Genomic DNA, 56,119 nt, shown 5'->3' on the forward strand with positions numbered 1-56,119 from the left:
GGGACATGCTGAGCTCACCAAACCGATTGATCAGGGCGGGATCCTTCAGCGCGGTCTGCAGCGCGCCGACGAGTTGGTCGACTACGGGCTTCGGCGTGCCGCGCGGGGCGTAGAGGCCATACCAGGTCGTCACGTCGAACGCGGGAAGGCCGGCCTCGGCCGAGGTCGGCACGTTCGGCAGCGTTGCAACCCGCTTCTTGCTCGTGATCGCGTAGCCCTTGATCGTGTTCGACTGAATATAAGGCGTCGGCCCGGTTGCAGGGTCGCAATAAACGTCGATGTGGCCGGCGATGACGTCGTTCAGCGCCGGGCCGCCGCCCTTGTAGTAGATCGGGGTAAGCTTGGTATCGGTGGTGCTCATGAACATCAAGCCGCAGAGCTGTGAGGCCGAGCCGAGACCGACATTGCCGAAGGTGATCTTGTCGCCGGCATTGCGGATCCGCGCGATGAGCTCGTTGAGATCCTTGGCAGGAAAGTTCGGCCGCGCCACGAGGATCATCGGGACGTCGGTGACGAGCCCGATGGGGGCGAAATCGCCGACCGGATCGAACGGCAGCTTGGCGTAGAGGGCCGGCGCGGTGGCCTGGCCGACATGCATCAGCAGCAGCGTGTAGCCGTCGGGGGCCGCCTTGGCGACACGGTTGGTGCCGAGCGTGCCGCCGGCGCCGACGACGTTTTCGATCACGATCGACTGTTTCAGCGTCGTACTCATGGCGCCGCCGAGGATGCGTGCGATCACGTCGCCGGGACCACCAGCTGAGAACGGCACGATCATCGTGACCGGGCGGGTGGGGTAGTCTTCCGCAATGGCTGCGCGGCAGGGATAGAGCAGGACAAGCAGGATCAGCGATCGTACGAGATACGTCATCGAACACTCCCTGGCGGCAATGTTTTAGTCGTCGGAAGGCGCCGCCTCCTTGGCTGCCGACGATTTTTCGATCATGTCGAGCGCGGCCACCGCCGCCGCATTGATGTGGTCGACGCAGCAGCGCTCGGCGAGGTCCGCATCGCCGTTCTGGATCGCGCGCCAGATCGCGGTAACCTCGCGCAAGCTCTTGTTGATCCGCTTCGGCTGCGACATCGAGGTGATCCGCAACAGCTGGATTCGGTCATGCAGCGGCTTGAGCATGCGCTCGATGAACGCGTTGCGGCAGCCACCGATCAGAGCGGCGTAAAAGTCGGTCTTGGCTTCCAGGCATCCGACGAGGTCCTGCTTGGCTGCGGCTGCCTTCAGCCGGGTCAGGGCTTCCCCGATCCGGCGAGCCACTTCCGGGTCGTGAAGCCTGGCGCATTCACGGCCGGCGAAGCCTTCGAGCACCGCGCGGGCGGCGTAGAGCTGCCGGGCCTCCTCCAGGCTGATCGTGGAGACCACGGGGCCGCGGTGAGGGACCGTATTGACCAGCCCGTCGGCCTCGAGGGCGCGTAGCGCTTCCCGGATCGAGGGGCGGCTGACGCCCATCATCTCGCAGAGCTCGCGCTCGACCAGGCGCTGGCCCGGTTTCAGCGTGCCGGACATGATCGCCTCGCGCAGCTTTTGCGCCACCATCGCTCGGACGGTCGGTACGTCATCGATGCGGAGTGTCGACTGCAATTCGCGGCGTCTTTCCATGTCCGGGCCTTGGTTGGAATGATTCAATACCGGTTTACAGGCAGAATCATCATTTCGGCAATTTGAACGTGGGCGGGCTGATCCAGGGCGAACACGATCGAGCGGGCGATGTCGGCCGGCTCAAGCGCCATCCTGAACTGGTCGAAATAGTCCTTTTCCTTCTGCTTGTCGCCGCGGTAGCGGGTCAGGATGATGTTGGTCCTGGTTAGGCCGGGCTGGAGCTCGGTGACCCGGATCGCGGTGTCCGCCAGCTCGCCCCGGAGGGTCTCGGTGAACATGTGCACGCCCGCCTTGCTGGTGCTGTAGGCCGCCATATCCGGGACTATACGGACGGCGTTGATGGAGCTGATGTTGACGATATGGCCGGCGTTGCGCTTAACCATGTCGGGGAGGATCGCGCGGGTGACGCGCATCAGGCCAATCAGGTTGGTCTGGATGATGTTGGACCAGTCGTCGGCGGAGCCGGCGTCGAAGCGTGTCCGGCCGCCGATGTCATGCCCGGCATTGTTGATGAGGATTTCGACCGGCTTGAAATGAGCAGGGATGGCCTCCGGCAGACTATCCACGTTCCGGGAATCGCTGACGTCGAGCTGAATCGGAAACACCCTGTCGCCGACGGTGGCCGCCAGCTGCTGAAGCGCCTCGGCGTCACGATCGACCAGCACGACGCGGCGGCCGCTGTCCAGCAGCGCCTTGGTGATGGCACGTCCCATGCCGCCGGCAGCGCCGGTCAGGACGACGGTCTGGCCTGGTTGTTCGGTCATCTCAGCACTCCCATTCCAATGCTCTCATGCGATTGACCAGCCGCCGTCGATGGGCAGGCTGGCGCCGGTGATGTCATTTGCCGCGGTGCCGCAGAGAAAGATGACCATGGCGGCGACCGCATCCATTTCGACGAAGCGCTGCGTCGGCTGGCGCTCGCCAAGATATTCGCGGGTCACGTCATCGACGGGGCGTCCGCTATTCGCTGCCATCGTCGCGATCTTGTTCAGGATCGCCGGCGTCGGCAGCGTACCCGGGCAGAGCGCGTTGCAGGTGATTCCGCTGCGGGCGGTCTCGATGGCCACCGCGCGGGTCATGCCGAGGATTGCCGCTTTGGTCGTGACGTAGTCGATGCGATCTTCGACCGCGCGGCTCGAATAGATCGAGCCGATATTGATGATCCGGCCCCAGCCGCGCTGCTTCATCGCGGGCAGCGCAAGGCGGATCAGGTGGAACGGCGCCGACAGGTTAACAGCGAGCGCCTGGTCCCAGCGATCGGGTGGAAACTGCTCGATCGTCGAGAAATGCCTGACAACGGCGTTGTTGACAAGGATGTCGATGGCTCCGCAGCGGTCGAGCAGGCCGACCATCATGCTCTCGATGTCGTGGCGCCCGGACAGATCGGCAGCGGCGGGGATGACCTCGACGCCGAAGCGGGCGCTGAGGTCGTCCGCGGGCTGCTTCGGCGCAACGATGTCGTGCAGGACAATGTTGCAGCCCGCGCCGGCCAGGCCTTCCGCGATGGCGAGGCCAAGGCCTGCGGTCGCGCCGGTCACGAGTGCCCATTTGCCCTTCATCGCAGCCCGCGCGCCCTTATTTCTTGTCGAGCTCGGCGAAGACTTCCTTCGCGTTGCGGAACGCGTCCACGCCGGCCGGCACGCCGCAATAGATCGCGACCTGCATGAAAACCTCGCGGATCTCCTCTTTGGTCGCGCCATTGGCGAGGGCGCCGCGGACGTGGGTCTTCAGCTCGTGCGGACGGTTGAGCGCGCAGAGCATCGCCAGATTGAGGAAGCTGCGCGTCTTTCGCGTCAGCCCTTCGCGGCCCCAGACGTAACCCCAGCAATACTCGGTGGTCAGATCCTGCATCGGGCGGTTGAACTCGTCGGCTGACGCGATCGCCTTGTCGACAAACTCGCTGCCGAGCACGCTCTTGCGGATTTCGAGGCCGCGGTCGTAGGTCGCCTTGTCCATTCTGTTCTCCGTTTCGCTTTCGAGCGGTATCAGGTCTTGGGCCAGAACGGCTTCGCCAGCGCAAGCTCAGGCGGGAACACCGTCACCGGCACGCCAGATTGCCACTGCACGATGGTCATGCCAGCGCCGACGCGGCGGCCTTTCTGGTCGAACTTGATCTCGCCCAGCGGGTAATATTTCGAGGGGCCTGCATCCATGGTGCGCAGCGCTTCGCCGACGGCAACGCGGTCGGCCTTGCCGGCCTTCTCCAGCGCGTCCTTGATCACCCACATGTCGCCATAGGTGGAGATCGCATTCTGCGTCATCCACGGCTCCTTGTAGCGGGTCTTCAACTCGGCGATCAGCGCCTCGTGGCCCTTGGCGCCCCAGCTCGCAACGCAGGTCAGGACTCCCTGGAGCAGTTCCGGGCTCACGGTCTGCAGCATGTCAGGCTCGGCGATGGCGATGCCGAACGAGATGGTCGGCACCTTGCCCTGGCCGAGGCCGAACTCGTTCATCTTCTCGAGCAGCAGCTTGGCGTCGGAGATCACCGTCGGCAGGAAGAAGAGCAGGTCGGGCTTGGCCGAGCGAATCTTCTGAACCAGCGACGTCGCGTCCGCCAGCGGCGGCGTGAAGGTCTCGTCCACGATCAGCTGCAGCTGGTTCTCTGCCAAGAGGCCCTCGCGCATCGATTTCGCCGAGGCGATCGACGCGGCCGTGTTGTCGGTGAGGATCGCGACCGTCTTCGGCCGCTTGCCCGATGCCGTCTCGGCCAGCTTGATGATTTGCGGCAAGGCCTGACGGGCCTGTGAGGCTGCCGTGGCCGAGGTCTGGAACACGTATTTGAAGCCGCGATCCGTGATCAGATCGGAGTAGGAGAGGGTGAGGACGGGCAAGTTGGCGCGTTCCGTGACCTCGGTGACCGCGAGCGTGAAGGATGACAGGTAGGCGCCGCTTGCCGCGACCAGGTCGCTCTCCTGCGCCACCATACGCTGGGCGGCGTTCTTGGCCTTCTCAGTGGTGTCGCCGGAATCGAGCACCACGAGCTTCAGCTTGGCGCCGCCGAGCGCCTTGACTCCGCCTTGCGCGTTGATGTGCTCGACGGCCATCTCGGCGCCCTGACGCATCACCGTGCCGGGACGGGCGTAGATGCCGGAGATCGGCACCAAGAGGCCGACTTTCACCTCAGATGGCTGCTGTGCCCAGGCACGGGATGCGATCAGCGTGCCGGACGCGCCCGCAAGCAGTGTTCGACGGGTGATCCTGATCTTGCTCGTTGTTCTCATGACAATCCTCCTCCCTGAAAAGCGTGCGATGCTATTTCTTCGGCCAGAACGGCTGCGCCTGCGCGAGCTCGGGCGGATAGACGGTGACTGGCACGCCCGATTGCCATTGCACGATGACGACGCCGGCGCCGACCCTGCGGCCCTTCTCGTCGAACTTGAGCTGTCCGCCGGGATAGTATTTCGACGGTCCGGCATCCATGGTGCGGAAGGCCTGCGCGACCGCATTGCGGTCGGCCTTACCGGCCTTTTCCAAGGCTTCCTTCATCAGCCACATGTCGCCATAGGTCGAGATGACGTTCTGCGTCATCCAGGGCTCCTTGTATTTCGCCTTGAGCTCGGCGATCAGAGCCTCGTGACCTTTCGAGCCCCAATTGGCGACGATGGTCATGATGCCCTGCACTGTCTCCGGGCTCACGCTCTGCAGCATGTCCGGTTCGGCGATGGTGATGCTGAAGGACACGGTCGGGATCTTGCCCTGGCCAAGGCCGAACTCGCTGATCTTCTCCAGCCCCAGCTTGGCGTCAGAGACCGCGTTCGGCATGAACAGCAGCAGATCGGGCTTGGCCGAGCGAACCTTCTGAATCAGCGGCGTCGCATCCGACAGCGGCGGGGTCCAGACTTCCTCGACGACGAGCTGGAGGCCTTCCTGCGCGAACAGCTTCTCCTTCAGCGCCTTGGCCGTGGCAACCGAAGTCGCGGTGTTGTCCATCAACATCGCGACCGTCTTCGGCTTCTTGCCCGAGGCGTTCTCCGCGAGCTTCATCAGAGTCGGCAAGCCGAGCTCGGACTGGCGGCTCGCGGTCGCGGCGGTCTGGAAGATGTATTTGAAACCGCGGTCGGTCAGAAGGTCCGAATAGGACAGCGTCAGCACCGGCAGCTCGGCACGCTCGGTTACCTCGGTGACCGCCAGCGTGAAGGACGACAGATAGGCGCCGGTGGCCGCGACGAGATCCGGCTCCTGCGCCACCATGCGTTGCGCCGCGTTCTTGGCCTTCTCGGTGGTGTCGCCGCAATCGATCACGACGAGCTTCAGCTTGGCGCCGCCGAGCGCCTTGATGCCGCCCTGCGCGTTGATGTGCTCGATACCCATCTCGGCGCCCATCTTCATCACCTGGCCGGGGCGGGTGTAGATACCCGACAACGGCACGATCAGTCCGACCTTGATCTCGGCCGGTGTCTGCGCGCGTGCCACGCCGGCAAGGCCCACGACGGCGGCGCCGGACAGCACGGTCCGTCGCGAGAGGCCCTTCGATGTCTTGTCCACTATGTTCTCTCCCTTGTCATTTTTTCTTGTCGTCACATGCCGAGATAGGCCTTGCGCACGCGATCGTCGGCGCGCAGCGTGTCGTTGTTGCCTTCGAGCACGACATGGCCGGCTTCGAGGACGTAGCCGTGGTCCGCGGATTCCAGCGCTTCCGCCACGCGCTGCTCGACCAGCAGCATGGTCAGCCCGGACTGGCGGCGAATCTCGATCAGCCGATCGAAGATGAAGTCGGCTGTTGAGGGCGCCAGCCCCATCGAGGGTTCGTCCAGCATCAAGAGTTTCGGCGAGGAGGCGAGGCCGCGGCCGATCGCGAGCATCTGCTGCTGGCCGCCTGACATCGTGCCCGCGAACTGGCTGCGACGCTCCTTCAGCACCGGAAGCCATTCGAAGATGCGCTCGATGTTGCTCTGCCAGTCGCGTCGACCGCTCTCGGTCATCGCACCCATCTCCAGATTCTCCATCACGGTCAGTGACGGGAAGACTTGGCGGCCCTCGGGGACGTGGGCGATGCCGAGATGGGCGCGCTGTGGCGGCGGCACTGCGAGGAGATCGACGCCGTCGAAGGTGATGGCCCCGCCGCTCGGCTTGACGATGCCGGAGATGGTCTTGAACAGCGTGGTCTTGCCGGCGCCGTTGGGTCCGACGATGGCGACGAACTGGCCGGCGCCGACATTGATCGAGATGTCGTTCAGCACGGGTTTGGCGGAATAGCCCGCGCTCAATCCCTCAATTCGCAGCATGGCCCACCCATTTCTTGCCGAGATAGGCCTCGATCACCCGGTTGTCGCGCGTCACCACTTCCGGCAGGCCTTCGGTGATGACGGCGCCGTGGTCGAGCACGACGAATCTGTCGACCAGCCGGACCATCGCCTGCATCGTGTGCTCGATGATCGCGATGGTCATGCCGTCGCGCGCGAGCTGCTGGATCACGGCGACGACCTCGTCCGCCTCGCCGTGGCCGAGGCCCGCGAGGGTCTCGTCGAGCAGCAGGATGCGTGGCTGGCCGGCGATAGCGCGGGCAAGTTCCATCAGCCGCAGCTCCTTGGTCGAAAGCTCGCCGGCGACGCGGTCGGCGACGGCAGAGAGCCCGACACGGGCAACTGCATCGGCGGCAAGCTTGCGGGCTTCGTCGTCGGACCGCGCGCGCACATAGGCACCGACCACGACGTTGTCGAGGATCGACATGCGCAGGAACGGCCGCATCACCTGGAAGGTGCGGCCGATGCCGGCCTCGCAGATCACGTGCGGCCGTTGGCCGGACATGTTGCGGCCATCGATCAGCACCTCGCCCTCGCTCGGTTTCAGGAAGCCGTTGAGGAGGTTGAACAGCGTGGTCTTGCCGGCGCCGTTGGGGCCGATGATGCCGAGGATCTCGTTCTGGTGCAGCTTGAAGCTGACATTTTGCACGGCCTTGAGCCCGCCGAAGGACCGCGACAGGTTCTTCACTTCGAGCATGACCTCACCGGTGGCGGCACGCTGCCGCGGCGCGGGCTTCAGCGCGGTGACGTTGGCAGCGGATGTTTCGGGCAGGTCGGAGGCAGGCGCCTTAGGCGCGATCCGTTTGCGCAGGAGATCGCGCAGCTTCCAGAACAGGCCTTCCGGGGCCAGCAGGATGACGCAGACGATGGCGAAGCCGAAGATCACGCCCTGGATGCCGGGGAAGCGCGCGCCGGCTTCGGCATGCAGTATCTCGGCGAGCGGGATCAGGATCACCGAGCCGATCACCGGCCCCCAGACCGTGCCGACGCCGCCGAACATCGCGACCGTCAGCGCCTGGGCCGACACCAGCATGCCGAACACCGATTGCGGCGTCACGACCAACAACACCTGCGCGTAAAAGCCGCCGATCGCCGCGGCAATGGCCCCGCTAAGCGTGATCGCGCGCAGCTTCCAGGCGAGCGTATTGATCCCGGCCGCCTCGGCGGCGGCCTCGTTCTGCTTGATCGCGAGCAGTGCCATGCCGAAGCGGGAGCGCTCGATGAATTGCGTCAGCACGATGGTGGCAAGCATGATTGCGAGTCCCAGCAGCGTGTAGATGCGCGGATCGGCGAATTGCATGTAGGCGATCGGCGCTTCGCGCTTGATCGGAAGCGTCACCTCCTGGAAGCCGAGCCACTCGAACACGTAGAGGATGGCAAGCGGGTAGGCGAGCATCGCCAGGGCGAAATAGTGGCCCTGGAGGCGGAAGGTGGGAAATCCGATCAGCAGCCCGGCGATGCCGCCGAGCACGGCGGCGATGGGGATCAGCAGCCAGGGCGATATGTCGAAATAGATCTGGCCGAGCGCGGTGGCATAGGCGCCAATGCCGAAGAAGGCGGCATGGCCGAACGAGATCAGTCCGGTGTAGCCGCTGAGCAGGTTCCAGGACAGGCCGAACACCGCCCACACCGGCACCAGCGTCAGGATCAGCTGGTAGTAGGAATTGGTGACGCCGAGCGACAGCGCGGCATAGGCGATGGTGAAGAGCAGGGGAGGAAGAAAGGAGCGCATCCGGAGCATGATCACGTCCTCTCCACCATCCGCCCGAAGAAGCCTTGCGGTCGAAAGAAGATGATGAGGAGGAAGACGGCGAAGATCGCGGCGTTCTGCAGCTGCGTCGGCAGGATCAGCGTCGACATCTGCTGCACGAGCCCGATCGTCATGCCGCCCCAGAACGCGCCGATGATGCTGCCCATGCCGCCGAGCACGACGCCCGCATACATGACGATGACGTATTCGAGGCCGACGAACGGGTGGAACGGATAGTTCGTAGCGAGGAGGCCGCCGGCGATCGCCGTGATGCCGCAGCCGAGCGCGAAGGCGGTTCGGTGCGCGCGGTCGACGTCGATGCCCATATAGGTCGCGGCGGTCGGATTATCCGCGGCGGCGCGAAGCGATTTGCCGATCCGCGTGCGCGTGATCAGCAGCGAAAGCAGGATCATCATGATCAGCGAAACGATCATGTCGATGCTGCGCGCCTTGTTGAGAAAGATGCTCATGTCGAAGAAGGGGCCGAGCTCCCAGGCCGAGCTCGACAGCGGCGTGCGGATCGAGGCCAGCACCGAGCCGAACACGATGAGGCCGCCGTTCTGCAGGATCAGCGCGATGCCGAGCGTGAGGATCAGCTGGGCGTAGTGTCCCTCGCCTTCGAGCGAGGCGGTGCGCGTCCCCGAGACGTGCGAGATCAGTGCCCGGTGGACGAAGTAGCCGAATACGGCAAGCACGGGGCCGGCCAGCAGGATGGAGACGAACGGTCCGACGGCATTGCCGAAGAACGACTGAACGCCGGCGGCGGTGAACAGATAGAAGGCAGTGTACATGCCGAGCATCATGAAATCGCCATGGGCGAAGTTGATGACGCGCATGACGCCGAAGATCAGGCCGAGCCCGACGCACATCAGGCCGTAGACGGCGCCGATCAGAAGGCCCGCGGCGAGCGCTTGCAAAAATCCTTCCATCAGCTTCGCCTCCGCGCGGCTGACGAACCTAAGCGGGTCTCGAAGTCGACCATGTTTCCCCCGTACTCTCCGGCACTTCTTATGATGCCGATCGTAAAACCCGTTCCGCCGTGTCCAGGCGGCATAGTGCTGCGATATCGCCGGCATTGCCGAGCCGTTCGCAGTCCTCGATGAGTTGCTCCAACCGGCACGCGCGGTCCTCACCGAGGACTCCCTGAGCGGCAGTGCGAAAGCGCTTGCGAATATCTGAAGGCGTTGCGGCGATGACGTCGGGTAGCGCGTGCCGGATCGTCCGGCCGCTCTGCAGATGCACGGTCACATCCGCGCCCTGCTTGTCGGGGAACGCGGTGGTGAAGCCGACATCCGGCTCAAGCTTCGTGATCGCAACCAGGCGGATGATATCGACATCATCGAGTTCGGCGTAGTTGCCTTCCTCGATCTCGCCCCTCACGAGGGTGGCCGCAACGCTGAAGGGAATGCTCATCTTGGCCTGGAGCGCGTTCCGATACGGGCCGGTGGAGGCGCACCCAGGATAGCGCACGGCGGCATCGGGAGCGCGAACGACGACGCTGTCGATCTCCTCGGTGCCGGCGAGTTCGTGCGAGACGCGAAGGGCCGCTTGCGAGGCGGTCTGCGCGAAATTGCAGGCCGGGACCGGCTTGTTGTAGACCGCCATGATCTCGCATTCGCCATTCGGGAACAGCGCGATGCTGTCGGGCGCGGCCCGGCGACGATAGGCGGCGAACAGGCCCGCTTCGCCTTCGAGGATCGTTTCGGAGCCGAAAGCGCCGGCTGCGGCGAGGCCGATTGCCTTGATCGCATTGCTGGCGGCGAAGCCCGGATGAAAATACATGTCGGAGCCGCCTGCATGCGGCCACTCGTTGAGACCGCTGGACGTGTTGGCCGCAATCGCGATGGCGCTGGTCGCTGCGTCTTCGGACAGGTTGAGCGCGAAACTTCCGGCGAGCGCCGCGCCCAGAGGGGCCACGAGGCCCGTCGGACGATAGAGCCGGGCGAGATCGGAGGTCAGCAACGCGCGGCCGATCCGCGCGCCGGTCTCATAGCCGATGATCGCGGCTGCGAGCAGCCTTGAGCCGTGCAGCTGCGACTGTTCGGACAGCGCGAGCAATGTGGGCCAGATCACTACGCCGTGGTGCGCAATGCTGGCGGCATGCATGTCTTCCCGCACGAGTCCGTGCCCCATCACGGCATTGGCGAAGGCGGCATCGGCCGGCAAGGAGAGTCGCGACATTCCGACGATGGTTGCGCTGCCGCCACCTTGTGCGATCGCGATTGCCTGACGACTCCAGGGATGATGGCCCGCCTCGAAGGCGCAGGACAGGAAGTCGAGCAGGCAGAGCTTGGCCTTGGCGACCACTTCAGGCCCGAAATCTCCGAGATCAACGGCAAGCGCGCTCTGCGCCATCTGGCGCGCGAGCGATACCTTGCCTGATCCGGTCGGGCCGTTCGTCATCGCAAGTGTGTCTCCCAAAGGTTCTTGCGCTCAGCCGCGCATCTCGACTCCGGCCCACTCCTCGAGCACCTTGGCGATCGAGGTGAAATCGGATGACGGGCCGTATTTGGCGTTGGTGATCGCCAGCATCTGCCGTACCACTGCGCCGCATACCATCGGCACGCCCATGGCCTCGGCCTCGTCCACGCAGAGACGGACGTCCTTGTAGGAAAGGCCGGTGGCGAATCCGAAATCGAACGTGCCCGGCAGCACCGAACGGGGAAATTTGTCTTCGGAGGCGCTGTTGCGGCCGCTGCTGGCGTTGATGATATCGATCAGCACCTTGGCGTTGACGCCGCCCTTGACGCCCATGGCGACCGCTTCCGACGTGATCACCAGTGCCGCCGCCGCCATCAGATTGTTGGCGAGCTTGGCGGTCTGCGCCACGCCGGGCTTGTCGCCAGTGTAGAACAGCTTGCCGAAATTCTTCAGGATCGGCTGCACGATGTCGTAAGTCGCTTGCGGGCACGATACCATAACGGCGAGCGTGCCGTTCACGGCGCCCTTGATGCCGCCGCTGACGGGCGCATCGACCAGCGTCATGCCTTTGGCTTTCAGCCCTTCCGCAACGAGCTTCGCCGCGCCGGGACCAGAGGTCGAGAGATCAACGACGATCTTGGCGCGGTTGCCGCTGCTGATGCCGTCCTCGCCGAGAGTGACGCCCTTGACGATGTCGGGCGTCGGCAGACTGGCGAGCACGATGTCGGCGCGCGAGGCGACGTCGGCCGGCGACTTGCCGACCAAGGCGCCGCGCTTGACCAGCGGCTGCGTCGCGTCGGTCTGCGTGTCGTAGACGACGAGCGAATAGCCCGCGTCCATCAACCGCCCCGCCATGGGGCCGCCCATGCGGCCCGTTCCGATCACACCGAGCGTCTCTCCCGCCATCGTTCACTCCCTGTCGCGCGATCCCACGCGGGGCGCGCCGTCTTGATCTTGTCGTTGTCAGTTCGCCGGCCGGCCCTGACGACCGCCGTCGTTGCGGCGGCGGGTTCCCGTGCCAGCGTGCCGGATTGTTATGATTGTCAGACAAGCTGTCAAGCATAACATTTGGGGTCGACAGTTTGCCGCGGATCGGCATAAGGTCCGAAAAACGAGGAAGACGCCCCGCGTGCCGCAAGACCCAATTCCCAGCGTGAGCAGGACGCTCGCCGATTTCGTCGCGGCGACATCGTGGGCGGACGTGGAGGCGCAGAGCGGCGAGGCGCGACGCTCGATACTGAATTTCTTCGCCACGGCACTCGGCTCCGCACGCGATCCGGTGGTGATGGCGGCGATGCGAACCCTGTCGCCGTTCAGCGGCGCCGCGACCGCGACGGTCATCGGTCATTCGCAGCCGATGGACGCGATGTGCGCATCGTTTCTCAACGCCATCTCGGCCAATCTGCTCGATTTCGATGACACCCATCCCGAGACGATCATTCATCCGGCGGCACCGGTCGCAGCTCCAGTCCTCGCACTCGCGGAGACGCATAAACTGTCTGGACGCGAATTGTTGACGGCGTTCATCCTCGGTGTGGACGTCGAATGCCGCATCGGCGCCGCCGTTTCGCCGCGCCATTATGCGCGCGGCTGGCACATCACCTCGACCTGCGGGATCTTTGGCGCCGCGGCGGCTTGCGCCAAACTATTGGGGCTGCCCGCGGAGGGCATTGCGAATGCCATCGGGCTCGCGGCGAGCCAGTCGGCAGGCAATGTCGAGAACCTGCCCAGTGCCGCGAAGAATGTCAGCGTCGGCAACGCGGCGCGCAACGGCTTGTTTGCGGCGCTGCTTGCAGAGCAGGGTTATGAGGCGGCCCCCCACGCCATTGAAGGCCCGCTCGGTTGGGCACGCACCATGGGTGACGAGCCGGATATTGCCCGCTTGCTTGATGGTCTCGGCAAGACCTTTGAGATCGCCAAGAACACCTACAAGCCCTATCCCGCCGGCATCGTTTTTCATGCGGTCATTGATGCCTGCCTTCAGTTGCGGGAGCGGATCGGTCGGCGATTCGATCAGATTGACACCGTGACCGTTCAAGGCTCGACGCTGCTGCTTGCGCGCGGCGACCGCCCCGTCAACAACGAGCGCGATGCGCGCGTCAGCATCCATCATTGCGTGGCGTGCGGATTGCTGCTCGGCAGAGCCGGCGTTGCCGAGTTTGCACGCGAGACGGTCGTCCGGCCCGATATTGTGCAGCTGCGGCAGAAGGTGAGGGCGGAGTGGGATGACGGGATGCCGGATGGTGCGGCACGCGCGACCGTGCGCCTGTCGTCCGGCGAGGTTTTCACCGAGACCGTCATCTCGCCGCGCGGCAGCCGGGCAGCGCCGCTTGAAGATCGCGATCTCGAGGCCAAGCTGCGCGAAAGCGTGCGAACGGGCCAGAGCAATTGGGACGCGGACGGTGTTATCGACGCCGTCTGGCGTCTCGATGCGGTGGCTGACGTCGCCGAACTGCTGCGATCGTTGCGGCCGCCCTCGGCGATGCGCCGAACAACTTCAATCTAGACTCTCGCAAGACGTGAAAGGGACGATCATGACCAAGACCGAACTGTTCGAAAAGGGCCTCAAAGTCCGCAAGGAGGTGCTCGGCGAGGACTACGTCAACAAATCGATCGCCGGTGCCGACGAGTTCACGCGCACGATGGCGGAATGGTCCACCGAATTCTGCTGGGGCGCGCTGTGGACGCGGCCCGGCGTCGACCGTCGCACGCGCTCGATCGTCAATTTGGCGATGCTCGGCGCACTGAACCGGCCGCACGAGCTGAAGCTGCACGTGAAGGGCGCGTTGAAGAACGGGCTGACGAAGGAGGAGATCAAGGAGATCCTGCTCCAGGTCGCGGTCTATTGCGGCGTGCCCGCCGGCATCGACGCCTTCCGCAATGCGCGCGAGGCCTTCAACGAGGTCGACGCGGCCGGCTCCTGAGCAAATCCATGGCTGACCCGATCTACGAACTCTTCGCCATCCGCTACGCAACGCGGGATGCGCAGCGGAGCGACCACTTCATCGGCGGCGATCCGCATGACGGGCCGATGCCGATGGACTATTTCATGTGGCTGGCGCGGGGAGGTGGGCGCACCTTCGTCATCGATACCGGATTCAACGCCGAAATTGCGGAGCAGCGCAGGCGGACATTCTTGCGCTGCCCGGTGGAGACTCTTGTGGCGTTCGATATCGAGCCGGCCGAAATCGAGGACGTGATCCTCACGCATCTGCACTACGACCATGCCGGCAATTTCGACCGCTTTCCGAACGCACGATTTCATCTCCAGGAGCGCGAGCTTGCCTACGCCACCGGCCGCTACATGCAATATCCGAGGTTGTCGCATTCTTTCGAGGTCGAGGACGTCTGCGGCATCGTGCGGCTGAACTATGCGCGCCGAGTCCTGTTCTACGATGGCGATGCTGAGATCGCTGCCGGGCTAACGGTCCATGCGGCGGGCGGACATTCCGCCGGGCTTCAATTCGTCCGGGTCAACACGCGCCGCGGTCCGGTCGTGCTCGCTTCCGACGTCAGTCATTTCTACGAAAACCTGACCAGCGAGCGTCCTTTTACGACGGCGTTTCATGTCGGCGACATGCTGGCGGGGTTCGACAAGCTGCGCGCCGCAGCGCCGGATGCGGACCACATCGTTCCAGGTCACGATCCGCTCGTCATGATGCATTATCCAGCGCCGACCCCGGATCTGGACGGGATCGCGGTCCGCTTGGATGTGGCGCCGTCCGGGCCTGCTCACTCCTAGGGCGGCGAGAGGACCACGCACCGCATCCTTGTCGAGCTTCCGCATCTTCAACTCTGGCACGATCTGCGGCCGATCGGAGACGGCTGACTATCCTGCCAGAAAGCCGCCGTCGATGGCGACGACGGTGCCCGTTGCATATTGCGAGGCCGGCATGCAGAGGACCGCAACCGCGCAGCATCTAGATCATGATGCGGTCAGGTTGGAGGCGCCAAGCGGATTGGAACGAAAGGTCTTCGCCAAGCATCGCTACATCGGCTCGATGCCGATCTTCTTGATGATCCCGGCCCACTTCGTGGACTCGGAGCTCATGAAGTCGGCCAGGCCCTTGGAGTCCATCACATCTCGGCTTAACCAAGCGAAAGGTCTGCGCTGTTTGTCGAAATATCCGGTTTGATGTCCGTCAGGCAGGGTGACAGGCCATCACTTTCGGTCACAGGCGCAGCCGTGAGAATAGGTCACTTGGGATTGGTGTCCTTGTAGATGATCCCGTCCTTCATGATGACGACAAGCTTATTTGCGGGGTCCTCGATGAGGCGAATGTCTTCCAGCGGATTGCCATCGACGAGCAGGAGATCGGCCAATGCGCCTTCCTCGACCACTCCGATCCTGCCGGGATAAGGATTCCGCGCTCCGGAAAGCGCGAGCAGCTCTCCATTGGTTGAGGTCGCCATCGTCAGCGCTTCCGCCGGCGTGAACCACCGCGTGAGGTCTACGATGCCCTGACCCTGATGCTCGGCCAGTGGCTTCGAGAAGAGGATATCTGTTCCAAAGGCGGTCTTGATCCCAAACTTCTTGACGAACCCGTACACGGTGTCCGTTCCCGCAACAACCTGGCGCATCTGCGCCTGTTGGGCGGGGGGAAGCATGGCTGCGCCGCCGAGGTCTACGAATGGCTGAGTGCTCAGCCAGATTTTCTTCTCGGCGATGAGGCGTGCAGTCGGTTCATCCATGAGATGACCATGTTCGATCACTTTGACGCCCGCGGCGATGGAACGTCGAATTGCGCTCGGTGTATATGCGTGTGTTGCAACATACGTCCCCCAATCGGTGGCGGTTTCGACGGCCGCGCGCAAGTCCGCTTCGCTGAATGTGGTCACATCAAGTGGGCTGAAAGGCGAGGCGACGCCTCCCCCTGCCGTCAGCTTGACCTGGGCCGCGCCCTGCATGAGCTGTTCGCGCACGCGCTTGCGGACCTCGTCGGGATCATCCGCGATGATGCTTCCGCCGAGCTGTTCGACGCGGCTTGCTCCGCCCTGACTTTGCGGCAGCTCCCAAAGCTCGCGGAAGTCTCCATGGCCGCCGGAGACCGTGATGACGGCTCCCGATGGATAGATGCGAGGACCCGGGACGAGACCTTCATCGATCGCGCGTTTGAGTGAGAAGGTGGGGCCGCCCATGTCCCTGACTGTCGTGAATCCGCGCATCAGTGTCGCTGTCGCTTCCGCGCTCGCCAGCAGCGTCGTATATCCGAGGTCGCTCGACAGCATCTGCGCGGGTGTCGGACGGACCATCATCGCGTGCCAGTGCATGTCGCTGAGCCCGGGCATCAGCACGCGTCCACCGCCTTGTATGACGCGGGCGTCCACGCGACGATCGGTTGGAATGGGAGCGGTCACGATCCGCTCGATGATGTTTCCGCGGATGACGACATTCGATGGGACGGAAAGCGTCTCGCTCTTCCCGTCAAAGATGCGCACGTTCTCGAAGACGGTGACTGCAATTCGCTCTTGCGGCTCTGCCGGCGTGAGAAAGGTGCACGTCGCAACAATGATCGTGGCACACTCGGCTATCCGCATTTGCAGTGTTCCTTCCTAGCATGTTGTGTTCTCTCGCCAGCGGCGCGGAGCCCGGCGGGAGTTGTCACGCCGCACACGAGTTCGTTCCGATTCGCTCGACCGACGACCATCGGACCGTGACCATTTGGCGAGAGCCATTCATCAGAGTATTCGTGGCAAGGTCGGGTCCCTATGCTGTTACATTCGACTTGCGCCAGCTTCCGCTTGATGTGAGCTCCGTTGCACCAAAGGACCCGCGTAGAAGTACGTTCCGCGGATTGAGCGGGATCCCCGAGCCTTCCAGTCCGCCAGCTTAGAGACGCCGTCTGTCCCGTACATTAGGGATTCTCTGTACACCGGCGGAGCAGGAATCGGGGTGCCAACTGTGGAAATAGCGCTCTATGAAAGCTCTACCCGGGTAAACTTGGTTCAATTTTCTGCGCAGCTTACTAATAATCTCTCGCAATCCGGCAGCGTACTCCTCAATCATCGAAGTAGCTCATCTAAGCCAGACGACATTCTTTCGTTACGTTCTATGTTTTTGTTAGGAGCGGGCATTCTTAGCCGCTTTTGATTGTGCCTTTCGCGCGCTCCCGTATGCGCTGGAAGGTGACGTAGAGCATCGGCACCAGGAAGATCCCGATCGAGCTTGCTGCGAGCATACCAGCGAAGACAGCGGTGCCCACTGCTCTGCGGCTCAGCGCGGCAGCTCCGGTCGCAATGACCAGCGGCAGAAGGCCGAGGATGAACGCAAGTGACGTCATCATGACCGCACGAAAACGCATATGGGCACCCTGAACCGCGGCCTCACAGATCGGGATACCCGCCTCCCGCTGTTCCCTCGCAAACTCGACGATCAGGATGCCGTTCTTGGCGGCAAGAGCGATCAGCACAACGAGGCCGATCTGGCCATAGAGGTCGAGATTGAGGCGCGCAGTCATGATGCCGAGATAAGATCCGAGCACACCGACGACCACCGACAGCAGCACCGGGATCGGGATCACCGTGCTCTCGTAAAGTGCGACCAGGAACAGATAGGCGAACATCACGGCCAGCGCGAGCACGATTCCGGTCTGACCTGCCGCTCCCTGCTCCTGAAAGGCGGTGCCGGTCCAGGCGAAGTCGTAGCCGGACGGCAGCACGGTGTCGGAGATCTGCGCCATCGCGGATAGCGCGGTGCCCGAAGAGGTCCCCGGCGCAGGGCTTCCGTTCACCGTCACGGAACGATGATTGTTGTAGCGAGTGATGACCTGCGGCCCGGTTACGACCATGACGTCGGCCAGCGCCCGCATCGGCACCATCTCGCCTTTGTTGTTGCGCACGTAGATCCGCCAGATATCCGAGACGTGGGCGCGATCGGATGCGTCGCCCTGAACGTTGACCTGCCAGGTGCGTCCGAACAGGTTGAAGTTGTTGACGTAGACGCCGCCGAGCGTCGCCTGCAGCGCAATGAAGATGTCATTGACCGCGACGCCCAGCGCTTGGGCCTTTCGCCGGTCGACGTCGAGATAGAGCGACGGATTGGTCGCGGTGAAGGTCGAGAACACCCGCGTGAGCCGCGAATCGGCGTTGGCGGCGCCGATCAGGGCGTTTGTCACGCTCGAAATCGCGGCTGGGCCCTGTCCTTCCAGAGCTTGAAGCTGGTACTCGAATCCGCCGCCGGTGGAGAGGCCGATGATCGGCGGCAGGTTGAACGGCAGCACATTGGCTTGTCGTACCTGGGCACCGGCTGCGAATGTCCTGGAGATTAGCGCCTGCGCCGAGTCTGCGGCCGCCGTCCGGTCGGAAAACGGCTTGAGCCGCGCCACCACCAGTGCGCTGTTCGATTGGGAGACGCCATCGAGCAGTGAAAAGCCGATCACCGCGAGCACGTGATCGACGGCCGGCATCTGTTTCAGGACGTCTTCGATCTGGCGCGTAACCTGGCTGGTGCGCGCGACCGACGCGCCGTCGGGCAGTTGTACGGAGGTGAAGAAGGCGCCCTGGTCCTCCTCCGGCAGGAAGCCGGTCGGGGTTAGCAGTGAGACACCGAAGATGCCGGCGGCGAATACCGCAACCAGCAGCAGCGAGAGGGCGGCCCGGCGCACGAGGTAGCGGACGCCGTTGCCGTAGCGCTCGCGCAACCAGTCGATGCCACCGAGTACACGGCCGATGATGCCGCGGGGCCGTCTGCCGTGGCGCATCAGCAGCGCGCACAGTGCAGGGGATAGCGTCAGGGCGTTCAGCGCCGAAATCAACATTGCGGCGCTGATCGTCACGGCGAACTGACGGAACAACGTGCCCGAAATGCCGGGAATGAACGCGATCGGCACGAAGACGGAGAGCAGCACCAGCGTGATCGCGATGATCGGCGCGGTGATCTGGGTCATGGCTTTCTTGGTGGCCTCGGCTGGAGCCAGGCTTGGTTCCGCCGCCATGACGCGCTCGACATTCTCCACGACGACGATGGCATCGTCGACGACGATGCCGATGGCGAGGACCATCGCGAGCAGCGATACCGTATTGGCCGAATAGCCGAACGCGAGCAGAACTGCGAACGTGCCGATCAGGCTCACCGGTACTGCGATGGCCGGGATCACCGTCGCACGGAGACTACCGAGGAAGATATAGACGACCAGCATCACGAGGACGAAGGCTTCGGCCAGTGTCCGCAAGACCTCCGCGATCGTGTCCCGAACGAAGCTCGTGGAATCGTATTGGACGAGATAGCTCAGTCCAGGCGGAAATCGCGTTGACAGCCGTTGCATCGTCTCGGCCACCGCTCGCGCCGTGGTCACCGCGTTCGCTCCCGGCGCAAGGTAGACTGCGATCGGAACGGCGGCGCGCCCGTCGATCCGCGCCTCGCTGTCGACGTTTTGCGCACCGATCTCGACGCGCGCGACGTCTTTCACCAGCAGCGAGGATCCGTCGGGATTGGCGCGTAGCACGATGTTGGCGAATTGATCGGCGCTGGCGAGTCGGCCGAGGGTCTGCACGTTGAATTGGAACTGCTGATCGTCGCTGATCGGCCGCGCGCCGATGCGGCCGACGGCAGCTTGGACGCTCTGCGCGCGGATCGCGGCAATCACGTCCGACGGGGTCAAGCTGAGGCTGGTGAGCCGCTGCGAATCGAACCAGATTCGCATCGAATAGTTCATCTTTGCGAACAGGTTCGCTTGGCCGACGCCCGGCGTGCTCGCGATCGCGTCCAGCACGTTGATGATGGCGTAATTGGTGATGAAGAGGGGATCCTGCTGGCCGTCGGCGCTGTAGAGCACGAGGAATTGCAGGATCGACGAGGATCGCTTCTGCACCCTCACGCCTTGCTGCTGCACCTCCGTCGGCAACTGCGACAGCGCGCTCTGCACGCGATTATTGATATTGACCGTGTTGATGTCGGCATTGGTGCCATGTGCGAACGAAATGGTGAGCGTGTAGCTGCCGTCATTGCCGCTGGTTGATTTCATGTAGAGCGCGCGGTCGACGCCGATCACCTGTGCTTCGAGAGGCTGGGCGACGCTGCTTTCCACGACCTCGGCGGACGCGCCTGGGAAGGTCGCGGAGACGGTCACCTGCGGCGGCACGATATCCGGAAATTGCGCCACGGGAATTTGCGTGAGTGCCAACGCGCCGGCAATGGTGATGAGAAGTGCGATCACTATCGCAAGGCGCGGACGATCGACGAAGACGCCCGATATCATGGAGTGCGGTCCGCGGCGTGGGGCCGGATCGGAGTGCCGCGGCCGCTCCGCGGTGGCGCCTCGCTCGCTACGCCGTCCATGCTCGACCGCAGGAGTGCGCTTGCTGTATCCGGAGCGACGGTCTGACCGGCGCGAACCCGCTGCAACCCTTCGGCGATCACCTTGTCGCCGGCAGCAAGCCCGCCGATGACGGCGGCAATTGCTGCGGTCGATTGTCCGAGCTGAACGCGCCGCTGCTCTGCCTTATTGTCCTTGCCGACGACGAGAACAAAGTCGCCACGCTGGTCGGACAACACCGCCGCGCGTGGGATCGCAAGTACTTCGATCGGCTGGACGCCTTCGAGCAGAACGGTGACGAATTCGCCGTCGGTCAGCTCGTGCGCGGTCACGCCTGCGGCAGACGGGGCGCGCAAGATCGGGTTGGCAATCTCGCCGCGGACCGTGATCGTGTCGGTGTTCTGGGCGATGCTGTTGTCGACGAAGTTCAGTTTGCCGGACTGGCCGTACATACGGCCATCGGGCAGCCGCAATCGGATCGTCACCGCCTCGAGGCCGCCTTGTGGGAGGTACCGCTCGCGCAGCTCGAGCCCCTCTCGCAGCGGCACCGGGAACGTGACGTGCATCGGGTCCTGGCTGACGATCGTGGTCAGCACGCCGGAGGAGGGCCCGACGATGTTGCCTTCGGTTACCGCCGTGCGACCGATCTTGCCGTCGATCGGAGCATTGATGACGGTGTAGTCGAGATTGATTTGCGAGGCCTGGACCTGCGCCTGGGCAGCCTGGACCTGGGCCTGTAAGCTGCGCTGGGTGGCGAGCGCGGCGTCATAGGTCGATTGCTGCCCAGCCGGCCCGCCGAGAAGGGTGTGTGCGCGCTCCGTCGTCAGCCTGGCGTTTTCCAGCATCGCCTCGAGTTGCGCCACCTGCGCCTGCTTGGCTGCGAGATCGGCCTCGAATGGGCCGCGCTCCAGCCGATAGAGCTGGTCGCCCTTTTTGACCTCGGCACCCTCGTTGAACAGCCGCTGCTCCAGAGCGGCGGTGACACGGGCCGTCACGTTGACCCGGTTGACCGCCTCAACTCGGCCGAGGAACTCGTTGCTTTCGGTGATCAGCCGGCGCGTTGCCTCCACAACGCCGACGGCAGGCGTGGAAGGCGTCGGCTGGGTCCGGACAGTCCCGCCGATCGAGACCGTAACCAATCCTGCCGCCAGTAATCTGGTCGCGACGTCAGCAAGGTTCATGGTCCGCTCCGTGTTCCAGAGCTCCGAACGCCGACGTCACTTCGTTCGGCGTCTGGCGGACTGCATTACTCGCGCTGCGTCCTGTTGCTGCGGGCTGGTTCGTCGTAACCTTTGCGATGGCTGTAGAACATCAGCGCGATCAGGCCGCAGCCTAAGATCAGGATGAGAATCACGGCTCCGGTCAGGATGACGTTTCCATAGAGGGGCATCGGCGTCGATCGCCAGACCGACACGCAAAACCAGCTCGCCCCGACCAGCAGACCGGCCAGCAAGGCGGCGATCGCCCATTGGTTCCTGTCGCGCATCGTTACCTCCATCAGCTTCGCAAGGCTTCGGAGACCCGCCTAGACCCAACGCCAACCGCAGCGACGTCGGCCGCGATGCCACCAGCAGACCCAGCGCCGGTGGCGGCGACGGCGCGGTGGAGGGCCCCAGCCGGGTCGCGGAGGCGGTCCCCACTGCGTCTTGATCAGTTCTGACGACGTGGTGGCGCGTCGCGGATCTGGATCGATCGGCAGCGCTTCGGCAACGTCGATCAAGCGCACGCCGGTGGCGCCGAGCGCGGCAGCGGCAAGGGCGCTCGTTGCAAAGCCTAGGAAGGCTCGGCGGCTGGAACCAACCATGTGTCGTCCTCCTCTGTCACGCAGTCGATCGCAGCGATTGCAGGGCGTAGAGCAGCCATGCGAGGCCATGTGAGATCAGGTCGACGCCGAGCAGGAAGCCGAGCGCCCAGACGCTAATATCCGGGAAGCCAAACAGGATGAGCACGCCGGCGGCCATGGCGAAGACGCCAGAGATCAGCATCATCCAGCCGTTCTGTCGCCAATAGGCGAAACTCAGCACGCATCGAACGACGCCGGATGCGAATAGCAGCGCGCCGAGGAAATAGGTCAGGATCAGTGCACCCGACACCGGCTGGGTGAGAAGGATCAGGCCGAATGCGAGGTAGAGCGCACCGAGAATGATCCGCCACAGGAAACTGCCCCAACCCTTTGTCCAGAACGCATGCGCGATTTCGAAGGCGCCGGCAGCGATTGCGGTGAGCCCAATGAACTTGACACTGATGATCGTGGCGAAGGCGAGATCGCCGAGGGCGAGGAGGCCGGCGGCGATCAGGACAATTCCGAGGAGAGCGCAAGCCCATAGCGGTGGGGCACCCAGCGTGTTGAGATCGTCGCGGCTGTCGTAGACGGTCATGCGAACCTCCTGGGTGCTCACGCTCCGATCGACACGCCTTCGATCCTAGACTTGAACCAGCAGGTCCAACATCGGACGAAACCCGGAGTTGAGGGGCGGGAATATTCTCATTCCAACTTGTTGCGACCTTTCCTGAGCGGACACGGCTCATCGCGGTCCGCGCGGGCCCAGTGTCAGATGGATCACGCCGGCCGCGAGATTGAGCCCGATCGAGCGTTCGATCGAGATCGGCTGGAGCATGATGCTCCTGCGCGAGCCGCCAATCAGAACGTTGGCGCCGAGGCCGGGGCCTAGAGCGAAATTGCCACTCGCGCCCACATAACTGCCGCGCAAAGTGCCGGCACCAATCCGCGAAGTCCTGGCGAACACGGCCCAGGACAGCGTGCCGGCACTGGTCACGCCGAGATCAAGGCCGAGGCGTCTGATCCGTCCCTCGTAGATGTAGCGGCGGGCAGGGCGCACCCCATCGAACACGCAGCGCAGCGACTGCGTCGATCCGAGCACCAGTCCAACGCGTGGCTCCGAGAAGCATAGCAGCCTGCCTATTCTAAATCTCTCGGCTCCTGCGGGCGAGGGAATCGTCAACAGCACCGCCACTGCGCCGACGGCCGCGAGATATGGCAATTGTCGCATTCAAGCCTCCGCCTGGTGCTTTGTTTCGGTCGGCGCCCGCGGCGGGCCGCCGTCCCGGCGCAGCCAGAACGAAATGGCCAGCCCGATCAGCAGCACGGCGCCGAGCAGGAAGAAGAAGATGGATTGCTTCAGCCACGAGATCGCCGGGACGGCTGCGCCCATTGCAAGGCCGAGAAAAGCGATCTGCAATGACAACAGGCTGATGCCTGCGAGGAATGTGCCGAGCGCGAGCAGCGTCAGCAGGACGAGACCGGTTGCCGGCGTCGGGAGCAGTTGCTGAACGCCGGAGACCAGGATGATGTTCATCGTGATCAGGACGGCGATCCAGTGCAGCGCCTGGGTCCAGATCAGACGAATCTGGCCCTCCCTGCCTTCGATCTCCGGCCATTTGGTGATGACGCAGACCACCCCGATCGCCAGCGCCAGGAATTCCCAATAGCCGATCAGCGGCTGGTGCGAGACGTTGGTATAGGCAACTCCTGCGATGGCGAGCAGCAGCGCGACGGCGTACGGAAGCTGCTGCCAGACAAGACGCCCCATTCCCGAGCGAGCCTGTTGAGGCACGTGGTCTTCACGCTGCTGTGCATCCGTTTCGCTCATGGCTGCTCACCCAGGATTGGGGGATCGGTCGTTGCCGGTTCGATCCTGTCTCCGAGATAATCCTCGACATACAACCTGATGATCGCCACCCGTCCGACCGCGACGAGCGGCATCGCGAGCGCAATGCCCATGACGCCGAACAAGGCGCCCAGCAGGACGATGGCGACCAGGGTCCAGGCTGGCGGGGTCTCGACCGCATGCCGCTGAATCAGCGGACCGATGACGTAACCTTCGATCGACTGGATGATGGTGTAGACCGCGACCGCCCAGATCAGCGGCGAGGCTCCGAGCGGCATCGCAACGAGCGCGATCGGGATCGCGGCGACGATTGGCCCAAGATAGGGGATGAAGTTCGACAATCCTGCCTGCAATCCGAGAACGAATGGGCCAGGCAGGCCGATGAGATAAAGGGCAAGCCAGACGAAGAGCGTCATCAGGATGATGCGGATCAACTGGCCGACGAACCACAGCCGCATCACGGTGCCCATCTCGTCCATCACCTCGCGCGCGCGGGCCCGGTAAGATTGCCTGACCAGCACGACCACGCTGTTGCGGTAGCTGATGGGATCGAAGGCGAAGAGAATGCCGAGGAACAAGATCACGAGCACGGCGGTCAAAAGGCTCGAGGCGCCGCCGAGCAGGAATTGCGCATGGCTGAGGAACCGACCCTGGTCGGCGAACAGCCACTGCGCGAAGTCACGCCCCCATTCCGGGCCGAGCAGATCCACGCCATAAGACAACAAATGCTCTTGCAGGATGTCGACCTGGGCATCCATGACTTTCAGCAGCACACGCGTCTGCTCCGGCAGCTTACCGGTCCCCCAGGCCAGCCCGAAGCCTGCCAGCGCCGACAGCAGCAGGAGAACGAGCGTCAGACGCCAGACGCGGCTGAGAGGAAGAACCGGCGCCAGAGCCCGGGCTGCGGCATCGAGAAAGGCTGCGAAAAGCACGCCTGCGAACACGATCAAGAGACTCGACACCGTTTGCCAGACCAGGAAGAGGGCCACGGCCACGACGAGCACAGTGAGGCCGATCGCAAGCAGGCTCGGTCGTCCGGATTGGACCGAATCGTCGATCGGGCTCTCATTCCGAACGAGGCCGCGGACCCGCTCGGATCCGACCCTGGCGTCGCTCATCGATCGGTCCGCCGTCATGTGGTCACGCCTCACGAGCGAACGCGGCGGCTGCCAAAATGCGGATGCTTGCCGCCGCGATGACGCCAATAGCGATGCTTGAATGGATTCGTGTTGGTGTTGATGTTGGGCCTCGCATCGCCCGGGGCGGCCGTGCCGGTTTGCTTCGGCGCGGCCAGGGTATCGTCCTTCGGCTGAGCCGGGGAAATGCTTGACGGCAGAGTGGCGGCTACGACTGCGGTGAGGAACAGGGTACGATAGTTGATCCACATCTTCATCCTCGCCTCCATGCGGTCAGCGACATCGGTCAGATCGCGATGGCTCCGACAGCCAGGCCGTAGATTCCGATCCCCGCGGCGATGGCCACCGCGCCGAACAGGACGGACTCGACCGGCCTGAAAAGCCGCTCCTTGCGTTCGCGCTTGGCGATCAGGAACAGCAGCGTTCCCGGCGCGTAGAGGATCGCGGATAGCAGGAGAAATTTCGCCCCGCCGGCGTAGATCATTCCCGCCGCGTAGAGCGTCGCGACAGCCGCGAAGATCCCCTCGCTGGTGCGGGCGCGCTCGCCGGAAGCATAAGCCTCACCAGTCCATGCGAGCTTCAGGCCGTAAGCCGCCACGAGGAAATACGGGACCAGTGTCATTGCGCTCGTCATCTTGAGGGCGAGCGTGAAGGCATATTCGGCGAACCAACTCACAAGAAGCAACGCCTGGATCACGCAGTTGGTGAGCCAGAGCGCGCCGACAGGGACCCTGTGAACGTTCTCGCGCGCCAGAAAGGCCGGCATCGTGCGCTGAATGGCCGCTGAGTGCAGGATCTCGGCCGCAAGGAGGGACCATGACAGGTAATTGCCGAGGATCGAGATCAGCAATGCGATACTGATGAACACACCGCCCCAGCGGCCGACCATGGCCTCCATCACGCCTGCCATCGATGGTGTCGGCAGGTCCGCGAGCCCGCTCCGCGGCAGGATGCCGTAGGACAGGAGTGTCACGAGCACGAGAAGGCAGAGAACGGTCAGAAAGCCGGTGACCGTCGCGATACCGATGTCGTCGCGCCTTCGTGCGTAACGCGAATACACGCTCGCGCCCTCGATGCCGACGAAGACGAACACCGTGAGCAGCATCGTGCTGCGGACCTGGCTCAACACCTGCCCGGCGTCGGGCTCGGTTGTTCCCCAGAAATTGTCGGAGAAAAGCCCGCGGTTCAGGGCGGCCGCAGCCACCACGATGAACAGCACGATGGGGATGATCTTCGCGAAAGTTGTGACCATGTTGAGCGCGGCAGCCCCCTTGATGCCGCGCAGCACCAGAATATGGACGCTCCAAAGCAGCACGGAGGCCGAAGCGATGGCTACCGGCGTGGTGCCGTCGCCGAACACGGGGAAGAATTGGCCGAGCGTGGCCTTGATCAGGATGAGGCAGGCGACGTCGGCTAGACAACAGCCGATCCAGTAGCCGGCGGCGGACGCAAAGCCGATGTAGTCACCGAAACCGGCTTTGGCATAGGCGTAGATGCCCGCATCGAGCTCCGGCTTGCGCCGGGATAGCGATTGGAACACGAAGGCCAGAGTCAACATGCCGGTGCCAGCAATCATCCAGGCAATGATCGCTCCCAAAGCGCCGGTGGTGCGCCCGAACTGAGCCGGCAATGCGAAGATGCCGGAGCCGACCATCGACCCGATCACCAGGGCGATCAGCGCATTGCGCGAAAGCTTCTGATCGGCCTCGCTTGTCGAAGCAGCCATGATGGATGCCTTCCGATCCGAGGCGGCTGCATTCGCGGCCTCCCTCCCGGAACCTTAGAGCCGCCTCCCGCGTGCGCACATCAGGGATTGTCTGTAGGAAGAGAGGCAGGAAATCGGTGGCCGCCGATTCAGATATCGCCACGGGAAGCGGTGGTGTCGTCCCCGCCCTTGTGCCAGGACGTCGGCAACGTATCCCGCGCGACCAGCACGACGCTGCCACGGAAGAACTCGCCGGACTTGGCGAGTTCGGCGGCCAGGCGCCTGGCATGTAGGACGGCCGCATCCTGCTCGCTAAGATCGCATCCGATCGTGTCGGGCGAGACGCCGTAGCGATCGGTGATATGGAAGAAGAAGCGCATGCCTCCGGTTAGGTCATTGCGCCTCCGGTCTCCAGTGACAAAAGCGCAAGGTGCCTCAGTCAAAAGTCTTACGACCCCGAAGCAGGTTCCAGTCTTACGGATCGGCAATCAGCGCCATGCCGTCCCCATTCGGGCAAGAGTGGTTTTCACCTGATGTCTTCGGGTGATTGTCCGATGTTGTTCCGTCGAAGCAGAGCCTAGCGTGGTCGCGCTTTAGGGGGCTGCACAGGAGGATGCGATGTCGAATCTCGATCAGAACTTGGCGGCGACAGACGTCGTCGGCGGCCGGATCACCGTGGATGCCGGACTGCGCCAGTACATGTTGCGGATCTATGGCTATATGGCCGCGGGTGTCGCCCTGACCGCCGTCGCCGCCGGCCTGACCTATCAGGTCACCGGCCCCGCGCTGCTGCAGAGCCCGCTGATGTGGGTTTTCATCCTGGCGCCGCTTGGGTTGGTGTTCTTCCTCAGCTCGCGCATCGAGACATGTCGGTGCCAACCGCGCGCCTGCTGTTCTTCCTCTATGCTGCCCTGGTCGGTATCTCGCTCTCGATCCTACTACACATCTACACCAGTTCGTCGATAACCCGCGTCTTCGTGATCGCTGCTGCAATGTTCGGCGGGCTCAGCATCTTCGGCTACACGACCCGGCGCGACCTTTCGGGACTGGGTACCTTCCTGTTCATGGGGCTGATTGGGATCATCTTCGCGAGCGTCGTCAACCTGTTCCTGTGGTCGACTGCGCTCGACTGGCTGATCTCGATCGTAGGAGTCGGCGTGTTTGCCGGCTTGACGGCCTATGATACGCAGCGGATCAAGGCGATGTACGACAGCGCGGATGACCAAACCGCTTCGGGGCGAAAGTCGGTCCTTGCCGCGCTGTCGCTCTATCTCAATTTCCTCAACCTGTTCCTGATGCTGCTGCGTCTTGCGGGCGGCCGCCGTTGAGAAGGGAAGGGCGGCGGCTCAGGCCGCCGGCCGCTCCACCGTGCTGGCGAGGGCATCGCGCAACGCCTTTTCCTTCGTCTCGTCGAGGGAGGTCTTGAGTACGACGCCGCCCGCGTCCTTGATCTCCTTAATCACCTTGTCGGCGGTCATGTGCTTGATCAGGACGAACAGGGCGGCGTTGCCGGGCTGAAGGCTGGCGGAGAGACCCTTCATAAAGGCATCGTCGATGCCGACGTCCGAAAGAGCGCCGCCGAGCGCACCCGACGCTGCGCCTACGGCAACTCCGAGGATCGGATTGAGAAAGAGGACACCGATTAAAAGGCCCCAGAAGCTTCCCGTCACCGCGCCCATGGCGGTCGTGTTGACGAGTTGGTTGAGCTTGATGCTGCCCTGGTCCGTCTTTACGGCGATCACGGCGTCACTGATCGTGATCAGATACTCCTTCTGCAGCTTGAGCAATCGCTGACGCACTTCCTCGGCCTTCGCCTCGGACGGATATACGATGGCGACCAGATCTGACATGAAGACCTCCCGTTGGAGCATGCAAGCGGACCCGAGGAAGCTACCGCGCGAGAGCTGCCTCAGGGGATCGGAGAAAACCCTCGGTCCCGGTGGGGAATGTTCCGAATGAGATTGGACGCTGTAGACTGTGTCCCGAAGGGGCGGCGCAAAGTGAAGTTGCTGGCGCCGCCCGATCGATGCTACCTCGGCGATCAATTGCGGCATCTAGCGGCGCGGATTGGGGACGCAGGTGCCGGACCGCCCGCTCACCGACGCGCGGCATTGGGCACGAGTGTCATACATACAGGTCAGCGTTCCCCTGAACTTTCTGCACCATGCCAGATTCTGCGCTTGTCCTGGCGTCCACGAGCCCATGGCACCGAGCGCAATGAATACGGCAGCGGAGAGCAAAGCCAGCTTTGTCATCTTGGTTTCTCCTTGTCGTTGAGCAATCACGTCGAGCCGCGGATCGCAGGCTCGTCAAACCCGCCGCGGCTTTGACGAAGGGGTCGCATGCGCCGCAACGGCGGCAGCTGCAGGCTTATGCACCGTCTGCGCGCTTGGGCTGTCGGGTGATCGCCTGACTTCGCTGCCGGAATCTTTCGGCTCCGCCGGATGTTCGTTCACGATTGCACCCGCGGATGCTCAGTAGATTTACCGATACAAGCGGGATGAATTCTCCGCAAAATCCTCAGCGGCACGGACGGGTCGATTCATGCAGCTGCGGTCACTGAGCACGACGCTTGTTGCAGGGGTTTCTGCGTTGCTGCTGGTCGCCTGTGAGAGGGAGGCGGCGACGGTCTCCCTGCCGACGCCGGCGCGTCCCGTCCGCACCATGACAGTCGAGAAGCGGGATCAACTCACGCCCCTCACCTTTTCCGGCCGCATCGAAGCCGAAGACGAAGTGAATCTGGCATTTCGAATTTCCGGTCGGCTGCACTCGAGCGACATCCGGCTCGGTGAGCGCGTCGAGGCCGGCCAGCTGTTGGCGCAGCTTGAATCGCAGGACCAACTCAGCGCGTTGCGGCAGGCGCAGGCCGCCCTTGCCGCAGCTCAGGGCCAGCTCACTCAGGCACGCAATCATTTCGAACGCCAGCAGACTCTGTTGGCGCAGGGATGGACCACGCGCGCCAACTTCGAGGCCGCGACGCAGGCGCAACAGACTGCGCAATCGAATGTTGAAATGGCCGAAGCTCAGTTGAATTCCGCCCACGACCAGGTCAGCTTCACCGAGCTGCGGGCCGATGCACCGGGCAAGATAACCGAAACGGGGCCCGCCGCCGGAGAGGTCGTCCAGGCCGGACAGACGATTGCGCGGATCGCGCGGCAGGATGGCCGAGACGCGGTCTTCGACATGCCGGCTCAATTCGTCCGCGCGGCACCGGCCAATCTGCTGGTGAGCGTCAGTCTGACCGACGATCCAGCGGTGACTGCGGAAGGGCGTATCCGGCAGGTTGCCGCGCAGGCCAATCGGGTCACGCGAACCTTTGAGATCAAGATAGGACTTCGCGATCCCCCTGCCGCGATGCGGCTGGGGGCGACTGTCACGGGGCGCGTCGAGATGAGCGCCGGACCAATGATCGACATTCCGGCAACGGCGCTGACCAGGATGAATCGCCAGCCGGCGGTCTGGATCCTGGATCCCGCGACGAAGACGGTCGCCATCCGCAATGTCGACGTCTTGAGGTTCGATCAGGCGCAGGTGATCATCTCGCAAGGTTTGGACATAGGCGAGGTCGTGGTGACCGCGGGCGTCCAGGCACTTCATCCGGGTCAGCGGGTGCGCGTCCTTGGGTCGGAGCCATGACCGGGCTCAACCTCTCGGAATGGGCGCTCGGGCGCCGCTCGCTCGTCATTTATCTGATGATCGCCGCCGTCATCGCCGGCGTGCTGTCCTATCTGCGGCTGGGCCGGAACGAAGATCCTGCATTCACCATCAGGACTATGGTTGTTCAAGCGGCCTGGCCTGGAGCGACGGCCGAAGAGACGATGAAGCAGGTGACCGAACGGCTCGAGCGGCGGTTGCAAGAGACGCCACATCTGGACTTCCTGCGCAGCTTCACTCGGGCCGGTCTCACCACTATTTTCGTGAACTTGAAGGGGAGCGCCAACGCAAGGGACGTCTCCGATACCTGGTACCAGGTGAGGAAATCCATCGGGGACATCCGTAACACGCTGCCGGTGGGCATCGTGGGACCAGCGTTCAATGACGATTTCGGCGACACGTTCGGGATCATCTATGGATTCACCAGTGATGGATTTACCCAGCGCGAGCTGCGTGACCGGGTCGAGGCGGTCCGCTCGCGTCTTCTAGACGTGCCCGATGTCGCGAAGATCGAACTGCTGGGTGCGCAGGACGAAGTGATCTTCGTCGAGTTCTCGAAACGGCAACTCGCAAGTCTTGGGGTCGATCGCACGGCTCTGATCGCCGCCCTGCAGGCACAGAATATCGTGAGCCCGGCCGGCACCATCCAGACCGGGACCGAGCGAATTTCGTTTCGGGTGTCCGGGGCGTTCCAGTCGGAGCAGGACATTGCCGACATCAACTTCAGCGCGGGCGGTCGCACGCTACGTCTGAGCGATCTCGCGACGGTACGGCGAGGCTATGCCGATCCGCCGCAACCGCTGTTCCGGGTCGGCGGTCGTCCAGCGATCGGGCTCGCGATCGCGATGCGCGAGGGCGGCGATATTCTCGTTCTCGGCAGGAACATCAAGGCGGCGATGGCAGAGATCATGGCCGATCTGCCGATCGGAATCGAACCGAGCCTCGTGGCCGACCAGGCCGTCGTGGTGGACAAAGCGATCCGCGAGTTCATGACCTCGCTGGTGCAGGCGATCGCGATCATCCTTGTCGTGAGCTTCATCAGCCTCGGCGTTCGGCCGGGCCTCATCATCGCACTGGCTATTCCGCTCACGCTTGCGATCGTGTTCCCGACGATGGAGTTTCTTCGCATCGATATGCAGCGAATTTCCCTCGGCGCTCTCATCATCGCGCTCGCGCTGCTGGTCGACGACGCCATGACGACGACGGACGCCACGCTTAATCGGTTGGCGCTGGGCGACGGCAAGATCGCGGCCGCGGCCTACGCCTTTCGCACGCATGCAGTCGCCATGCTCACGGGCACACTCGTAACGATCGCCGGGTTCATTCCGGTGGGCTTTGCAGCCAGCGCGGCCGGCGAATACACGTTCTCGCTGTTTGTGGTGGTTACGATCGCTCTCCTGGCGTCGTGGTTCGTCGCCGTCATCTTCACGCCGCTGCTCGGCGTCGCTATCCTCGCGCCGCCCAAGACCACAGCCGATGCGCCGGGAATGGCCTTTCGCCTGTACCGGCGCTTCCTGGTCCTGGCGATCCGCGCCAAATGGCTGACGATCGGCGCGACGGTTGCGCTTTTTCTCGCTTCTGTGCTCGCGCTTCCGCTGGTTCCGCAGCAGTTCTTTCCATTGTCCGACCGGCCGGAACTTCTCGTGGACATCGGCCTGCCGCAGAATGCATCGATTTACGCCAGCGAGGCGGCGGCCAAGCGCCTCGATCAAGTACTGACCGGTGATCCCGACGTTGGTCATTGGAGTACCAATGTCGGGCGCGGTGCGATCCGCTTCTATCTGCCGCTCAGCGTCGAGCTGCCGAATGACTTCTTCACCCAGGCGGTCGTTGTGGCCAAAGACGTCGCGGCACGCGAGCGCCTGCATGCCAAGCTGGAACGGTTCCTTGTGGAAGAATTCCCGAACGCCATCTCCTCGGTTTCGCCGCTTGGGCTCGGTCCCCCCGTGGGATGGCCGCTGCAGTATCGCGTCAGCGGTCCCGACGTCGAGCTCGTGCGTGACATCGCGGTCGAAGTCGCGCGGATCGTCGGCTCCGACCCGAGGGCCAAGAGCCTCAATTTCGACTGGATGGAGCCGGATCGCCAGATCCGCGTTCGCGTCAACCAGGATGAGGCGCGCCGTCTCGGCCTGAGCTCGCAGGCGATCTCAATCGTTCTGAACACCGTGATCTCCGGCCTGCCCGTGACCCAGGTGCGGGACGATATCTACCTCGTCGATGTGCTGGCCCGCGCAACGGACGAGCAGCGCGTCTCGCTGCCGAGCTTGCGGACGCTGCAGGTGCCGATCCCGGGAGGGCAGACCGTTCCGCTGAGCCAGTTTGCCACCTTCGAATACGGTCAGGAGTTTCCGCTGATCTGGCGGCGCGATCGCATGCCGACCCTGACGGTGCGGGCCGCCGTTCCCGACGAGATGCCGCCGGAGACGGTGGTCAATCGGCTGGCTCCCGCTATCGCCAAGCTGAAGGCCACTCTGCCGCGTTCGTACGATGTCGTGGTCGGCGGCACGGTGGAGGAGAGCCGAAATTCGAGGTCGTCCGTGATGGCAGTCGTACCGATGATGTTGTTCGTCATGTTTACGGTGCTGATGGTGCAGCTGCAGAGCTTCCCGCGACTATTGATGGTCGTTAGCGTCGCGCCGCTCGGCCTGATCGGGGTCGTCGCGGCACTGCTCGTGTCCGGGCGGCCGCTGGGCTTCGTCGCCATCCTCGGCGTGTTGGCGCTGCTTGGCATGATTAGCAAGAACGCGGTGATCCTGATCGGGCAAATCGAGGCGGAGCGCTTGCAAGGGAAGGGGCCCTGGCAGGCGGCAGTGGATGCAAGCAGCTCCCGCTTTCGTCCGATCATGCTGACGGCCGTCTCAACCGTACTCGGCATGATCCCGATAGCGCCGACCGTCTTCTGGGGGCCGATGGCCTTTGCGATCATGGGCGGCCTGCTCGTCGCAACCGTTCTAACTCTGGTGCTGCTGCCGACCTTGTATGTCGCCTGGTTCGGCGGGAAAGAAATGGCGCCAGCTTCCGATGCTTCCAGCCCGGCGCGAGGGTAATCCCGGGCAGCGACTAGGTAATCACCTGATGGGCCGGGCCGAGGCCACGGCGCATGGTTCGATCTCGAAATGAGGAGGTCGGCAACGCATCGTTCGAGACATCGGTGACGGCGTCGGTCTTCGCTCGCTCTTCGAGGCCATTCAATGACTGCGACGACATCGGCCCAGAAGCTCTCATTGTTCGCGCTGACGGGAATGGTCGTCGGCTCCATGGTCGGCTCCGGCATCTTCTCGCTGCCCAGAACCTTCGGCACCGCAACCGGTCCCTTCGGCGCCATCCTCGCCTGGTGCATCGCAGGCGGTGGCATGTACACCATGGCGCGCGTGTTCCAGTCTCTGGCCGAGCGAAAGCCTGGTCTGGATGCCGGTGTTTATGCCTATGCGAAAGAGGGCTTTGGCGACTATCCCGGCTTCCTGTCGGCGCTCGGTTACTGGATGGGAAGTTGCATCGGCAACGTGTCCTACTGGGTCCTCATCAAATCGACCCTGGGCGCGTTCTTTCCCGTGTTCGGCGACGGCAATACGGTCATCGCGATCGTCGTAGCCTCGATCGGGATCTGGCTGTTCCACTTCATGATCCTGCGCGGGGTGCAGCAGGCCGCCGCGATCAATACGATCGTCACCATCGCCAAGATCGTGCCGATCCTGATCTTCATCGTCATCCTGATCCTTGCCTTCAAGGCCGACCTGTTCCGTGCCAATTTCTGGGGCGGCGAGGGCATGCCGGACACGGGACTCTTCGAGCAGATCCGCGCGACCATGCTGGTCACGGTGTTCGTCTTTCTCGGGATCGAGGGGGCCAGCGTCTATTCCCGCTACGCCAAAGAGCGGTCCGACGTCGGCGCGGCGACGATCATGGGCTTCCTGGTCGTCACGAGCCTGATGGTGCTCGTCACCATGCTGCCTTATGCCGTGCTGCCGCGTGCGGAGATTGCAGACATGCGGCAACCGTCAATGGCCACGGTGCTGGAGGCAGTGGTCGGACATTGGGGTGCCGTCTTCGTCAGCATCGGGCTCCTGGTCTCGGTGCTCGGCGCCTATCTCGCCTGGTCGCTGATCTGCGCCGAAGTGCTCTCCGCGGCCGGTCGGACCCGGGACATGCCGCGCGTGTTCGGTACCGAAAACGCCAACAAGGTGCCGGCTGCCGCGCTCTGGCTGACCAATATCGTGGTGCAGCTCTTCGTCATCAGCACCTACTGGTCCCGTGATGCCTTCTCGCTGATGCTCAATCTCACGAGCGTCATGAACCTCATTCCGTTCTTCCTGGTCGCCGCCTACGGATTGCTGCTGGTGAAGCGCGGCGAGACGTACGAGAAGAGCGCGGGCGAGCACAGACGAGACCTGATCTTCACCGGCATCGCCGTCATCTACACACTCTTCCTGATCTACGCGGCCGGAATGAAATACCTGCTGCTATCCGCGCTGCTCTACGTGCCCGGCACGGCGCTGTATGTCTGGGCGCGGGTCCAACAGAAGGCGCGGATTTTTGCACCGTGGGAGTGGGGCATCTTCATCGTGGCTGCGATCGGCGCGGCCGTCGGCATTCACGGCCTCGCCACCGGCTACATCACGATCTAGGCGGATCGATTGCGGAGGTTGCGCTCATGACACAACAGACATCAAACGGAGCGCTTCCTTTTGGCGTTCATTCGGAAGTCGGTCAGTTGCGCAAGGTAATGGTCTGCTCGCCGGGCCGCGCTCACCAGCGTCTCACTCCGACCAATTGCGACACGCTGCTGTTCGATGACGTCCTGTGGGTCGACAATGCCAAGCGCGACCATTTCGACTTCGTGCAGAAGATGCGCGACCGCGGCATCGAGGTCGTCGAGATGCACAATCTGCTCGCGGACACCGTCGCCATCCCGGAGGCGAGGCGATGGATCCTCGACAATCAGGTGGTCCCAAACCAGGTCGGTCTCGGCCTGATTGACGAGCTCCGCGGCTATCTGGAAAGCCTCGCCCCCCGCGCGCTGGCGGAAACCCTGATCGGCGGATTGTCGACCCACGATTTCCCCGACGCACATGGCGGTGAAATGCTCCGGTTGATCCGGGAGGCGGCCGGCATGACCGAGTATCTGCTGCCGCCACTTCCGAACACGCTGTACACGCGCGATACCACCTGCTGGATCTATGGCGGCGTAACGTTGAATTCGCTGTTCTGGCCGGCGCGTCACGAGGAGCCGATCCTCGCCGCCGCCATTTACAAGTTCCATCCGGATTTCGCCGGCAAGGTCCACGTCTGGTGGGGCGATCCGACTCAGGATCACGGCCTTGCCACTCTGGAAGGTGGCGATGTGATGCCGATCGGGAAGGGAAACGTCCTGATCGGATTGAGCGAACGGACATCGAGACAGGCGATCAGCCAGCTTGCCGCCGCTCTTTTCAGGAAAAAGGCCGCCGAGCGCGTCATCGTGGCGGCCATGCCCAAGCTGCGTGCGGCGATGCATCTCGACACGGTCTTCACGTTCGCCGATCGGGATTGCGTGCTGCTTTACCCCGATATCGTCAATAACATCACGGCGTACTCCTACCGGCCGGCGGACAATTCCGCTGGTATCGAGCTGCGGAAGGACGAGAAGCCTTTCGTGGACGTCGTAGCTGAAGCGCTCGGCCTGAAGAAGCTCCGCGTCGTGGAGACCGGCGGCAACGCCTATCTGCGAGAGCGAACTCAGTGGGACAGCGGTGCCAATCTGGTCTGCGCCTCTCCAGGCGTCGTCTTCGCCTACGATCGCAACACCTACACCAATACGCTGCTGCGCAAGGAGGGAATCGAAGTGATTACCATCGTCGGCGCGGAGCTCGGCCGCGGCCGCGGCGGTGGTCACTGCATGACCTGCCCGATTACCAGGGATCCGGTCGACTACTAGCCGGCGGAGGAATCGACCCAGATCAACCTGTGATTTATCATCTGAACATTAACACGCCACAATCGGCGCGCAGTGTGACACGAATCCCGGTGTCCGGCTGCAGCATCGGAGGGGACCTATGCGACCGTCTGGATTTTTTCTGCCGGTTGCCGCACTGCTCGGCAGTAGTACGGCTTGGGCGGCGGACCTCGATCTCACTGACTTCAAATCGAGCGGAGCCGCTACATCCTCCTACGCGGTTCCTTATTACCAAGCCCCGTCCTGGAGCGTCGTTGGTTCCATCTCGCCGACTTTCACCGACAACGCGCTCTTCACCCGCGATAACCGCAGGTCCGACGTCTATTACGCGCCAGACGTGAGCGTCAGGCTTGACGGGAACCTCACCAACGATCTGTCATACCGGCTCTATGCGCGGGCTCAATACGAAGCCTTTTCGCGGGAAAAGGACGGCAATTTCGCCGTCGCGCGTATGGGCGCGCGTCTGACCGAGAACTGGGACGGCTGGCGCTTGTCTGGCATTTACGAAAATCGATATGATTTCGATGGCATCTACCGCGATCTCGCCTTCACGTCCCACGACGTGATGGGCTCAGTCGCGCGCGATTTCCGCGTTGGCAACGCGACGTTCTCGCCACTAGTGCTTTTGACCTACCGTTTCTCCGATCTGGCCGAGGCGCGCCGCTGGCGCTTTGACGCCGTGCTCGGAATCGAGGTCAAGCTTGATCCCAGATGGTCGATCGTCAGTACGCCCCTGTTCGAAGCCTATTGGTTCACCGATGGACTCAATACCGGTCGCCAGGATCAGCTCTATTCGGTTGACCTCGGCCTGAAGTACAACGTTGCCAACAACGTGTCGCTCACGACGACCGTGCTCTACGAGGCACGAACCTCGAACGTCCCGCTGCGGCGATACAGGGACGTTCGGATCGGGCCTCGCCTGGACTTTGCCTTTTAGAGGTGCTCGAGAGATGCCGGCAAGACGCCTTCTAATGCTGACCTGCCTCATCATCTCAAGCATGATGACGACGGTCGTGCTGGCCGATCCTCGCGATGCGGTCGATCGTAGCCATCGACTCGATACCGATGCACTTCGGGATGATGCCGCGACGCGCCGTCTGGAGCAACCATCTCACCCGCTCGCAATTGCGCCGGCCCCGGCGGCACCGCCCGCGAAGGCGACCAGAAAGAAGAAGTCGGACACGAGCAGTAGCCGATAGCCCTGGCGAACCTGTCAGCGCATTAGGCGGGGGAACGGTGGAGGACGCCCGGCGACCACGGAATGGCGGCGCGACGATGCCATTCGGGCTCGTTCGCCGCGCATCGCCATTTTTACTCTCTATTGCATCGGATTTGAGATTCGGCGGCCCTTGACGAAGGCCAAGATTACAATCCCTCACGAATACTACCTCATGTTGAATGAGCGGTTCGCTGGGTGTATAGTTGATTGACCCCGCAGGTGCGCTATTCCGAATTCGGTGGAGGATTTCTCGCCGGCAGGGTGGGGAGAGACCCCGCTATTGTCGTCGTGGCCAATATCGGGAGTCGCCGGAATAGAGTGAGTAGTACAGTGAAGCCACATGGCTCCCCCGCCAGAGAGTCGAGGCAAACCAGTCCCAAGCGCTGGCTGCGCGTAGGTTTGCAACCATCGACCGAGGAGCTTTACTGGAACTCTTCTGCAGATCTCCTCTTCGTCGCGCGCCCCTCCTTTTGCGGACATTTCGTCTACGAGAGCATCAATCCGGCATTCGAGTCCCGGCTCGGCGTATCGTCGCGAGACGTGCTCGACATGGATGTATCCGATTGCCTGAGCGCGGATGACGCGAGATCTGTCTGCGAAGCACTTCGGGCGAGCCTCGCGGAGAAGGCTGAGATCAGGATCCGGCAGCGGCTGGCGTTTGGTGGTTCATCCCGCACGAAGGAAACGACGGTCACGCCGATCCTGGATCCCGCGACCCGCGGTGTCGTCCGGTTGATCGGCTGCCATCGCGAGGCGCGCGACGTTCGCTTCGAGGACCCCACCACATGGGGGAACGGGCTGGATGTCGAAGCTGGCCTGCTGTCGCTTCAGGAGAGCATTCAGCAGCGGATCGCTTCCGATCTCCACGATTCGACCTGTCAACATCTGATTGCCGCGAGTCTCGGCTTGATGCGGATCCGCGGCCAGCTTGACGGCACACAAGCCGCCGAACGGATCTGCGACGAAATCGACGCGTCGATTGATGAAGCGCTCCGGGAGCTCCGGGCTTTTGCCTATCTGCTGCATCCGCGGGATCTGACGGGTGACGGATTGAAGGCCACGATCGAAGGCTACGCGGAAGGGTTCGCGGCGCGCACCTCGTTGCATGTGAGGGTGAACATCGTGCCGGAGGTCGATGGGTTACCTTATGAGGCCCAACGCTCGCTGCTGCGCGTTGTTCAGGAGGCTCTGACGAACGTCTTCCGTCACGCAAAAGCGACGGAGGTGGCAATCGTCATCGATGTTGTCGACAGTCGTTTCCAATTGATGATCAGCGACAATGGACGCGGTCTTCCCCACCCTGGCAGGCCGGGTGCCGGGACGCTATCGAGCGGCGTCGGAATTCCCGCGATGCGAGCAAGACTGCACGGGATCGGAGGTACGTTGGCCATCCAGTCCAGCGGGATGGCGCCGCATTCCGGTACCGTTCTGTCCGCGGTCTTCCCGCACGTCCTTGCAGTGAATCGGCGCAATCGACGAAGGACCACGACCAATACGAGGGCCGATACCGGCACACAATCAGCGAAAGAACACTAGCCAGCGGCGGCGGGTCGAAAGTGTGACCCGAACCGCCGTCAAGAATAGGGAGTGTGCTGCATGAAACGTATCCTCATAGCCGACGATCACGAAGCGGTGCGATCGGGTTTGCGGGCGGTCCTCGAACAGCGGGCGGACTGGGAAGTGGTGGCCGAGGCCACTGACGGAGGCAAGGCGGTCGCCGCGGCGATCCAGAGCCAGCCCCACGTCGCCATCCTGGATTTCTCGATGCCGAGGATGACCGGCGTGGAGGTGGCGCGGCGTATGAGGGACTATCGGCTGCAAACCGAGATCCTGATCTTCACCGTGCACAATTCGGGTCTGATAGCGCAGCAGGCGTTCGAGGCCGGCGCCCGCGCTTTCTTGGTGAAGTCTGATGCGAACAAGCTGCTGCTGGCGGCTGTCGAGTCGCTGCTGATGCATAGGCCGTTCTTCTGTACGAATAGCATTGTCGAATACGACGGCGAGCCGGGCCCCCACGGCGAACGACACCACCATGGGCTGACCGCGCGCGAGCAGCTCGTCGTCAAGCTGGTTGCCGAGGGCTACAGCAACAAGGGAATTAGCGCGATCCTCGACCTGAGCGTTAAGACGACGGAGGCACATCGTGCAGCGGCGATGCGCAAGCTGGAGGTAAACTCGACGGCGGGCCTCGTGCGATACGCGGTGCGGAGCGGACTCGTCGAGGCCTGATCGCAAGCCGTGGCGATCCGTGGCTGTCAGTACCTTCGCCTGCATCTCTCAGGGTTTTGCTGGATAACCGTTCTTGTGGGACGCCGTATGATCGTTCGACCTGACGGCCGATGACCGCTCTAGTCCACCTGGCTTGGCCGAGGGTAGGCAAACGGGAACGACCCGTGAAACGCATCTTGATTGCGGACGACCATGAAATCGTGCGTTCCGGACTTCGTGCGATTGTTGAAACGCGGTCCAACTGGATCGTGAGCGGCGAGGCGACCAATGGTGAGCAGGCGGTCACGCTTGCGCTGGAAACCAGGCCAGACATCGTGATCGTCGATTATTCCATGCCGATCATCAACGGCCTGGAGGTCAGCCGCCGCCTCAGAGCGCTTCACGTTCAAACCGAGGTGCTTATCCTCACGATGCATGAAAGCGAGGAGTTGCTGACAGAGGCCATTCTGGCCGGAATCCGCGGCTTCCTGTTCAAGTCCGACGCTCGCAACCATCTCATTTCCGCGGTCGAAGCGCTGCTCGACGGCAGACCCTACTTCACGAGTGTTCTGCTGGAGAAGCTGCTCCGCGACTACCAGGCGAACAAGCAGAACCGGGCCGACATGCTGCTGACCTCGCGCGAGGAGAGCGTGGTCCAGCTGATCGCAGAGGGGCACACCAACAGGTCGATAAGCGCGATCCTGAATCTGAGCGTCAAGACGGTCGAGACCCACCGCGCCTCGGCCATGCGCAAGCTCAGGATGTCCTCCACCGCCGAGCTGGTTCGGTATGCTGTCCGCAAGCGGCTGGTTTCACCTTGAACGAGCGGGGAGCGCTTTCGACTGCTCGCGAAAGATCGAGAGTGCACCATCGAATGAACGGACGCGCAATCGATCCCTTCGTGGATCCCGAAAGGCCGATGCAGACCGACCGTGACGACTCAAGGACCTCTCAGCGCCGAAAGTTGGTGTTCGGGCTTGATAGCGGCGCCGCAGCCAGCAGGCGTGTCGGAAGCTTGCAATGGTTCGCCTCGCGATGGTGGTGCTCAGCTCCGGCTCGTGATCTGACTTTCTCGCTTGGCCGTTGTTCATCGGAGCGGACAATTGTGAGTCGTGACGATAAAGACTCCACGACGCATCCGCTTCGAAGCAACGATTTCGCAACTTGATCCGACGTGGCGGAGCCATTCCGAAACTCCGCCGTCTTGGGTGAGGTTATCGCTCGGGTTCGAGACGAGGTAAGCGTCGTTCTCCATGCCTGCCATCCCCCAGCTTTCCCAATCCAGCACAACCGAGTCCCTGTCGGCGAACGCTCGCAGTGCGTCGTTGTGAGTGAGAGACCAAGTCAGAAACCGAAGTTCATCCTTCGCCGACGGCACTGCCCAAAATGTTCCGCCGATCAGCGCGAGCATGACCACCAGCGAGAGTACGATCGGACGCGCTCGGGGTGATTTCCTCTCGACTCCTGCCCAGATGCAAAGGCCGAGGCCAACTAATGCCACCGCAGGCAAGTAGACTGAGATGACAAACAGAAACGTGCCGAAGTTCTTACTGTCCCAAGCAAGGGGGGTCGCAGTCGTAACCGTGGCGATAGCTGCAATAAGGGGCAGCCACCGTAGCCTACGAGCCGCTTTCTCCGGGGCTTCAGCAAAGGTGGTCATGGTCGCGAATTTATCGAGAAGGTCCTTGGAGTTGCAAGCACGAACGGCTTTCGACCGTCAGCTCCGGGGCGGCAGCCTTCGCATGCTTACTTTGATCTGTAGCGTTGGCCTGCTTGGCCGAACTCGCCTCAACAGTCCGTCTTCGCTTCCGCTGCGCTCAGCTACGCCGGACACCACGCTTCGCCCTTCGGGCCGCTGCTCGGCTGCGCCACGCGTAGCCCGCAGTGTGGGGCCACTATTAGAACGACTCGGCTATCGCGTTGATATCACACGATCCAGCATTTTTAGAGCGACTCGATCCTGACTATTAGAACGACTCGATTTGCCATTTTTCGTTTTTAGAACGACTCGATCTCGCAAGCCGCTTAGATGACTACCAAATTGGGCGCGGATTTTTCGCAGCTGGTGTTGGCAAAAGGGCGGGCCGCATTGCCGTCTATTTAGGTTTCAGCGCCACGACTATCGCGTCTTCAGGCTTTTTCCGGCATCCAGGAATCGCTTATCCTGCGCAAGTGTGGCGCCGCTCCGCAGCTCCCCTGCCTCGTTCTTGAATTTGAACTCGTGGTCACGCGCGTAGACCTGATTTCGCGCGTTGCTGATGATAAAGCTGTTGATCTCACCGACTGCATTGGCGTCGGCTTCGATCACGTTCTCTTCCCCTTCGAACGATCCACGGAGGCAAAGAGTGGGCGAGAGCGCGAATATCACTTCGGTTTCCTTGAGGCCAAATCCCGGCGACAGCCCTCCAGGACCCTTCCCGTCTTTCCATCGCAGGCAAATCGGGTCATCCGTCGTGACAAACGTCCCTTCCTTCGCCTCGATGATTTGCCACTTCCGATGCCAAAGCTTCTCGGTGACAGGGTCGTGCATGTCGATTTCGAGTGCCATGAGCAGCGGCTTCGGCATCGGGAAGCGTTCGTCCGCCAGGACTTTCTGGACCTCCGCGACTGTCGTGCCCGTCGCGAGCATGCCGGCGGCAACTGCTTGATCAACCGCGGCTTGAGTTCTGAATTCGGCGGCGAAATGAAGCCGAGCCAATTGATCGTGGATTTGGCTGAGGGCGCTTCGTGTGGACGGGTTGCGAAGCGCGAGGGCCGCCATAAAATTCATGATGTGGGCACGATGCTCTTCCTCGGCGAGGGACTTTGCTTCTTTCACTCGTTCCAGAGCCGGCCCAATTTCCCCCTCGAATTCGGCGAGCGCCTTTTCGAGCTCATTCTTGTCCATACCTTCCAGTTCGATGCGATTGAAATAGTTCTCCGCCGCCACACCTTCTGGAGGCGGACGGAAGGAATGCCCGGTCGGACGGTTCACTGCGAACAGCTTCCCCTTCTGGCCTGAGAAACCCCGGAGGTAGAAGCGGGGGACGTAGTGGTGCGACTTCGGCTCCGCCGTTTTTGATTCCTTCGCCACTATCCAGACCCCCTTCATTCATTTGTCGATCATACCGCGCGTGGGATAGCCCCATCAGAGGGCGGCCCCACCGGAGTTGCTGCGGGAGGGCCGCTAACTGCCCAGACCGTCAACAAATGTTGCCAAATAGGAAGCCGCTAGGTTGTCCGGCGAAGTCGGGATTCGAAGTTCTATAAGTAAGAAGATCGACAACTGATACCCGAAAGGCGAACTGAAATGACCACCCCCACGAACTCTCTCTCGGCCAAGGACACGGCGGTTTTGATGGAGCCTTACTTCCAACTCCTTGGGAGCAACCTGTCACACATAGCTCCGGAGCGGGCGGACGAACTGACGAACGACGTTTTCGGGGGCGCCCTATGGGATTTGATTGCCAAGAAGGGCGCCCCTCCCGGCCGCGTTCAGCCGTTCCTGGCGAACCCTGAAAACCGGAGCATCGCCGTCTCGTATTCCGGATTGGCGATGGTGTGGTGCATGGCCGTGTTCGGCGTCTTTTTGCTCGACGTGGTCAAGGCCAATCGTGGTGCCGTCGAAGGCCCGGTCAACATCGGGAGGGCGATGCATAAACTGCGCGGCTATCTCGTCTACGCGGACAAGCTGCGGCAGGTCGACGCTCCCTGGCCGGACGATCTAACGTGTCCGGATGTCAACTCCGGCCATGAAGTAATCCAGGAGATCAACAACGTCTTCCTCGGCGCGGTCGCCTGGATACTGCTTCATGAGGTCGGGCATGTTCATCGGCAACACGAGGTGGAGAGCTCGAGGAGCCTCAAGGACGAAGAGGAGGCCGACGAATTCGCCGCCAAGTGGGTGTTCGAGAAAGTGCCGGAGGGCCCGCAGCGCGAGTTCAGGATTCTGGCCGTCGGGGTAGCGCTGGCCTGGCTGCTGCTGTTCGCGCCCGTCGGCGGCGACGCCAAGCACCCTCCAGCCTACTCGAGGGTGATGCACGTGTCGTCCTATTTCGAGCCGGCGGTGGACAGCGTCGCTCTGGAGGTGGTCGCCCATCTTTTCAAGGCTCTCTTTTTTCCGACGGAGATGCCGCCGACCTTCACCAGGCCGGCGGAGCTCTTCGACTGGACCGTCAGCCAGCTTCGGAAGCGGTCGACGTGATTTTGAGCCCTAATGGCTCGCTGCGTGCTTGCATAAGCTAACTAATCCGTTATGTATCGATTTCGTAACATAACGGAGACGTGTCGTGCTCGAGTTCAAGAATGTCGAAGAGTACATCGATGCCTTCCGCCGGAATTCGCAGCTGGCGGTGGTCTCGGTGCAGATGGCAGCCGATTACCGGGGCGTCACCCGCGCCGCCATCGAGCGGATGATCGCCACCGAGCAGCTTGAGGTGATCAAGATCAAGAGCACCCGATGCATCAAGCTTCAGGGGCTGATCGACCTTGCCGAAGCTTTCGAACATCAGGTCCAGATCGCGAGGAAGTACCTGGAGGAGGCCGCTGTCGCCCAGACCATCCTGTTCTACGAACAGGTGATGCAGGCGCTGGGGCTGTCGAGGACGGTGCCGGCCGACCGCACCAAGGTCGGTAAGGTGCTGGGGCGGGTGTCGGAGATCAGCTTCGAGAAGGACGGCATTTTGCTGTCCGCCATCGTTCACAGGAAGACCGCGGGCCACACCGTGCCCGGCCCCGGCTTTTTGACCTTGGCCGAAGAACTCGGTCTTGAGTGGGATGACGAGCGCACCTTCGCCGACGAGCACGTCAAGCGCGTTTTCGACCACTACGCCAAGGGTAGCCGCCGGAAGCGCTCCTGACGCGAGCGGCGGTGGCCACGATCAATGTTCTGTCGGACACGGCTAGACGGGGCGTCAGGACTCGCCTGGCCCGGAGAAGATCGACATCGGTGGGGTCGAGCGCGACAGGGGCAAGGGCAGGGGTCGCTCGGTTGGCGCCGATCGCGATGTGCTGCCCTTGGCATCGTACCGCTTGGCTAAATCCAGCAGGCGACGCCGAGTGAAAGGGTCGGCCCGCTCGGCGATAACGCGAACCCGATGGGCGAGACCTTGGTAAAACTCCTGCTCCATGACGCAACCCCACTACCTTGATCGGTGAATTGGCGGGGCGACGCTTGTGGAGTCAAGCCCGGCGGTGGTCGCAGTTAGAGCCCCGCCGGGATAATCGGCTCGTCGGGATCGTGGGGGCCGGGGACGTGGCCGGCCGGCACCACTCCGGCTGCGCCGAGCACATGCTTTATCTGGTCGTCGAAAAAGATGTGCGCGCCCAGGGCCTTCAGGATCGGACCCTTGGAGCGGACGCCCACGAAATGCGCTTCGTCGGCCGGCGTCCCCCAATCGCGGAGAGTGTGCACCACGCGAGCGTGGGCGGGCGCATTGCGCGCGGTGACGATGGCGATCCGAACCCTGCTGACGCCCTGGTCGTTGAGGAAGATCTTTCGCAGGATCGAGAGTTTCCGCAGGAATTTTCCGAATGGACCCCCAGACATGGGCGTCTTCGCGTTCTCTCGTTCGTGCGCCAGGAAAGCCTGCAATCCCTGATTCTTGAAGAGTTCGTCGGATTCGGCGCTGAACACGACGGCGTCCCCGTCGAAAGCGATGCGCACTTCGTCGCTGGGATCCTCTTGGCGGGCCTCGGGAGCCGTGCCCAGCTTCGCTGCGGCAGCGCCCGCCTCGATTGCCGCCTGCACGTCGGTGATCTCGTTGGACAGGAAAAGGTCGAGCTCCCAGGCGGAGATGAAGGGGCCAAGCGACCGGCCGCTGGTGAAGCTGCCCGCCTTTATGCCGAGCCCGTAATGGTCGATGGAGTTGAAGGCCCGGAGGGAGAGGTCGGGCGAATTGCGCGAGAGAAGGAAAACCTCGACGTAGGGCTTTTGATCCGTCTCGTTCAGCCGCAGGAGCCGTTCTACGACCTCGAACCCCGGCCCCTTGCCGATGAGCATGTCCTCCCGCTCGAGCTGCAGCGCCGAATAGGCCTCGACGCCTTGGTTCTGGAAGACCGCGTGCTCCTCCTCGAGATTGAAGAGGGCGCGGGTCGAGATGCCTATGCGCAGCGGTTGGGACCCGAGGGTCTCGCGGATGTCGGTCATGAGGCCTCGTCTACCCGACCTGATCTTCCTTTGCACCCCGTGCCACGATCCGGAGCGTCCCGTCCGGAAGGGGCCGCTGCAGCTTCAGGGCTTCCTCGGCGGGTGCCGTCATCCAGGTCTCGACTTCGTCCGGCGTCGTCAGGATCACCGGCATCGCCTTCGGGTGGATGGCGAAGACTTCCGCGTTGGCCTCCGTCGTCAGGAAAGCGTAGAGGTCGTTGGTGGTCTCGCCCTCCTTGACCTTCCTGACGGAGGTCCAGTTGGTCCAGATACCGGCGAAGCAGAGGAGCGGGCGGGTCTCGTCGAGCGCGAACCAGATGTCGCCGCCTTCAGCCTTGTTGAACTCGCTGAAGCTGTTGAACGGCACCACGCAGCGGTTCTCGACGCCGAGCCATCGCGTCCAGTGTTTCGACTTGACGTTCCGGATGTTGGTCGTGCCGCCGTCGGGCTCCATCCGGAGTAATTCCTTGAAGTCGACTGTCTTGCCCTTGGCTTGCAGCTTTTGGGCCCGCTTCTTGGTCGCGTCCATCAGCGCCTTCGACGACGATGGCATGCCCCAGCGGGCCAGCGCGAGCTCCCGGCCGTCTACGCCGTTCCGGACGATCGGCGCCCTGTAGTCCGGAAAGACGCCGGGCATCGGCTGCAGGTTGCCGACGTACCGATTGACGACGCGAAACAGCTCGCTGATGGCGGCTTGGTTCGTGGTGATCGAGTAGAGGTTACACATTCAGGCGTCCGGATCCGGATGGCGGGCTCGCTGCGACAGCTGTAGCAGCGTCGCCGGCGGTCGGCGACCGGCCTTGGCGCACGCGCTGCAACGAAGTCGGCTGGCCAGGTCGTGGACGAACGTGGTCGGCGCGTGGCGCAGCGTCGCCAAGTTCACGACCCGCCGAGCCTTGCAGCGCGAGCACTCGATCTCGAGCCACGCATGCGCGCCGTTGATGGCCTGATCGACGGATGGCGACGGGTCGATCGGCCCGCCATCGGCCCACATGCGTTCGTTCCAGCTTTCGCAAAGGAGCCGGTCGGCTTGTTTGATGAGGGCCTCGCCTTTGGCCCGGACTTCGGACGACTGGGCGGCGAGGATTGTGGTCATCGCTCGCGCGCGACCGAGCTCCTTGGCGAGCGCCTTGCGGTCGCCTCCGGAAAGCGGCGTTGGGTGGTGCTTTGGTGCCATCCCGTCTCGCCGCGCCTGCGCCTACTCGAACGTCGGCCAGCAGCCGTCTTCCTCATGGCGGCCCGTCCGGGTCGCGCATGTGTTGTCCAGCAGACGCTGGCTGACATCCCGCCAAATCGCGGCCTGCCCGTACAGCCGGACGGCATCCGCCTTCTGGATCTCGACGGTTCTGCCGCAGCGGCGGCATCCTACCCTCAGCAGATGCTCGGGAATTTGGCTCAGGCGCAGCGCCGCACCGGACGGGGCGGGCCGGGTTGCGACTAGCGGGTCATCCATGAGCGACCGCCAGTATTCGGGCGGGAGCTCGTCTGCCGGTCCTACGGCCGGCGTGGGCGGGGTTTTCCGGCCGGTCTCGGGTGAGGAGGCGAGTTTCTGCATCTGTCGCTGCGTGGGGAAGCGCCAACTGGCGGGACGGTTGGACATAGATCAGAACATAACAAGAACGAAGCCAGAGTCGAGTCCGGGCCCCGAACGAATCTCGGGGATTGCCGGCGGGCCTGTCGGAACTGGCCGGGCCCATTCGTCTTGAATCCGAGCCCTGTGTACCGAGGAGTGTTGCGTCAGCCATGGCCCCCCGAGCGAACTGGAAAGGCTTCCTGCGACTGTCCCTCGTCACCTGTCCCGTCGCTCTGTACCCGGCGACCTCGGAGAGCGAGAAGATCTCCTTCAATCAGCTGAACCGGCAGACCGGCCACCGGATCAAGTACCTTAAGGTCGATGCCGACACCGGCGACGAGGTGCCGAACGAGGACATCGTCAAGGGCTATGAACTCGACAAGGGCCAGTACATCGAGGTCTCCAAGGAGGAGCTCGATGAGATCGCGCTGGAGTCCACCCGTACCATCGAGATCGACGAGTTCGTGGACAGGGCCGACATCGATCCGCGCTATCTGATCCGCCCCTACTACCTGCGTCCGGACGGCAAGGTCGGGCACGACGCTTTCGCAGTGATCCGCGAGACCATCCGCGAGATGGACAAGGTGGCGATCGGACGGGTGGTGTTGACCAACCGCGAGCACATCATCGCCCTTGAAGCGCGCGACAAAGGCCTGATCGGCACGCTGCTGCGGTATCCGTACGAGGTCCGCAGCGAGCAGGAATATTTCGATGAGATCCAGGACGTGAAGGTCACGAAGGACATGCTTGACCTCGCCAAGCACATCGTGAACCAGAAGGCGGGGCGCTTCGATCCGGAGAAGTTCGAGGATCACTACGAGAGCGCCCTGGTCGAGCTCATCAATCAGAAGCGGGCCGGCAAGGTCATCCGGCCCAAGGAGCGGCCCAAGGGCGAGAACGTAGTCGATCTGATGGACGCCCTGCGCAAGAGCGTGGGAGGCGCTGCGACCGAGGCAGCGGCGCAGAATAAGCCCGCCAAGAAGCCGAAGAAGGCCGCAGTCGGTCAGAAGGAGATGCTGATGCCGATCGCAGGCAAGAAGCCGGCGAAGGAGGCCACGGCCAAGAAGCCGGCGGCCGGGGCGCGGCGCAAGTCTGCTTAGACGGATGCCTCGGTGGCGCCCGGCGATGGAGGAGAAAGTATCGGGCGCTGCGCCAGCTTTTCCGCTTGGATGGCCCGATAACGGTCTTCGATCTGCGGCCACACTTCGTCGACGATGGGCTTCACGAGAACCACAACGCGGATGAACGCCTCGGGGATTTCGAAGTCCGGATTTCGTCGCTTTTCTTCGACGACAAAGCGTACGCTGGCGGCGAAGGCGTTCCAGAACTGCTCGGGCGTTCGGATTGTCATGCGCCGTCGCTCTTTGATCTCGCCGAAATAGCTCGGCCAGGGATAGTCGCGGCTCCACTCGCGCTCGTCGAACTTCTGCAGAAAACGCCGTCTGTGCCAATAGTTGACCGGCTCCATCCGCTGCTCGAGCTCTTCTTCGAGCAGGGTGAGCACACGGTGGTCGTAGGCTTGAGCGTACGGATAGAAGTTGTGCTCGCTGATGCGGATGTGGGCGTCGTCGAAGCCGCGATAGTCGCCCCGTTCGTCGGCTTCGTACATTCCGAGATGCCAATTGCACCCCGAGCAGGCGAGACCGCGGATGTTGTAGATAGTGGGCTTGTCGCCGGTGCCGCGTTCCGGGTCGTGATCGTGCTCGATGATCAGATCCTGCGTCTCCTCGCAGAATGCGCACTTGAAATTCTGCGCGCGGGCAAGCTCCACGACGAGCTCCCTCACGCCGATGTCGAGGCGCATCCAGCCTCGTGCCTTCTTCTTCAGCAGACCAGCGGGCAACTGCCGCCAGAAATGATCGCTCATGATGGGGAGGCCTCGAGGACGACGGGTGATCGTCATCTAGTGTCCGCGAGAACCATGTTCAATCTGTGGTGGATTAGATCTGTGTAGGGGGAGGCTTCCGCGTCGGCGTCCCCTCCGTTCGGCTACGCGCACTCAGGGCACGTGTCGCCGATCGAATCCAAGACGCCGCGGACCTCGGCGACGGCTGCTTCCGGCGAGATGCCCGTCGGCGGATCCCGGCGGGCGAGGTCCAACGCGCTCTCGCGGGCGTGCGGGTCGGCGCGGTCCTGCACCCAGCCGTGTTCTTCGCATTCGTGGATCGCACCGGCCTCCTGCAGCACGGAGATCGCCCAGCCGCGCAGCGTCCGGATTGCCGGCCGCCTTTCCTTCGTCATCAGCATCGAGATCCTCCTGCCAGGGACGAATCCTTTCGCCCGCTTCACCGTTCCCGGCCGTTAGCACAGGGCAGGGATTCGCATTCGGTGGGGCGGGATCTTGTCCACGTGCTCCACGACCCTTTGCACAATGCCTGGCGGTTACATCCTTCGAGTGGCGAGCGAGAGGGCGACGGTGGCTGGAGCTCCGCCGGCGCTTGGGACGGCGAATTGTAGGAGAAGGTCGCCCAGGAGCCCTTCGGCCGGCGGGCGAGGCTGAGACCACCGGCAGAGAGTGGGCTGGCGGCCGAGCCGCGTCATCCCTTCCTACTTGGTCGCAGTGTAGGACTGGCGCCAGCGCTCGATTTCGTGCCCGAGCTCCATCAGGGTCGGGAGGTGCTTGGCGTGGAGGCTGCTGCAGAGGTGGCGCAGGGGCCCTTCAGTGACGGCCTTGGCCTGCGGGCCGGGCCCGTGAAGGACTTCGATGCCGCGCTGCCTGGACCAATCCTGAAACAGGCCCCAGCGGTACGCGGAGCTGTGATCGACCCAGATCTCCCGCGGGCACCCTGTTCGGCGGGCTAGCCGCTCCAGAGTGGCGACGATGTCTTCGCTGACAGCCAGACTCACCGTTGCGCTCAGCGGCCGGCGCGTAGCGACGTCGATCACCAGCATGACGAACAGTCTTTGGGGCCAGTCGAGGATCGCGTGATCGACCGCCCAGGTCTCATTGGGGCGCGTCGGCACGGGCATCTTCGGCATGAACGGTGTGTTGGTTTTCATCCGTATTCCTTTCAGGGTTGCTGTTGTCAGGCGGAAGTTTCGTGGTGCCGGCGCTCTGCCGGGTACGCCGTCCGGCGAGTGCGATGCCGAAGCGCTCCATGGCGTTCCAGACGGCCGTGTTGCTGGCCTGGACTCCGCGGGCGGCGAGTGCCTCGGTGATTTCGGAAAGCTGGAGGCTGGGTCGCTGCCCGAGCAGGGTCCGGAGGAAGTCCTCATGCTCGTCGAGCTTCGACCGGAATCCGAACTTCCGCTCCGCAACTGCGCCTGTCTCGCGCCAGACCTCGAACCAGCGCTTGGCCTTGCGGTAGGGCAGGCCCATCGCCGCTGCGGTTGCTTTCGGTCCCGCACCGGCAGCGATGGCGGCGATGAACTTGGTCCGGACCGTTTCCGGCGCATCGGTCAGAAGGCTCTTCTTCGCGGCGGTCTCGCCGATCGCTTGCGTCAGCAGCGGCTCGACAGTGGAGCGGTCATACGCGAAATCCCGGTTTTCCTGCAGCGAGAGCAGCGGGGCTACGTTCTGGGTCCGCAGCCAGGAAACGACCCGCCGGGGATGCATGTCGGCTCGTCGGCCGATCTCGGGCACGAAGACGTACCGGGCGGCGAGGGCTGCAACGTCGCGCGTCAGGTACGGCGTGTAGCCGGGCCCTTGCTGTGGCAGGAGGTCGGGCCGCATGTTGGCCAAGCGGGAGAGGAAGGCGACGTTGACTTGCAGGATCTCGGCGGCGGTGGACTGGGCGATCCACTGCGGCAGGGGCGGGACCGCCGTCCCGTGCAGATGCTTGTTCACGCCGGCCACGAACGCGGGAATGTCCTCGACGGCGAGGCTGAAGCGGATGTTGCGCCGCTGCGCCCCCGTGTCGTGAACGACCACGTCGCCGGCGACGATGGCGGAGATTACGGCGGCCCAGGGCGTCTCGCCGGGCCCGATCGAGCGGGCAGCGACGGCGATCGAGCGGCACCTGGCCCGGCTCGGCCGGAGTGCCGACCAGATCCTGGTCATGAGGGCTTCGACCGAGCTCTTGGTGTAGCCGCAGCAGCCAGGAACGAGACCTCGGACGGGGCCATCGAGCCTTTCGATCAGCCCTCGGTCGGCGAGCCTCGGCAGCACCGACAGCGGCAGTCCGAGCATGCCTGCCGCCTCGTTCTCGCCGATGGCGTTCTTCATCTGCTCGATCAGGGGTGCCACGTCTCGCACCGCCATGCGCACCGGCGACCTGATGGCGTCGACCGCCCGCGCGACGGGGATGAGCCCGCTTCGGGCGAGCCGCTGCAGGACCGAGCGTCTGACGCCGAAGGTCTTTGCCAAGGCGTCGGTCGCGAGCATCGCTCCGTCGGCATCCGGCCCCTTCCGGAGCGCGAAATCCCGGCAGGTCGTCTGCATGTCCTTCTCGATGAGCGCACCGAGCAAAGTCCGAATGCGGGGCTCGATGTGCTTGTCGTACGTGATGTAGGCGAGCGGACCGAGCTCCTTGCGGCGGCCGTAGTGCAGGGGGCGCCTCTCCATGTCGTCACGGTAGCGTTCGCAAAGGTTCGCGAAGCCGGTGGCGCCGCGGATGATGGCGCGGCCGGCTGCGGCGAGCAGCTCCGGCGTCAGAGCCTCGAATTGTTCGCTGCGCTTGCTGCGCCCCTGGGCGCTCTTGGCGCTCAGGGCGGGATCGAGCGTGAGGCCGCTCGCCAGCGCGACGGCGGTCTCGAACAGGTCGCCGTTGGAGAAGCCGCTCCAGTCTTCCGGAAGCAGACGGCGGGCGGCTTCCTTCTTGACCGGGTCCGGATCGACCAGGCCGACGACGAACTGGTAGGCTTCTTCGTCCTCCACGGGCGAAACCGGCTGCGGGAAGTCGCGGAGGTCGACATCATCGCACTTGTCGCAAAGCGTCGGAACGTCGGCGCGCAGCCAGCCGAGCTTGCGCTCGCAAACGGGGCAGATGCCGAGCAGCTTCTCGCGGGTCTGCGGGTCGAAGGCGATGGGGCGGAGTTCCCAGATCGCACGGTGATATTGGGCGAGGTCAAGCGCCCGCGGCGACACTCGCCGATACTTGGTTTCACGGAAGTGAAGCCTGACCTCGGTACCGAAGAACTGGATGCTCTCGGATCCGGAATGGGCGAATTCGCCCGGCGGATACGTGCGCGCAAAGATGTCGTCGGGGGCGCATCCAATCAGCGCAGCGATGCGCTCGACCTCGCCTTTGTCGGTCAGCGTCGTTGCGAGCGAAACCGCGTTCGGCTTCGTGGCGTCCGCCAGCTTCAGCAGGGTGGCCAGGTTTCTGATGGCCGTGACCGAGAGCGCCCGGCCGAGATAGCCGCGCAGGCTCTCGTCGGCGAACGGGGCGCCGACGGTCGCGATGAATCTGGGTAGTGGACGGAAGGCCATCATGCGGCCTTCGTCCCGCGTGCTGGCGCCTTCTTGGCCTCGGCTTCCACCTTCAGCCGGCCCAGCGTCGACTTGTGGGGGCCGTTCGCGAACGGGTCGAAAGCCTCTCGAAGCTCCGTTGAGTTGAAGGCGCGGAAGGCACTCTCGAAGTCCTCCCATGTGACCGACGTACGGCCCTTGCGAAGTGCGCGCTCGAGCGCCATCCGCAGGACGCGGCAGGCGATCCCGGGCACTCCGCCGCTCATGTCGAACATCTTGGCGCGGTCCTCCAGGCTGGAGACCCAGCCGAGCGGCTCGTCGACCACGCCCCTCTGCACCATCTCATCCTCGATGCGCTGCAGAAAGCGGAAGAAGTAGCGGCGATCGGCTTCCTTCTTGATGTCGAAGGGGCGCAGGGTCGCGTCTTCGTCCGCGACGGTCCGCGACTTGAGCTCCTTCGAGCGGAAGAGGCCGAGCATCTCGTCGGTGCCGACCAGGATCACGGAGAAGATCCCCTCGTTCACCATGGTCTTGATCAACATGGCCATCGAGTGGCCCGTCTTGCCGCCGTCGTGGCGCAGCATCTCGTGCGCCTCGTCGATGATCAGCAGGAGAGTCCGCTTCTGCCGGGCCAAGTGGTAGATGCCGCGTGCAACGACCTGCGCGTTGATGGGCCCGGAGCCCGGCAGCACCTCCTTGGCGGCGTCGCCGTAGTGTTCGAGCACCAGGGTGAGGAAAGCGCGGGCGTTCCTGACGCCGCGCATCGTCACCAGCAGCACGGGGATGTCCCCTTCGGGGAACCGCTCGTCAGCGTTGATCTCGTCGACGACCTTCGAGATCGAGGTGGACTTCATCGCGCCGCTGGGGCCGACGATGGGCAGCACCCAGAGCTCCCGCTTCTTGAAGGGCCTGCCTCTGGACGTAGCTCTCCGGGCCTCGTTGGCGGTGACCACGCTGGCCGTATTGCCGAGCAGCCATGTGACTTTCTCTCGGATTTTTGCGAGCCGCGGGTGCTCTATGATGATTTCGTCGAACTTGGCGAGGCGGTCGATCCCGGCCTGGATGTCGGTGCTCTTCATGGTCTGCTCCTGTTACTTGTGCTTGATCTTCGAAACGCGCGTCGCGGTCTTCGCCTTGGCGGCGGCGGCGTTGCTGGTCTTCGTGCGCTTGGCTTTCGTGAGCGCCGACTTGCTCGGCTTGCGGCCTTGAGGCCGACCGCCAATCGCCGGACACGGCCCCCCTTCAAAATGCGCCAGCATGCGCTTGAGCTCAGGTGCGGGAAGGGAAGACGTGCGTTTCGTGCGCCCGCCTGAAGGGCCGCCCTCGGGCGCCGCGGCGGGGACCCTGATCCAGCGCGGAGCCGGCCGCGCGCCACTGTTCCACACGAAGATGCTGGATGGGTCGGACGGATCCTTGATCATCACCTTCACGGTGTGGCCCGGGCCCATCCAGGACAGCATCTCGTTGAGATCGGCGCTCTGATATCGGACGCCCTGAAAGTGGATGCCGTCGGCACCGAGAACGGCTTTGTCGGAGCGCTCCGGCCCAATGCCGCGAGCGTGCTCTTCGGGAAGGGTGATAGTGTCGGCGAGAGGCGTCTCGATCGGGGTTTTCCGATTGCTTCCGGAGATGAAGCTGCGCAGTCGTTCGATCTGCCTGGAGATCAAGTTAAGCATGTGCTTGGTTCCTTCTGCTGTTACCAGCCTTCGTCGTCAGCGGAATTGCTGCCGATTTCCTCGTCGCGGGGCGGGCGTCGATCCGCGGGGGGCGCGCCCCAGCCCTCGTCGTCGTCATCGCTATCGATGGGGACGGGGGTGCTGCGCGCTTTCGGATCGCCGGTTGGGTCGCCGCGGACTTTCTTGACGTAGGCCTCGTGTTCGGCCTGCTCGGCCTCGGCCTCGTTGCGCTTCTTCGTGCGCTGGGCCTTGGCGGTCGTGATCTTGCTGGGGGTGCGCCCTTTGGGCGGCGTGTTGGCGCGATCGAGCAGCTCCGCCGCGAGCTGATCCGGAATGCCCTCCTCTTGCGCCTTGTTGAGGCCGGCGGTGGAGGCTTCCGTCTCGACGTCGACGATATCGTCGATCGTGATGTCCTCGATCTCGTTGATCGGGCTGTCGTCGAACTGCCCCTGCGACCAGGCGAGGGTACGTCTGGCCCGGCGGGAATCGCGCATCGGCATCTCGCCGGCGAGTTTGCGGCAGAAGTTGCGAAGCCGGTTGTAGGCCTCCAGCCGCTGCTCGACGGTGCTGAACGCCAGATCCTGCTGCTCGGCGAATTCCCGCAAGTGCTCGTGATGCCAGAAGGAAAGCCCGGGGAGGAACTGCGGATCGGCGTTCGGCATTGCGACCCAGTAGGGATGCGGTTCGCCACCGTGATTCCAGACCGAAATCGCGCTGGCGTCGGCGGGATTCCATTTGATCACCACGTGCGCTCGCGACTGCCCGTAAGGCACCTTCGGCTGCGCACGCTTGGCCTCGTAGCGGACGAGATCGTTGAGCAACGTCGTGGTGACGCTGTCGTCGTGCCACTTCATGTTCTTGAAGGTGATGCCGGCGCCCGAGATCGAAACCGTTTCGACCCGGCCGAGGACATGGTCGAGCGCCGTTATGTCCTTGATCCATCGCCGGCGCTGCAGGACGAGACCGTCGCGCCAAACGCGCGCCGGCACGGCGTCGATGCCCTTGTGCTCACCGTAATTGTATTCGTCGATGAGAAGGTGCATGCCCTCATCGAGATCGGCCAGGGTGACCAGGGCGTCCTTGCTCGGATCGAGGCCGATCTGCCTCATGACGTAGATGTTGTATTGGCTGGATCCGGGCAGCTTCTCGATGAGCTTGGTCTTGACCGTCAGGAAGAAACGCTCGCCGATCGATTTGTACTGCGGGGTCCTAGAGGGCGCGTAATGCACTTCCGTGCCCAGGTTGCGCATCGAGTGCCGGAAGGATGGCGCCTTGTGCGACCAGTCCAGGTCCAGCAGGATCTCCGTCGGCAGGCCCCACCCGTCCCATGGGCGTGTGATCTGGGGGTACAGTTTCTGGACGTACCGTTTGTTCTTGTTGACCCTCTTGAGACACAGCAGCACCGAGTATAGCGAGGGCGGCTCGAACGTGATGCAGTATCCGAGGACCATCCGGCTATAGACGTCGAGACACACCGTCAGGTGCGGGCGTCCGAGCGGGATTAGAGTCTCGGTGTCCAGGCAGAAGACGTCGAGAGGTGTCGAGTCCATGACGACGAGCTCGAGCGGCCTCTTTGCCTCGACGTGCCGGCGGTGCCCGTGCATCTTCTGCCAGGCTTCCTTGCGGCTGTACT

The 56,119-nt window shown here is 63.3% G+C and carries 55 protein-coding genes and 1 pseudogene (2 of these 56 only partly in view); 15 read left to right on the forward strand and 41 right to left on the reverse strand.

Annotated features, from left to right (window positions below; translation table 11 throughout):
* The 12 genes from I6F33_RS27835 to I6F33_RS27890 form a co-directional block, all read right to left on the reverse strand.
* Window positions 1–868 carry the 5' portion of a tripartite tricarboxylate transporter substrate-binding protein gene (locus I6F33_RS27835; protein WP_225144713.1) on the reverse strand. 107 nt of this gene lie to the left of the window's left edge, so only the first 868 of its 975 coding nucleotides appear in the window; it begins with the start codon at window positions 866–868; the stop codon falls past the left edge of the window.
* A gap of 24 nt (window positions 869–892) precedes the next feature.
* The gene (locus I6F33_RS27840; protein WP_050991723.1) at window positions 893–1,609 is read right to left on the reverse strand and encodes a GntR family transcriptional regulator; all 717 of its coding nucleotides are present in this window, start codon (window positions 1,607–1,609) and stop codon (window positions 893–895) included.
* A gap of 23 nt (window positions 1,610–1,632) precedes the next feature.
* Window positions 1,633–2,373: an SDR family oxidoreductase gene (locus I6F33_RS27845; RefSeq protein ID WP_057026127.1), complete on the reverse strand. Its 741-nt coding sequence runs from the start codon at window positions 2,371–2,373 to the stop codon at window positions 1,633–1,635.
* A 24-nt stretch (window positions 2,374–2,397) separates the two neighbouring features.
* Window positions 2,398–3,168, reverse strand: a complete 771-nt coding sequence (locus tag I6F33_RS27850) for an SDR family oxidoreductase (RefSeq protein WP_225144714.1) — start codon at window positions 3,166–3,168, stop codon at window positions 2,398–2,400.
* Window positions 3,169–3,184: 16 nt separating this feature from the next.
* Complete coding sequence (locus I6F33_RS27855) at window positions 3,185–3,565, reverse strand: carboxymuconolactone decarboxylase family protein (protein WP_036011548.1); 381 nt, start codon at window positions 3,563–3,565, stop codon at window positions 3,185–3,187.
* Window positions 3,566–3,594: 29 nt separating this feature from the next.
* Window positions 3,595–4,830 carry an ABC transporter substrate-binding protein gene (locus tag I6F33_RS27860; RefSeq protein ID WP_036011543.1) on the reverse strand — a complete coding sequence of 412 codons (1,236 nt, stop codon included), beginning with the start codon at window positions 4,828–4,830 and terminating at the stop codon, window positions 3,595–3,597.
* Window positions 4,831–4,861: 31 nt separating this feature from the next.
* The gene (locus I6F33_RS27865; RefSeq protein ID WP_225140411.1) at window positions 4,862–6,094 is read right to left on the reverse strand and encodes an ABC transporter substrate-binding protein; all 1,233 of its coding nucleotides are present in this window, start codon (window positions 6,092–6,094) and stop codon (window positions 4,862–4,864) included.
* 32 nt (window positions 6,095–6,126) lie between these two features.
* On the reverse strand, window positions 6,127–6,834 hold the full coding sequence (locus I6F33_RS27870; protein WP_036011537.1) for an ABC transporter ATP-binding protein: 708 nt from the start codon (window positions 6,832–6,834) through the stop codon (window positions 6,127–6,129).
* Window positions 6,821–8,593 carry an ATP-binding cassette domain-containing protein gene (locus I6F33_RS27875; RefSeq protein ID WP_225144788.1) on the reverse strand — a complete coding sequence of 591 codons (1,773 nt, stop codon included), beginning with the start codon at window positions 8,591–8,593 and terminating at the stop codon, window positions 6,821–6,823. The genes I6F33_RS27870 and I6F33_RS27875 overlap by 14 nt, the downstream gene beginning before the upstream one ends.
* A 2-nt stretch (window positions 8,594–8,595) precedes the next feature.
* Entirely contained in the window at window positions 8,596–9,531 is a 936-nt protein-coding gene (locus I6F33_RS27880; RefSeq protein ID WP_036011532.1) for a branched-chain amino acid ABC transporter permease, read from the reverse strand.
* 79 nt (window positions 9,532–9,610) lie between these two features.
* The gene (locus tag I6F33_RS27885; RefSeq protein WP_225144715.1) at window positions 9,611–11,005 is read right to left on the reverse strand and encodes an MmgE/PrpD family protein; all 1,395 of its coding nucleotides are present in this window, start codon (window positions 11,003–11,005) and stop codon (window positions 9,611–9,613) included.
* A 30-nt stretch (window positions 11,006–11,035) separates the two neighbouring features.
* Window positions 11,036–11,929 (reverse strand): NAD(P)-dependent oxidoreductase, encoded by an 894-nt coding sequence (locus I6F33_RS27890; RefSeq protein ID WP_225112286.1) that lies wholly within the window; start codon window positions 11,927–11,929, stop codon window positions 11,036–11,038.
* Between the two features lie 247 nt (window positions 11,930–12,176).
* Between I6F33_RS27890 and I6F33_RS27895 the strand changes: the two genes are divergently transcribed.
* The 3 genes from I6F33_RS27895 to I6F33_RS27905 are packed head-to-tail and all read left to right on the forward strand — an operon-like array spanning window position 12,177 to window position 14,765.
* Window positions 12,177–13,529, forward strand: a complete 1,353-nt coding sequence (locus I6F33_RS27895; protein ID WP_225144716.1) for an MmgE/PrpD family protein — start codon at window positions 12,177–12,179, stop codon at window positions 13,527–13,529.
* A gap of 28 nt (window positions 13,530–13,557) precedes the next feature.
* A complete protein-coding gene (locus I6F33_RS27900) occupies window positions 13,558–13,947 on the forward strand; it encodes a carboxymuconolactone decarboxylase family protein (RefSeq protein WP_036011521.1) in 390 nt (129 codons plus the stop codon).
* Between the two features lie 8 nt (window positions 13,948–13,955).
* Window positions 13,956–14,765, forward strand: a complete 810-nt coding sequence (locus I6F33_RS27905) for an N-acyl homoserine lactonase family protein (RefSeq protein WP_225144717.1) — start codon at window positions 13,956–13,958, stop codon at window positions 14,763–14,765.
* 246 nt (window positions 14,766–15,011) lie between these two features.
* On the opposite strand, the gene I6F33_RS27910 is transcribed toward I6F33_RS27905, so the two are convergent.
* The 13 genes from I6F33_RS27910 to I6F33_RS27970 form a co-directional block, all read right to left on the reverse strand.
* Window positions 15,012–15,101 carry a tripartite tricarboxylate transporter substrate binding protein gene (locus I6F33_RS27910; RefSeq protein WP_225144718.1) on the reverse strand — a complete coding sequence of 30 codons (90 nt, stop codon included), beginning with the start codon at window positions 15,099–15,101 and terminating at the stop codon, window positions 15,012–15,014.
* A gap of 119 nt (window positions 15,102–15,220) precedes the next feature.
* Window positions 15,221–16,561 (reverse strand): amidohydrolase family protein, encoded by a 1,341-nt coding sequence (locus tag I6F33_RS27915; RefSeq protein WP_225144719.1) that lies wholly within the window; start codon window positions 16,559–16,561, stop codon window positions 15,221–15,223.
* 539 nt (window positions 16,562–17,100) lie between these two features.
* Window positions 17,101–20,220, reverse strand: coding sequence for an efflux RND transporter permease subunit (locus I6F33_RS27920; protein ID WP_225144720.1), 3,120 nt, complete (start codon window positions 20,218–20,220; stop codon window positions 17,101–17,103).
* Window positions 20,217–21,458 (reverse strand): efflux RND transporter periplasmic adaptor subunit, encoded by a 1,242-nt coding sequence (locus I6F33_RS27925; protein ID WP_225144721.1) that lies wholly within the window; start codon window positions 21,456–21,458, stop codon window positions 20,217–20,219. Before I6F33_RS27925 ends, I6F33_RS27920 begins: the two co-directional genes overlap by 4 nt.
* A gap of 65 nt (window positions 21,459–21,523) precedes the next feature.
* The gene (locus tag I6F33_RS27930; protein ID WP_063822473.1) at window positions 21,524–21,763 is read right to left on the reverse strand and encodes a hypothetical protein; all 240 of its coding nucleotides are present in this window, start codon (window positions 21,761–21,763) and stop codon (window positions 21,524–21,526) included.
* 39 nt (window positions 21,764–21,802) lie between these two features.
* The gene (locus I6F33_RS38650) at window positions 21,803–22,150 is read right to left on the reverse strand and encodes a twin-arginine translocation signal domain-containing protein (RefSeq protein WP_141697667.1); all 348 of its coding nucleotides are present in this window, start codon (window positions 22,148–22,150) and stop codon (window positions 21,803–21,805) included.
* On the reverse strand, window positions 22,098–22,655 hold the full coding sequence (locus I6F33_RS27940; protein ID WP_036026649.1) for an HdeD family acid-resistance protein: 558 nt from the start codon (window positions 22,653–22,655) through the stop codon (window positions 22,098–22,100). The genes I6F33_RS38650 and I6F33_RS27940 overlap by 53 nt, the downstream gene beginning before the upstream one ends.
* Before the next feature lie 147 nt (window positions 22,656–22,802).
* Window positions 22,803–23,288, reverse strand: coding sequence for a DUF992 domain-containing protein (locus I6F33_RS27945; RefSeq protein ID WP_225144722.1), 486 nt, complete (start codon window positions 23,286–23,288; stop codon window positions 22,803–22,805).
* Window positions 23,289–23,828: a hypothetical protein gene (locus tag I6F33_RS27950; protein WP_085974408.1), complete on the reverse strand. Its 540-nt coding sequence runs from the start codon at window positions 23,826–23,828 to the stop codon at window positions 23,289–23,291.
* Between the two features lie 56 nt (window positions 23,829–23,884).
* Window positions 23,885–25,024, reverse strand: a complete 1,140-nt coding sequence (locus I6F33_RS27955) for an AI-2E family transporter (RefSeq protein WP_225144723.1) — start codon at window positions 25,022–25,024, stop codon at window positions 23,885–23,887.
* A 29-nt stretch (window positions 25,025–25,053) separates the two neighbouring features.
* Window positions 25,054–25,299, reverse strand: coding sequence for a hypothetical protein (locus tag I6F33_RS27960; protein WP_225144724.1), 246 nt, complete (start codon window positions 25,297–25,299; stop codon window positions 25,054–25,056).
* Between the two features lie 29 nt (window positions 25,300–25,328).
* A complete protein-coding gene (locus tag I6F33_RS27965) occupies window positions 25,329–26,768 on the reverse strand; it encodes a basic amino acid/polyamine antiporter (protein ID WP_225144725.1) in 1,440 nt (479 codons plus the stop codon).
* Window positions 26,769–26,896: 128 nt separating this feature from the next.
* A complete protein-coding gene (locus I6F33_RS27970; protein ID WP_225112296.1) occupies window positions 26,897–27,127 on the reverse strand; it encodes a hypothetical protein in 231 nt (76 codons plus the stop codon).
* 238 nt (window positions 27,128–27,365) lie between these two features.
* On the opposite strand from I6F33_RS27970, the pseudogene I6F33_RS27975 reads away from it, so the two are divergent.
* Window positions 27,366–28,075 (forward strand): annotated as a pseudogene (locus I6F33_RS27975) (Bax inhibitor-1/YccA family protein).
* Between the two features lie 18 nt (window positions 28,076–28,093).
* On the opposite strand, the gene I6F33_RS27980 reads toward I6F33_RS27975, so the two are convergent.
* Both I6F33_RS27980 and I6F33_RS38655 read right to left on the reverse strand, forming a co-directional pair.
* Complete coding sequence (locus I6F33_RS27980; RefSeq protein WP_225112298.1) at window positions 28,094–28,597, reverse strand: DUF1269 domain-containing protein; 504 nt, start codon at window positions 28,595–28,597, stop codon at window positions 28,094–28,096.
* A 204-nt stretch (window positions 28,598–28,801) separates the two neighbouring features.
* Window positions 28,802–29,002 (reverse strand): DUF3551 domain-containing protein, encoded by a 201-nt coding sequence (locus I6F33_RS38655; RefSeq protein WP_074448101.1) that lies wholly within the window; start codon window positions 29,000–29,002, stop codon window positions 28,802–28,804.
* Between the two features lie 289 nt (window positions 29,003–29,291).
* Between I6F33_RS38655 and I6F33_RS27990 the strand changes: the two genes are divergently transcribed.
* The 8 genes from I6F33_RS27990 (at window position 29,292) to I6F33_RS28025 (ending at window position 40,581) form a co-directional block, all read left to right on the forward strand.
* Window positions 29,292–30,383: an efflux RND transporter periplasmic adaptor subunit gene (locus I6F33_RS27990; RefSeq protein ID WP_225144726.1), complete on the forward strand. Its 1,092-nt coding sequence runs from the start codon at window positions 29,292–29,294 to the stop codon at window positions 30,381–30,383.
* Complete coding sequence (locus I6F33_RS27995; RefSeq protein WP_225144727.1) at window positions 30,380–33,448, forward strand: efflux RND transporter permease subunit; 3,069 nt, start codon at window positions 30,380–30,382, stop codon at window positions 33,446–33,448. Before I6F33_RS27990 ends, I6F33_RS27995 begins: the two co-directional genes overlap by 4 nt.
* Window positions 33,449–33,592: 144 nt before the next feature.
* The gene (locus I6F33_RS28000) at window positions 33,593–35,026 is read left to right on the forward strand and encodes a basic amino acid/polyamine antiporter (RefSeq protein WP_225128682.1); all 1,434 of its coding nucleotides are present in this window, start codon (window positions 33,593–33,595) and stop codon (window positions 35,024–35,026) included.
* A 26-nt stretch (window positions 35,027–35,052) separates the two neighbouring features.
* A complete protein-coding gene (gene arcA, locus I6F33_RS28005; RefSeq protein WP_225144728.1) occupies window positions 35,053–36,315 on the forward strand; it encodes an arginine deiminase in 1,263 nt (420 codons plus the stop codon).
* A 118-nt stretch (window positions 36,316–36,433) separates the two neighbouring features.
* Window positions 36,434–37,270, forward strand: coding sequence for an outer membrane beta-barrel protein (locus tag I6F33_RS28010; protein WP_036011475.1), 837 nt, complete (start codon window positions 36,434–36,436; stop codon window positions 37,268–37,270).
* Window positions 37,271–37,951: 681 nt separating this feature from the next.
* On the forward strand, window positions 37,952–39,088 hold the full coding sequence (locus I6F33_RS28015; RefSeq protein ID WP_225144729.1) for an ATP-binding protein: 1,137 nt from the start codon (window positions 37,952–37,954) through the stop codon (window positions 39,086–39,088).
* Between the two features lie 60 nt (window positions 39,089–39,148).
* Window positions 39,149–39,781 carry a response regulator transcription factor gene (locus I6F33_RS28020; protein ID WP_057026149.1) on the forward strand — a complete coding sequence of 211 codons (633 nt, stop codon included), beginning with the start codon at window positions 39,149–39,151 and terminating at the stop codon, window positions 39,779–39,781.
* 164 nt (window positions 39,782–39,945) lie between these two features.
* Window positions 39,946–40,581: a response regulator transcription factor gene (locus I6F33_RS28025; RefSeq protein ID WP_036035698.1), complete on the forward strand. Its 636-nt coding sequence runs from the start codon at window positions 39,946–39,948 to the stop codon at window positions 40,579–40,581.
* 266 nt (window positions 40,582–40,847) lie between these two features.
* On the opposite strand, the gene I6F33_RS28030 is transcribed toward I6F33_RS28025, so the two are convergent.
* Window positions 40,848–41,420 carry a hypothetical protein gene (locus I6F33_RS28030; protein ID WP_225144730.1) on the reverse strand — a complete coding sequence of 191 codons (573 nt, stop codon included), beginning with the start codon at window positions 41,418–41,420 and terminating at the stop codon, window positions 40,848–40,850.
* 459 nt (window positions 41,421–41,879) lie between these two features.
* On the reverse strand, window positions 41,880–42,851 hold the full coding sequence (locus tag I6F33_RS28035; protein ID WP_225144731.1) for a DUF4238 domain-containing protein: 972 nt from the start codon (window positions 42,849–42,851) through the stop codon (window positions 41,880–41,882).
* Window positions 42,852–43,049: 198 nt separating this feature from the next.
* On the opposite strand from I6F33_RS28035, the gene I6F33_RS28040 reads away from it, so the two are divergent.
* Together I6F33_RS28040 and I6F33_RS28045 are read left to right on the forward strand one after the other, a co-directional pair.
* Complete coding sequence (locus I6F33_RS28040; protein WP_225144732.1) at window positions 43,050–43,943, forward strand: phage exclusion protein Lit family protein; 894 nt, start codon at window positions 43,050–43,052, stop codon at window positions 43,941–43,943.
* A gap of 85 nt (window positions 43,944–44,028) precedes the next feature.
* Complete coding sequence (locus I6F33_RS28045) at window positions 44,029–44,598, forward strand: hypothetical protein (RefSeq protein ID WP_225144733.1); 570 nt, start codon at window positions 44,029–44,031, stop codon at window positions 44,596–44,598.
* Between the two features lie 54 nt (window positions 44,599–44,652).
* On the opposite strand, the gene I6F33_RS28050 is transcribed toward I6F33_RS28045, so the two are convergent.
* The 5 genes from I6F33_RS28050 to I6F33_RS28070 form a co-directional block, all read right to left on the reverse strand.
* A complete protein-coding gene (locus I6F33_RS28050; RefSeq protein ID WP_225144734.1) occupies window positions 44,653–44,868 on the reverse strand; it encodes a hypothetical protein in 216 nt (71 codons plus the stop codon).
* Between the two features lie 74 nt (window positions 44,869–44,942).
* The gene (locus tag I6F33_RS28055) at window positions 44,943–45,887 is read right to left on the reverse strand and encodes a 5'-nucleotidase (RefSeq protein WP_225144735.1); all 945 of its coding nucleotides are present in this window, start codon (window positions 45,885–45,887) and stop codon (window positions 44,943–44,945) included.
* A 10-nt stretch (window positions 45,888–45,897) separates the two neighbouring features.
* Window positions 45,898–46,614 (reverse strand): SOS response-associated peptidase, encoded by a 717-nt coding sequence (locus tag I6F33_RS28060; protein WP_225144736.1) that lies wholly within the window; start codon window positions 46,612–46,614, stop codon window positions 45,898–45,900.
* Complete coding sequence (locus tag I6F33_RS28065) at window positions 46,615–47,064, reverse strand: hypothetical protein (protein WP_225144737.1); 450 nt, start codon at window positions 47,062–47,064, stop codon at window positions 46,615–46,617.
* 21 nt (window positions 47,065–47,085) lie between these two features.
* Window positions 47,086–47,442 carry a hypothetical protein gene (locus I6F33_RS28070; RefSeq protein ID WP_346657217.1) on the reverse strand — a complete coding sequence of 119 codons (357 nt, stop codon included), beginning with the start codon at window positions 47,440–47,442 and terminating at the stop codon, window positions 47,086–47,088.
* A 188-nt stretch (window positions 47,443–47,630) separates the two neighbouring features.
* On the opposite strand from I6F33_RS28070, the gene I6F33_RS28075 reads away from it, so the two are divergent.
* Window positions 47,631–48,560, forward strand: coding sequence for a Ku protein (locus I6F33_RS28075; protein ID WP_225144739.1), 930 nt, complete (start codon window positions 47,631–47,633; stop codon window positions 48,558–48,560).
* Here I6F33_RS28075 and I6F33_RS28080 read toward each other — a convergent pair.
* The 7 genes from I6F33_RS28080 to I6F33_RS28110 form a co-directional block, all read right to left on the reverse strand.
* Window positions 48,557–49,327, reverse strand: a complete 771-nt coding sequence (locus I6F33_RS28080) for an endonuclease domain-containing protein (RefSeq protein ID WP_225144740.1) — start codon at window positions 49,325–49,327, stop codon at window positions 48,557–48,559. The two genes, I6F33_RS28075 and I6F33_RS28080, sit on opposite strands and share 4 nt — an antisense overlap.
* A gap of 122 nt (window positions 49,328–49,449) precedes the next feature.
* Complete coding sequence (locus I6F33_RS28085) at window positions 49,450–49,707, reverse strand: hypothetical protein (RefSeq protein ID WP_225144741.1); 258 nt, start codon at window positions 49,705–49,707, stop codon at window positions 49,450–49,452.
* A 300-nt stretch (window positions 49,708–50,007) separates the two neighbouring features.
* Window positions 50,008–50,460: a DDE-type integrase/transposase/recombinase gene (locus I6F33_RS28090; protein WP_225144742.1), complete on the reverse strand. Its 453-nt coding sequence runs from the start codon at window positions 50,458–50,460 to the stop codon at window positions 50,008–50,010.
* A complete protein-coding gene (locus tag I6F33_RS28095) occupies window positions 50,405–52,834 on the reverse strand; it encodes a TniQ family protein (RefSeq protein ID WP_225144743.1) in 2,430 nt (809 codons plus the stop codon). Before I6F33_RS28095 ends, I6F33_RS28090 begins: the two co-directional genes overlap by 56 nt.
* Entirely contained in the window at window positions 52,831–53,889 is a 1,059-nt protein-coding gene (locus tag I6F33_RS28100) for an ATP-binding protein (RefSeq protein WP_225144744.1), read from the reverse strand. Before I6F33_RS28100 ends, I6F33_RS28095 begins: the two co-directional genes overlap by 4 nt.
* Before the next feature lie 12 nt (window positions 53,890–53,901).
* Window positions 53,902–54,486, reverse strand: a complete 585-nt coding sequence (locus I6F33_RS28105; protein WP_225144745.1) for a Mu transposase C-terminal domain-containing protein — start codon at window positions 54,484–54,486, stop codon at window positions 53,902–53,904.
* A 20-nt stretch (window positions 54,487–54,506) separates the two neighbouring features.
* A protein-coding gene (locus tag I6F33_RS28110; protein WP_225144746.1) for a transposase family protein crosses the window boundary here: on the reverse strand, window positions 54,507–56,119 show its 3' portion. It continues 775 nt past the right edge of the window; 1,613 of the gene's 2,388 nt are visible here — the last part of the coding sequence; its start codon lies off the right edge, out of view; the stop codon is at window positions 54,507–54,509.

The organism is Bradyrhizobium sp. BRP20 (assembly GCF_020194215.1).
Lineage (GTDB): Bacteria > Pseudomonadota > Alphaproteobacteria > Rhizobiales > Xanthobacteraceae > Bradyrhizobium > Bradyrhizobium yuanmingense.

Excerpts from the sequence above, each read along its gene's own strand:
- I6F33_RS27940 (WP_036026649.1), bottom strand. The coding sequence starts at position 22,655 with ATGACCGTCTACGACAGCCGCGACGATCTCAACACGCTGGGTGCCCCA.
- I6F33_RS28035 (WP_225144731.1), bottom strand. The coding sequence starts at position 42,851 with ATGAAGGGGGTCTGGATAGTGGCGAAGGAATCAAAAACGGCGGAGCCG.
- I6F33_RS38655 (WP_074448101.1), bottom strand. The coding sequence starts at position 29,002 with ATGACAAAGCTGGCTTTGCTCTCCGCTGCCGTATTCATTGCGCTCGGT.
- I6F33_RS28020 (WP_057026149.1), top strand. The coding sequence starts at position 39,149 with ATGAAACGTATCCTCATAGCCGACGATCACGAAGCGGTGCGATCGGGT.
- I6F33_RS28085 (WP_225144741.1), bottom strand. The coding sequence starts at position 49,707 with ATGCTGATGACGAAGGAAAGGCGGCCGGCAATCCGGACGCTGCGCGGC.
- I6F33_RS28080 (WP_225144740.1), bottom strand. The coding sequence starts at position 49,327 with ATGAGCGATCATTTCTGGCGGCAGTTGCCCGCTGGTCTGCTGAAGAAG.
- I6F33_RS27840 (WP_050991723.1), bottom strand. The coding sequence starts at position 1,609 with ATGGAAAGACGCCGCGAATTGCAGTCGACACTCCGCATCGATGACGTA.
- I6F33_RS27945 (WP_225144722.1), bottom strand. The coding sequence starts at position 23,288 with ATGCGACAATTGCCATATCTCGCGGCCGTCGGCGCAGTGGCGGTGCTG.
- I6F33_RS27855 (WP_036011548.1), bottom strand. The coding sequence starts at position 3,565 with ATGGACAAGGCGACCTACGACCGCGGCCTCGAAATCCGCAAGAGCGTG.
- I6F33_RS27950 (WP_085974408.1), bottom strand. The coding sequence starts at position 23,828 with ATGGGGCGTCTTGTCTGGCAGCAGCTTCCGTACGCCGTCGCGCTGCTG.
- I6F33_RS28030 (WP_225144730.1), bottom strand. The coding sequence starts at position 41,420 with ATGACCACCTTTGCTGAAGCCCCGGAGAAAGCGGCTCGTAGGCTACGG.
- I6F33_RS38650 (WP_141697667.1), bottom strand. The coding sequence starts at position 22,150 with ATGGCCTCGCATGGCTGCTCTACGCCCTGCAATCGCTGCGATCGACTG.
- I6F33_RS28070 (WP_346657217.1), bottom strand. The coding sequence starts at position 47,442 with ATGCAGAAACTCGCCTCCTCACCCGAGACCGGCCGGAAAACCCCGCCC.
- I6F33_RS27900 (WP_036011521.1), top strand. The coding sequence starts at position 13,558 with ATGACCAAGACCGAACTGTTCGAAAAGGGCCTCAAAGTCCGCAAGGAG.
- I6F33_RS27905 (WP_225144717.1), top strand. The coding sequence starts at position 13,956 with ATGGCTGACCCGATCTACGAACTCTTCGCCATCCGCTACGCAACGCGG.
- I6F33_RS27970 (WP_225112296.1), bottom strand. The coding sequence starts at position 27,127 with ATGCGCTTCTTCTTCCATATCACCGATCGCTACGGCGTCTCGCCCGAC.
- I6F33_RS27845 (WP_057026127.1), bottom strand. The coding sequence starts at position 2,373 with ATGACCGAACAACCAGGCCAGACCGTCGTCCTGACCGGCGCTGCCGGC.
- I6F33_RS27880 (WP_036011532.1), bottom strand. The coding sequence starts at position 9,531 with ATGGAAGGATTTTTGCAAGCGCTCGCCGCGGGCCTTCTGATCGGCGCC.
- arcA (WP_225144728.1), top strand. The coding sequence starts at position 35,053 with ATGACACAACAGACATCAAACGGAGCGCTTCCTTTTGGCGTTCATTCG.
- I6F33_RS28065 (WP_225144737.1), bottom strand. The coding sequence starts at position 47,064 with ATGGCACCAAAGCACCACCCAACGCCGCTTTCCGGAGGCGACCGCAAG.
- I6F33_RS27910 (WP_225144718.1), bottom strand. The coding sequence starts at position 15,101 with ATGGACTCCAAGGGCCTGGCCGACTTCATGAGCTCCGAGTCCACGAAG.
- I6F33_RS27885 (WP_225144715.1), bottom strand. The coding sequence starts at position 11,005 with ATGACGAACGGCCCGACCGGATCAGGCAAGGTATCGCTCGCGCGCCAG.
- I6F33_RS28000 (WP_225128682.1), top strand. The coding sequence starts at position 33,593 with ATGACTGCGACGACATCGGCCCAGAAGCTCTCATTGTTCGCGCTGACG.
- I6F33_RS27915 (WP_225144719.1), bottom strand. The coding sequence starts at position 16,561 with ATGCGGATAGCCGAGTGTGCCACGATCATTGTTGCGACGTGCACCTTT.
- I6F33_RS28060 (WP_225144736.1), bottom strand. The coding sequence starts at position 46,614 with ATGTGTAACCTCTACTCGATCACCACGAACCAAGCCGCCATCAGCGAG.
- I6F33_RS27990 (WP_225144726.1), top strand. The coding sequence starts at position 29,292 with ATGCAGCTGCGGTCACTGAGCACGACGCTTGTTGCAGGGGTTTCTGCG.
- I6F33_RS27920 (WP_225144720.1), bottom strand. The coding sequence starts at position 20,220 with ATGATATCGGGCGTCTTCGTCGATCGTCCGCGCCTTGCGATAGTGATC.
- I6F33_RS28050 (WP_225144734.1), bottom strand. The coding sequence starts at position 44,868 with ATGGAGCAGGAGTTTTACCAAGGTCTCGCCCATCGGGTTCGCGTTATC.
- I6F33_RS27860 (WP_036011543.1), bottom strand. The coding sequence starts at position 4,830 with ATGAGAACAACGAGCAAGATCAGGATCACCCGTCGAACACTGCTTGCG.
- I6F33_RS28105 (WP_225144745.1), bottom strand. The coding sequence starts at position 54,486 with ATGCTTAACTTGATCTCCAGGCAGATCGAACGACTGCGCAGCTTCATC.
- I6F33_RS27850 (WP_225144714.1), bottom strand. The coding sequence starts at position 3,168 with ATGAAGGGCAAATGGGCACTCGTGACCGGCGCGACCGCAGGCCTTGGC.
- I6F33_RS28095 (WP_225144743.1), bottom strand. The coding sequence starts at position 52,834 with ATGATGGCCTTCCGTCCACTACCCAGATTCATCGCGACCGTCGGCGCC.
- I6F33_RS27960 (WP_225144724.1), bottom strand. The coding sequence starts at position 25,299 with ATGAAGATGTGGATCAACTATCGTACCCTGTTCCTCACCGCAGTCGTA.
- I6F33_RS27930 (WP_063822473.1), bottom strand. The coding sequence starts at position 21,763 with ATGCGCGACAGGAACCAATGGGCGATCGCCGCCTTGCTGGCCGGTCTG.
- I6F33_RS27925 (WP_225144721.1), bottom strand. The coding sequence starts at position 21,458 with ATGAACCTTGCTGACGTCGCGACCAGATTACTGGCGGCAGGATTGGTT.
- I6F33_RS27870 (WP_036011537.1), bottom strand. The coding sequence starts at position 6,834 with ATGCTGCGAATTGAGGGATTGAGCGCGGGCTATTCCGCCAAACCCGTG.
- I6F33_RS27995 (WP_225144727.1), top strand. The coding sequence starts at position 30,380 with ATGACCGGGCTCAACCTCTCGGAATGGGCGCTCGGGCGCCGCTCGCTC.
- I6F33_RS28100 (WP_225144744.1), bottom strand. The coding sequence starts at position 53,889 with ATGAAGAGCACCGACATCCAGGCCGGGATCGACCGCCTCGCCAAGTTC.
- I6F33_RS28055 (WP_225144735.1), bottom strand. The coding sequence starts at position 45,887 with ATGACCGACATCCGCGAGACCCTCGGGTCCCAACCGCTGCGCATAGGC.
- I6F33_RS27875 (WP_225144788.1), bottom strand. The coding sequence starts at position 8,593 with ATGCTCCGGATGCGCTCCTTTCTTCCTCCCCTGCTCTTCACCATCGCC.
- I6F33_RS27890 (WP_225112286.1), bottom strand. The coding sequence starts at position 11,929 with ATGGCGGGAGAGACGCTCGGTGTGATCGGAACGGGCCGCATGGGCGGC.
- I6F33_RS28075 (WP_225144739.1), top strand. The coding sequence starts at position 47,631 with ATGGCCCCCCGAGCGAACTGGAAAGGCTTCCTGCGACTGTCCCTCGTC.
- I6F33_RS27955 (WP_225144723.1), bottom strand. The coding sequence starts at position 25,024 with ATGAGCGACGCCAGGGTCGGATCCGAGCGGGTCCGCGGCCTCGTTCGG.
- I6F33_RS28040 (WP_225144732.1), top strand. The coding sequence starts at position 43,050 with ATGACCACCCCCACGAACTCTCTCTCGGCCAAGGACACGGCGGTTTTG.
- I6F33_RS27980 (WP_225112298.1), bottom strand. The coding sequence starts at position 28,597 with ATGTCAGATCTGGTCGCCATCGTATATCCGTCCGAGGCGAAGGCCGAG.
- I6F33_RS27965 (WP_225144725.1), bottom strand. The coding sequence starts at position 26,768 with ATGGCTGCTTCGACAAGCGAGGCCGATCAGAAGCTTTCGCGCAATGCG.
- I6F33_RS28090 (WP_225144742.1), bottom strand. The coding sequence starts at position 50,460 with ATGAAAACCAACACACCGTTCATGCCGAAGATGCCCGTGCCGACGCGC.
- I6F33_RS28010 (WP_036011475.1), top strand. The coding sequence starts at position 36,434 with ATGCGACCGTCTGGATTTTTTCTGCCGGTTGCCGCACTGCTCGGCAGT.